Annotated in this window: 57 protein-coding genes and 3 pseudogenes (1 of these 60 only partly in view); 17 read left to right on the plus strand and 43 right to left on the minus strand. The window is 48.0% G+C overall.

Features of this window, described 5'->3' with window-relative positions; all coding sequences use genetic code 11:
- Nucleotides 1-446: 446 nt before the first annotated feature.
- The 4 genes and pseudogenes from PRUB_RS18430 to PRUB_RS18445 form a co-directional block, all read left to right on the plus strand.
- Nucleotides 447-923 (plus strand): RNA recognition motif domain-containing protein, encoded by a 477-nt coding sequence (locus PRUB_RS18430; protein WP_010387454.1) that lies wholly within the window; start codon nucleotides 447-449, stop codon nucleotides 921-923.
- 134 nt (nucleotides 924-1057) lie between these two features.
- Nucleotides 1058-1171 (plus strand): annotated as a pseudogene (locus PRUB_RS18435) (RNA-binding protein); the annotation flags it as partial.
- Between the two features lie 116 nt (nucleotides 1172-1287).
- Complete coding sequence (locus PRUB_RS18440) at nucleotides 1288-1419, plus strand: ELAV/HuD family splicing factor (protein ID WP_010387452.1); 132 nt, start codon at nucleotides 1288-1290, stop codon at nucleotides 1417-1419.
- Nucleotides 1420-1553: 134 nt separating this feature from the next.
- Nucleotides 1554-1667: pseudogene (locus tag PRUB_RS18445) on the plus strand (RNA-binding protein); the annotation flags it as partial.
- A gap of 1411 nt (nucleotides 1668-3078) precedes the next feature.
- Here PRUB_RS18445 and murI read toward each other — a convergent pair.
- The gene (gene murI, locus PRUB_RS18450) at nucleotides 3079-3879 is read right to left on the minus strand and encodes a glutamate racemase (RefSeq protein ID WP_010387101.1); all 801 of its coding nucleotides are present in this window, start codon (nucleotides 3877-3879) and stop codon (nucleotides 3079-3081) included.
- 97 nt (nucleotides 3880-3976) lie between these two features.
- Nucleotides 3977-5089: a DUF5610 domain-containing protein gene (locus PRUB_RS18455; protein WP_010387102.1), complete on the minus strand. Its 1113-nt coding sequence runs from the start codon at nucleotides 5087-5089 to the stop codon at nucleotides 3977-3979.
- Between the two features lie 159 nt (nucleotides 5090-5248).
- Between PRUB_RS18455 and trmA the strand changes: the two genes are divergently transcribed.
- Nucleotides 5249-6346 carry a tRNA (uridine(54)-C5)-methyltransferase TrmA gene (gene trmA / locus PRUB_RS18460; RefSeq protein ID WP_010387103.1) on the plus strand — a complete coding sequence of 366 codons (1098 nt, stop codon included), beginning with the start codon at nucleotides 5249-5251 and terminating at the stop codon, nucleotides 6344-6346.
- A 59-nt stretch (nucleotides 6347-6405) separates the two neighbouring features.
- Here trmA and PRUB_RS18465 read toward each other — a convergent pair whose 3' ends face one another.
- The 4 genes from PRUB_RS18465 to ccoG all read right to left on the minus strand — a co-directional run bounded on the left by PRUB_RS18465 (nucleotide 6406) and on the right by ccoG (nucleotide 10215).
- The gene (locus tag PRUB_RS18465; protein ID WP_010387104.1) at nucleotides 6406-7041 is read right to left on the minus strand and encodes a thiol:disulfide interchange protein DsbA/DsbL; all 636 of its coding nucleotides are present in this window, start codon (nucleotides 7039-7041) and stop codon (nucleotides 6406-6408) included.
- A gap of 12 nt (nucleotides 7042-7053) precedes the next feature.
- Entirely contained in the window at nucleotides 7054-7677 is a 624-nt protein-coding gene (locus PRUB_RS18470) for a thiol:disulfide interchange protein DsbA/DsbL (protein ID WP_010387105.1), read from the minus strand.
- A gap of 19 nt (nucleotides 7678-7696) precedes the next feature.
- Nucleotides 7697-8671 (minus strand): serine/threonine protein kinase, encoded by a 975-nt coding sequence (locus tag PRUB_RS18475; RefSeq protein ID WP_010387107.1) that lies wholly within the window; start codon nucleotides 8669-8671, stop codon nucleotides 7697-7699.
- A gap of 116 nt (nucleotides 8672-8787) precedes the next feature.
- Complete coding sequence (ccoG, locus tag PRUB_RS18480; RefSeq protein ID WP_010387108.1) at nucleotides 8788-10215, minus strand: cytochrome c oxidase accessory protein CcoG; 1428 nt, start codon at nucleotides 10213-10215, stop codon at nucleotides 8788-8790.
- A gap of 233 nt (nucleotides 10216-10448) precedes the next feature.
- Between ccoG and PRUB_RS18485 the strand changes: the two genes are divergently transcribed.
- Both PRUB_RS18485 and PRUB_RS18490 read left to right on the plus strand, forming a co-directional pair.
- Nucleotides 10449-10805 carry a hypothetical protein gene (locus PRUB_RS18485; protein ID WP_010387109.1) on the plus strand — a complete coding sequence of 119 codons (357 nt, stop codon included), beginning with the start codon at nucleotides 10449-10451 and terminating at the stop codon, nucleotides 10803-10805.
- A complete protein-coding gene (locus PRUB_RS18490) occupies nucleotides 10805-11008 on the plus strand; it encodes a hypothetical protein (RefSeq protein ID WP_010387110.1) in 204 nt (67 codons plus the stop codon). Before PRUB_RS18485 ends, PRUB_RS18490 begins: the two co-directional genes overlap by 1 nt.
- Nucleotides 11009-11013: 5 nt before the next feature.
- On the opposite strand, the gene PRUB_RS18495 is transcribed toward PRUB_RS18490, so the two are convergent.
- The 13 genes from PRUB_RS18495 to gspC form a co-directional block, all read right to left on the minus strand.
- Nucleotides 11014-11589, minus strand: coding sequence for a UPF0149 family protein (locus PRUB_RS18495; protein WP_010387111.1), 576 nt, complete (start codon nucleotides 11587-11589; stop codon nucleotides 11014-11016).
- 3 nt (nucleotides 11590-11592) lie between these two features.
- Nucleotides 11593-12351 (minus strand): type II secretion system protein N, encoded by a 759-nt coding sequence (locus PRUB_RS18500; RefSeq protein ID WP_010387112.1) that lies wholly within the window; start codon nucleotides 12349-12351, stop codon nucleotides 11593-11595.
- A 2-nt stretch (nucleotides 12352-12353) separates the two neighbouring features.
- Nucleotides 12354-12830: a type II secretion system protein GspM gene (gene gspM / locus PRUB_RS18505; RefSeq protein WP_010387113.1), complete on the minus strand. Its 477-nt coding sequence runs from the start codon at nucleotides 12828-12830 to the stop codon at nucleotides 12354-12356.
- A complete protein-coding gene (gspL, locus tag PRUB_RS18510; protein ID WP_010387115.1) occupies nucleotides 12827-14035 on the minus strand; it encodes a type II secretion system protein GspL in 1209 nt (402 codons plus the stop codon). The genes gspM and gspL overlap by 4 nt, the downstream gene beginning before the upstream one ends.
- Nucleotides 14035-15033: a type II secretion system minor pseudopilin GspK gene (gspK, locus tag PRUB_RS18515; RefSeq protein ID WP_040645809.1), complete on the minus strand. Its 999-nt coding sequence runs from the start codon at nucleotides 15031-15033 to the stop codon at nucleotides 14035-14037. The genes gspL and gspK overlap by 1 nt, the downstream gene beginning before the upstream one ends.
- Nucleotides 15014-15733: a type II secretion system minor pseudopilin GspJ gene (gspJ, locus tag PRUB_RS18520; RefSeq protein WP_010387117.1), complete on the minus strand. Its 720-nt coding sequence runs from the start codon at nucleotides 15731-15733 to the stop codon at nucleotides 15014-15016. Before gspJ ends, gspK begins: the two co-directional genes overlap by 20 nt.
- Nucleotides 15733-16128, minus strand: a complete 396-nt coding sequence (gene gspI / locus PRUB_RS18525) for a type II secretion system minor pseudopilin GspI (protein WP_010387118.1) — start codon at nucleotides 16126-16128, stop codon at nucleotides 15733-15735. Before gspI ends, gspJ begins: the two co-directional genes overlap by 1 nt.
- Entirely contained in the window at nucleotides 16125-16748 is a 624-nt protein-coding gene (locus tag PRUB_RS18530; RefSeq protein WP_010387119.1) for a prepilin-type N-terminal cleavage/methylation domain-containing protein, read from the minus strand. Before PRUB_RS18530 ends, gspI begins: the two co-directional genes overlap by 4 nt.
- Nucleotides 16749-16753: 5 nt before the next feature.
- A complete protein-coding gene (gene gspG / locus PRUB_RS18535) occupies nucleotides 16754-17179 on the minus strand; it encodes a type II secretion system major pseudopilin GspG (RefSeq protein ID WP_010387120.1) in 426 nt (141 codons plus the stop codon).
- 72 nt (nucleotides 17180-17251) lie between these two features.
- Complete coding sequence (gspF, locus tag PRUB_RS18540) at nucleotides 17252-18478, minus strand: type II secretion system inner membrane protein GspF (protein WP_010387122.1); 1227 nt, start codon at nucleotides 18476-18478, stop codon at nucleotides 17252-17254.
- A complete protein-coding gene (gene gspE, locus PRUB_RS18545) occupies nucleotides 18478-19965 on the minus strand; it encodes a type II secretion system ATPase GspE (protein ID WP_010387124.1) in 1488 nt (495 codons plus the stop codon). Before gspE ends, gspF begins: the two co-directional genes overlap by 1 nt.
- 58 nt (nucleotides 19966-20023) lie before the next feature.
- Nucleotides 20024-22084, minus strand: coding sequence for a type II secretion system secretin GspD (gspD, locus tag PRUB_RS18550; protein WP_010387125.1), 2061 nt, complete (start codon nucleotides 22082-22084; stop codon nucleotides 20024-20026).
- 28 nt (nucleotides 22085-22112) lie between these two features.
- Entirely contained in the window at nucleotides 22113-23003 is an 891-nt protein-coding gene (gene gspC, locus PRUB_RS18555; protein WP_010387126.1) for a type II secretion system protein GspC, read from the minus strand.
- 241 nt (nucleotides 23004-23244) lie between these two features.
- Here gspC and hslR point away from each other — a divergent pair, with 241 nt between their 5' ends.
- From hslR to PRUB_RS18570, 3 genes are all read left to right on the plus strand, one after another.
- Nucleotides 23245-23655, plus strand: a complete 411-nt coding sequence (gene hslR / locus PRUB_RS18560) for a ribosome-associated heat shock protein Hsp15 (RefSeq protein ID WP_010387128.1) — start codon at nucleotides 23245-23247, stop codon at nucleotides 23653-23655.
- An 11-nt stretch (nucleotides 23656-23666) separates the two neighbouring features.
- The gene (gene hslO / locus PRUB_RS18565) at nucleotides 23667-24512 is read left to right on the plus strand and encodes an Hsp33 family molecular chaperone HslO (RefSeq protein ID WP_010387130.1); all 846 of its coding nucleotides are present in this window, start codon (nucleotides 23667-23669) and stop codon (nucleotides 24510-24512) included.
- Nucleotides 24513-24771: 259 nt separating this feature from the next.
- Nucleotides 24772-26310: a phosphoenolpyruvate carboxykinase gene (locus PRUB_RS18570; protein ID WP_010387132.1), complete on the plus strand. Its 1539-nt coding sequence runs from the start codon at nucleotides 24772-24774 to the stop codon at nucleotides 26308-26310.
- Nucleotides 26311-26635: 325 nt separating this feature from the next.
- On the opposite strand, the gene PRUB_RS18575 is transcribed toward PRUB_RS18570, so the two are convergent.
- Genes PRUB_RS18575 through ompR form a run of 3 tightly spaced genes read right to left on the minus strand, consistent with a single transcriptional unit; the run spans nucleotide 26636 to nucleotide 29402 of the window.
- Nucleotides 26636-27280 (minus strand): hypothetical protein, encoded by a 645-nt coding sequence (locus tag PRUB_RS18575; protein ID WP_021032964.1) that lies wholly within the window; start codon nucleotides 27278-27280, stop codon nucleotides 26636-26638.
- A 52-nt stretch (nucleotides 27281-27332) separates the two neighbouring features.
- Nucleotides 27333-28682 (minus strand): two-component system sensor histidine kinase EnvZ, encoded by a 1350-nt coding sequence (envZ, locus tag PRUB_RS18580; protein WP_010387137.1) that lies wholly within the window; start codon nucleotides 28680-28682, stop codon nucleotides 27333-27335.
- Entirely contained in the window at nucleotides 28683-29402 is a 720-nt protein-coding gene (gene ompR, locus PRUB_RS18585; RefSeq protein ID WP_010387140.1) for an osmolarity response regulator transcription factor OmpR, read from the minus strand. It abuts the gene before it with no gap.
- Nucleotides 29403-29623: 221 nt separating this feature from the next.
- Between ompR and greB the strand changes: the two genes are divergently transcribed.
- Nucleotides 29624-30097 carry a transcription elongation factor GreB gene (gene greB, locus PRUB_RS18590; protein WP_010387141.1) on the plus strand — a complete coding sequence of 158 codons (474 nt, stop codon included), beginning with the start codon at nucleotides 29624-29626 and terminating at the stop codon, nucleotides 30095-30097.
- Between the two features lie 85 nt (nucleotides 30098-30182).
- Nucleotides 30183-32519 (plus strand): Tex family protein, encoded by a 2337-nt coding sequence (locus PRUB_RS18595; protein WP_010387142.1) that lies wholly within the window; start codon nucleotides 30183-30185, stop codon nucleotides 32517-32519.
- Nucleotides 32520-32610: 91 nt separating this feature from the next.
- Here PRUB_RS18595 and PRUB_RS18600 read toward each other — a convergent pair whose 3' ends face one another.
- The 3 genes from PRUB_RS18600 to bioH form a co-directional block, all read right to left on the minus strand.
- Nucleotides 32611-33516, minus strand: coding sequence for a putative metalloprotease CJM1_0395 family protein (locus PRUB_RS18600; protein ID WP_040645814.1), 906 nt, complete (start codon nucleotides 33514-33516; stop codon nucleotides 32611-32613).
- Nucleotides 33516-33824, minus strand: a complete 309-nt coding sequence (locus PRUB_RS18605; protein WP_010387144.1) for a hypothetical protein — start codon at nucleotides 33822-33824, stop codon at nucleotides 33516-33518. The genes PRUB_RS18600 and PRUB_RS18605 overlap by 1 nt, the downstream gene beginning before the upstream one ends.
- Nucleotides 33825-33927: 103 nt before the next feature.
- Nucleotides 33928-34665, minus strand: coding sequence for a pimeloyl-ACP methyl ester esterase BioH (gene bioH, locus PRUB_RS18610; protein ID WP_010387145.1), 738 nt, complete (start codon nucleotides 34663-34665; stop codon nucleotides 33928-33930).
- Between the two features lie 57 nt (nucleotides 34666-34722).
- Between bioH and PRUB_RS18615 the strand changes: the two genes are divergently transcribed.
- Nucleotides 34723-35397, plus strand: coding sequence for a ComF family protein (locus PRUB_RS18615; protein WP_010387146.1), 675 nt, complete (start codon nucleotides 34723-34725; stop codon nucleotides 35395-35397).
- Here PRUB_RS18615 and PRUB_RS18620 read toward each other — a convergent pair.
- Nucleotides 35394-37925 carry a M14 metallopeptidase family protein gene (locus PRUB_RS18620; protein ID WP_010387147.1) on the minus strand — a complete coding sequence of 844 codons (2532 nt, stop codon included), beginning with the start codon at nucleotides 37923-37925 and terminating at the stop codon, nucleotides 35394-35396. The genes PRUB_RS18615 and PRUB_RS18620 overlap by 4 nt on opposite strands.
- A gap of 155 nt (nucleotides 37926-38080) precedes the next feature.
- Between PRUB_RS18620 and nfuA the strand changes: the two genes are divergently transcribed.
- Nucleotides 38081-38656 carry a Fe-S biogenesis protein NfuA gene (nfuA, locus tag PRUB_RS18625; RefSeq protein WP_010387149.1) on the plus strand — a complete coding sequence of 192 codons (576 nt, stop codon included), beginning with the start codon at nucleotides 38081-38083 and terminating at the stop codon, nucleotides 38654-38656.
- Nucleotides 38657-38662: 6 nt separating this feature from the next.
- Nucleotides 38663-38941, plus strand: coding sequence for a hypothetical protein (locus tag PRUB_RS18630; RefSeq protein ID WP_010387151.1), 279 nt, complete (start codon nucleotides 38663-38665; stop codon nucleotides 38939-38941).
- Between the two features lie 208 nt (nucleotides 38942-39149).
- Here PRUB_RS18630 and PRUB_RS18635 read toward each other — a convergent pair whose 3' ends face one another.
- The gene (locus tag PRUB_RS18635; protein ID WP_040645828.1) at nucleotides 39150-40418 is read right to left on the minus strand and encodes an MATE family efflux transporter; all 1269 of its coding nucleotides are present in this window, start codon (nucleotides 40416-40418) and stop codon (nucleotides 39150-39152) included.
- Between the two features lie 39 nt (nucleotides 40419-40457).
- Between PRUB_RS18635 and PRUB_RS18640 the strand changes: the two genes are divergently transcribed.
- Nucleotides 40458-41495 (plus strand): polysaccharide deacetylase family protein, encoded by a 1038-nt coding sequence (locus PRUB_RS18640; protein WP_010387153.1) that lies wholly within the window; start codon nucleotides 40458-40460, stop codon nucleotides 41493-41495.
- Here PRUB_RS18640 and PRUB_RS18645 read toward each other — a convergent pair.
- From PRUB_RS18645 to PRUB_RS18705, 13 genes are all read right to left on the minus strand, one after another.
- The gene (locus tag PRUB_RS18645; protein ID WP_010387155.1) at nucleotides 41482-42513 is read right to left on the minus strand and encodes a protein-glutamate methylesterase/protein-glutamine glutaminase; all 1032 of its coding nucleotides are present in this window, start codon (nucleotides 42511-42513) and stop codon (nucleotides 41482-41484) included. The two genes, PRUB_RS18640 and PRUB_RS18645, sit on opposite strands and share 14 nt — an antisense overlap.
- Nucleotides 42514-42522: 9 nt before the next feature.
- Nucleotides 42523-43137, minus strand: coding sequence for a chemoreceptor glutamine deamidase CheD (gene cheD / locus PRUB_RS18650; RefSeq protein ID WP_010387157.1), 615 nt, complete (start codon nucleotides 43135-43137; stop codon nucleotides 42523-42525).
- On the minus strand, nucleotides 43134-43955 hold the full coding sequence (locus PRUB_RS18655) for a CheR family methyltransferase (RefSeq protein WP_010387158.1): 822 nt from the start codon (nucleotides 43953-43955) through the stop codon (nucleotides 43134-43136). The genes cheD and PRUB_RS18655 overlap by 4 nt, the downstream gene beginning before the upstream one ends.
- 162 nt (nucleotides 43956-44117) lie before the next feature.
- A complete protein-coding gene (locus PRUB_RS18660) occupies nucleotides 44118-46805 on the minus strand; it encodes a methyl-accepting chemotaxis protein (protein WP_010387160.1) in 2688 nt (895 codons plus the stop codon).
- 1 nt (nucleotide 46806) lies between these two features.
- Nucleotides 46807-47322 (minus strand): chemotaxis protein CheW, encoded by a 516-nt coding sequence (locus PRUB_RS18665; protein WP_010387162.1) that lies wholly within the window; start codon nucleotides 47320-47322, stop codon nucleotides 46807-46809.
- Nucleotides 47319-49430, minus strand: a complete 2112-nt coding sequence (locus PRUB_RS18670) for a chemotaxis protein CheA (RefSeq protein ID WP_010387163.1) — start codon at nucleotides 49428-49430, stop codon at nucleotides 47319-47321. The genes PRUB_RS18665 and PRUB_RS18670 overlap by 4 nt, the downstream gene beginning before the upstream one ends.
- An 18-nt stretch (nucleotides 49431-49448) precedes the next feature.
- A complete protein-coding gene (locus PRUB_RS18675; RefSeq protein WP_010387164.1) occupies nucleotides 49449-49811 on the minus strand; it encodes a response regulator in 363 nt (120 codons plus the stop codon).
- Nucleotides 49812-49820: 9 nt separating this feature from the next.
- Nucleotides 49821-50093 (minus strand): STAS domain-containing protein, encoded by a 273-nt coding sequence (locus PRUB_RS18680; RefSeq protein WP_010387165.1) that lies wholly within the window; start codon nucleotides 50091-50093, stop codon nucleotides 49821-49823.
- A gap of 125 nt (nucleotides 50094-50218) precedes the next feature.
- On the minus strand, nucleotides 50219-50821 hold the full coding sequence (locus PRUB_RS18685; protein WP_010387166.1) for an SCO family protein: 603 nt from the start codon (nucleotides 50819-50821) through the stop codon (nucleotides 50219-50221).
- Complete coding sequence (gene cyoE, locus PRUB_RS18690) at nucleotides 50818-51723, minus strand: heme o synthase (protein ID WP_010387167.1); 906 nt, start codon at nucleotides 51721-51723, stop codon at nucleotides 50818-50820. The genes PRUB_RS18685 and cyoE overlap by 4 nt, the downstream gene beginning before the upstream one ends.
- 3 nt (nucleotides 51724-51726) lie before the next feature.
- Nucleotides 51727-52719 carry a COX15/CtaA family protein gene (locus PRUB_RS18695; RefSeq protein WP_010387169.1) on the minus strand — a complete coding sequence of 331 codons (993 nt, stop codon included), beginning with the start codon at nucleotides 52717-52719 and terminating at the stop codon, nucleotides 51727-51729.
- Nucleotides 52716-53213, minus strand: a complete 498-nt coding sequence (locus tag PRUB_RS18700) for a hypothetical protein (RefSeq protein WP_010387170.1) — start codon at nucleotides 53211-53213, stop codon at nucleotides 52716-52718. The genes PRUB_RS18695 and PRUB_RS18700 overlap by 4 nt, the downstream gene beginning before the upstream one ends.
- The gene (locus PRUB_RS18705; RefSeq protein ID WP_010387172.1) at nucleotides 53206-53871 is read right to left on the minus strand and encodes an SURF1 family protein; all 666 of its coding nucleotides are present in this window, start codon (nucleotides 53869-53871) and stop codon (nucleotides 53206-53208) included. The genes PRUB_RS18700 and PRUB_RS18705 overlap by 8 nt, the downstream gene beginning before the upstream one ends.
- 71 nt (nucleotides 53872-53942) lie before the next feature.
- On the opposite strand from PRUB_RS18705, the gene PRUB_RS18710 reads away from it, so the two are divergent.
- On the plus strand, nucleotides 53943-54155 hold the full coding sequence (locus PRUB_RS18710; RefSeq protein WP_040645835.1) for a DUF2909 domain-containing protein: 213 nt from the start codon (nucleotides 53943-53945) through the stop codon (nucleotides 54153-54155).
- On the opposite strand, the gene PRUB_RS18715 is transcribed toward PRUB_RS18710, so the two are convergent.
- The 3 genes and pseudogenes from PRUB_RS18715 to ctaD form a co-directional block, all read right to left on the minus strand.
- The gene (locus tag PRUB_RS18715; RefSeq protein WP_010387174.1) at nucleotides 54150-55013 is read right to left on the minus strand and encodes a cytochrome c oxidase subunit 3; all 864 of its coding nucleotides are present in this window, start codon (nucleotides 55011-55013) and stop codon (nucleotides 54150-54152) included. The genes PRUB_RS18710 and PRUB_RS18715 overlap by 6 nt on opposite strands.
- A 133-nt stretch (nucleotides 55014-55146) precedes the next feature.
- Nucleotides 55147-55656 (minus strand): annotated as a pseudogene (locus tag PRUB_RS18720) (cytochrome c oxidase assembly protein); the annotation flags it as partial.
- Nucleotides 55653-56976: the 3' portion of a cytochrome c oxidase subunit I gene (gene ctaD / locus PRUB_RS18725; RefSeq protein ID WP_010387176.1), read on the minus strand. It continues 269 nt past the right edge of the window; only the last 1324 of its 1593 coding nucleotides appear in the window; its start codon lies off the right edge, out of view — the gene reads right to left on this strand; its stop codon occupies nucleotides 55653-55655. The gene ctaD and the pseudogene PRUB_RS18720, both read right to left, overlap by 4 nt.

The raw sequence follows: 56976 nt of genomic DNA on the forward strand, positions 1-56976 counted from the left end.
TTAGAACTCAATCTGTACGAGTGCCCACACAGATGATTGCTTCATATTTTTAAAGAACAAATAACTAACCTCAGTTAGTTACCGCAGCCTAGCTGCGAAGTGGAGCGCCATATTAACCGCTTCACTTTTAAAGTCAACTAGAAAATTTAATTTTTCTTAATTAAGCTTTCCGTTTGGCTTTCCCCTCACTTAGCTCGTTGCTTTTCAGCGTTGTGCTCCGTGTCGGTGGATGCGCATTATAGGGAAATCGAAAACCATTGCAACCCCTTTTTTGATCTTTTTGATCATTTATCTTTAAACCCTCAATACTGGCAGTAATTACGTAGATAAGATGCAATCTTTTCAACAAGTTCTATATTTAATTATTGCGATATTTGATTAAGTCGTTAATATAGCAACCTTTCTTGTTAAATTAATGTGTATTCAACGTTTTTTGGTAGATCCTTATGAATATTCTCGATCGTAAGACACTATTTACTGTACTTCTCCTGGCAATACTGAGCTACGCGCTCGGTCATTTTGTACTGCTAAATAGTCAAGTAGATCCCGCCCTATTATTGGCGCTAGGCATCATAATTGGAGGTATTGCTTCAGCATTTGCTTCCTCAACAGGAAATACTGGTAGTAGTAGCATCAGTGGTTCGGTAGAAACAACCACACTCTATGTCGGTAATTTACCCTACAGAGCAAATGAACAAGTTGTCCGCGAATTGTTCGAAGAAAAGGGACAGGTTTTTTCGGTTCGTTTGCTTAAAGATAAGAACACGGGTAAACGCCGAGGGTTTGGTTTTGTAGAAATGCCGCAGCCTGATGCTTTAAAAGCCATCAACGAACTCAATGAATCTGAGTTTCAGCAACGTACGTTAAAAGTCAGAGAAGCGAAACAAAAACAAGAGTCACTGACCACTAACGATCAAGACTGATCTCATTCATTTTATAACAGCTCGTTGTACACACTAACAGGGGTGGTACCAATCAGGTTACCACCCCTTTTTTATTTCTACACGTTATCTTCGCACTTGCATAAAGCAATATCGAAATGCACCCACTATGCCTCGATGCTTTAAAAGCCATCAACGAACTCAATGGATCTGAGCTTCAGCAACGTACGTTAAAAGTCAGAGAAGCGAAACAAAAACAAGAGTCACTGACCACTAACGATCAAGACTGATCTCATTCATTTTATAACAGCTCGTTGTACACACTAACAGGGGTGGTACCAATCAGGTTACCACCCCTTTTTTATTTCTACACGTTATCTTCGCACTTGCATAAAGCAATATCGAAATGCACCCACTATGCCTCGATGCTTTAAAAGCCATCAACGAACTCAATGGATCTGAGCTTCAGCAACGTACGTTAAAAGTCAGAGAAGCGAAACAAAAACAAGAGTCACTGACCACTAACGATCAAGACTGATCTCATTCATTTTATAACAGCTCGTTGTACACACTAACAGGGGTGCTACCAATCAGGTTACCACCCCTTTTTTATTTCTACACGTTATCTTCGCACTTGCATAAAGCAATATTGAAATGCCCCCACTATGCCCCGATGCTTTAAAAGCCATCAACGAACTCAATGGATCTGAGTTTCAGCAACGTACGTTAAAAGTCAGAGAAGCGAAACAAAAACAAGAGTCACTGACCACTAACGATCAAGACTGATCTCATTCATTTTATAACAGCTCGTTGTACACACTAACAGGGGTGGTGCCAATCAGGTTACCACCCCTTTTTTATTTCTACACGTTATCTTCGCACTTGCATAAAGCAATATCGAAAAATGGATCTGAGTTTCAGCAACGTACGTTAAAAGTCAGAGAAGCGAAACAAAAACAAGAGTCACTGACCACTAACGATCAAGACTGATCTCATTCATTTTATAACAGCTCGTTGTACACACTAACAGGGGTGGTGCCAATCAGGTTACCACCCCTTTTTTATTTCTACACGTTATCTTCGCACTTGCATAAAGCAATATCGAAAAATGGATCTGAGTTTCAGCAACGTACGTTAAAAGTCAGAGAAGCGAAACAAAAACAAGAGTCACTGACCACTAACGATCAAGACTGATCTCATTCATTTTATAACAGCTCGTTGTACACACTAACAGGGGTGGTGCCAATCAGGTTACCACCCCTTTTTTATTTCTACACGTTATCTTCGCACTTGCATAAAGCAATATCGAAAAATGGATCTGAGTTTCAGCAACGTACGTTAAAAGTCAGAGAAGCGAAACAAAAACAAGAGTCACTGACCACTAACGATCAAGACTGATCTCATTCATTTTATAACAGCTCGTTGTACACACTAACAGGGGTGGTGCCAATCAGGTTACCACCCCTTTTTTATTTCTACACGTTATCTTCGCACTTGCATAAAGCAATATCGAAAAATGGATCTGAGTTTCAGCAACGTACGTTAAAAGTCAGAGAAGCGAAACAAAAACAAGAGTCACTGACCACTAACGATCAAGACTGATCTCATTCATTTTATAACAGCTCGTTGTACACACTAACAGGGGTGGTGCCAATCAGGTTACCACCCCTTTTTTATTTCTACACGTTATCTTCGCACTTGCATAAAGCAATATCGAAAAATGGATCTGAGTTTCAGCAACGTACGTTAAAAGTCAGAGAAGCGAAACAAAAACAAGAGTCACTGACCACTAACGATCAAGACTGATCTCATTCATTTTATAACAGCTCGTTGTACACACTAACAGGGGTGGTGCCAATCAGGTTACCACCCCTTTTTTATTTCTACACGTTATCTTCGCACTTGCATAAAGCAATATCGAAAAATGGATCTGAGTTTCAGCAACGTACGTTAAAAGTCAGAGAAGCGAAACAAAAACAAGAGTCACTGACCACTAACGATCAAGACTGATCTCATTCATTTTATAACAGCTCGTTGTACACACTAACAGGGGTGGTGCCAATCAGGTTACCACCCCTTTTTTATTTCTACACGTTATCTTCGCACTTGCATAAAGCAATATCGAAAAATGGATCTGAGTTTCAGCAACGTACGTTAAAAGTCAGAGAAGCGAAACAAAAACAAGCGTCACTGATCACTAACGATCAAGGCTGATCAATCTGACGCCAGGTCTATCAATGTTATACGCCTGGGTTGCCGTCGCGTACCAATTCGTTACTCCTAACTCAACGCCATTGCACTGAACTGGCACCCCAGGCTCTTCAGCCATGCCCCCTTGCGCCAATAAAGACGTAACACGTCTGGCAATTGCAGCGCCTGAATCAATCAGGGTCACCGACTCAGAGATGGCCTCACTCAAAGGTTTCGCAATAATAGGAAAGTGCGTACACCCCAAGACTAAGTGATCCAACCCTGCGGCGAGTTCAAGTTGTTTGATCTCAGCGGCAAGCTGCTCACGGTCAATCTCACCGGACCAATAAAACTGTTCAGCCAGCTCAACCAATTTAGTCGACTGATACAAATCAACCTGGCATTCGTTCGCGAATTGCGTAATGAGCTGTTGGGTGTATGTATTTCCGGACGTTGCTGGCGTCGCCAGTAAGCCAATATGTCGACTACGACTGGCAATGGCTGCGGGCTTGATGGCAGGCACAACTCCAACAATCGGGATAGAGGTTAACTGACGCGTAGATTCCAATGCATAAGTTGAGGCGGTGTTGCATGCAATCACTATGATATCGACCGGATGCAAGTCACGATCGAGCCACTTGATCAGGGCGGCCAAACGCTGCTGAATAGTCTGCTGGGACTGTAAGCCATAAGGCAGCAGCACGTTGTCCATCACATAGCTATAATCGGCATGAGGCAGTACCGCACGAATGTGCTCAAGCACGCTGGTTCCACCGATACCAGAATCAAAAACGAGAATGTGTGGCACATGCGCTCCTTATTTACAGTTCGCGCGCAGTGTGCCACGGTCAGGGTTTAAAATAAATACTTGTGTCAGCTCAAACTGAATGGGTTCGGACGCGTTATTATACCTGCTGGTCTTGCTTCTCAGCTTGACGTGATTCCAGTGCGCTGAAGAAGCCTTCAGCATAATCCAGAAACTCATTCAGACGTGCCTGGCCTTCGTTGATCCACGCCATAATATCCGGTAACTGAGCTTCTATACCCAGTCCTTTCGCCTCATCATGGATCCCTTCCAAACGCTGATCCAATGGCTGTAATGCTTTTTCCAGATCTTTCATCGGATTACTTTGCTGATACTGAGCAATTGCTGCCGAGGTTTTAGTCTGGCGCAAGTCCATGGTGAAGTTGACGATTTGCTCACTGTTAATACCCAGCTCCTGCACTTTGGCAAAGGCATCGTCGTAATCACCGGCAAAAAAGGTGTCGCTGACATCACGGATATCTTTCATCATATCGTTGATGGCTGCCTGCTCATCTTCATTCAGATCGCCATTCACACTGATAGAAAAGTTAAGTTCACGACTGCTCTGCTCACCATAAGCAAATCCTTCACCGTCACCATTGCGTGCATAACTGGCAGCCTGAGATTGGCTCATCGCATCACTGAATGAAATCACCACCTCATCGCCTTCTGCTGTAGTAAAGGCGTATTCAGCCTGATTCGATAAGCTGGCAAACTGAGCGGCACTAACAGACACTTGCTGGGGCTTAGGATCAAACAACTCTTTTTCAAATTCGTCCAGGCCGTTAAAAATGCCTTCCCGGGACTTTTCTATCCCATCCTCAATTTCATCATTGAATAAACCGGTGCCTTTTAACTCTTCCGACGCTTCATCAATCCCCATCTGCACGCCCTTGCGTGCTTGATCAAGCATACTCTTGAGTGTGTCGTCATCTTCCCCTGCGGCTTTGGCTTTTTTCACTGCCCCCTGTACAAACCCCAGCACATTTTTGACAATTTCCTCAAAATCAAACAGCGGCTTGTCTTTTTCTTCTTTTTTCTCAATGCCCAGCGCCTGCGCCAGTTTATCATCGAGCATTTTTGCCGCTGCCTGAGATTTGTTTCCGTGGTAACTATCCGTATTAATTGACATATTAGGGATAAGCGATTTAGCTTTACCCGCGTTATGCTGCATCGCCGGATTCAACAGCTGATTCAACTGTCCGATTTTCATGTCTGCTCTCCGCTTTACTTGATAGTTGGTTATCGGCCAAAACGCCATAAGCTTAAGTCTATTGTACAATAAAAGAGCAAAAAGTTTTGCTCTGTGCTGGACAAATCGAAAGTGCATCCTAAAATAGCGCCTCTTTGCATTAACTATGGTGGTTTTAATATGGCGGTGATCACGATTGACACTTCGACCTACGAGCAACAGTTGAAAGAAAAACAACAGCGGATCAGTGCGCAATTTGCCCGCTTCGATGCGCCACAACTGGAAGTGTACGACTCCCCCAAAAGCCACTATCGTCAGCGTTGTGAATTCAGAGTCTGGCATGATGGTGACGATCTGTTCCACATCATGTTCGATCAGCAAACCAAAGAGAAGATCCGGGTCGATCAGTTTGATCCAGGTGCGCCTCTGGTCAATGAAATGATGCAGGTGATGATGGATAAACTGCGTCACAACGAGATCCTGCGCCGTAAACTGTTCCAAATTGACTATCTCACTACACTCAGTGGAGAAGTACTGATCAGCCTGCTTTACCACAAAGCACTGGATGATGCCTGGCAAGAAGCGATGCAAACGCTACGTCACGAGCTACAGCAGAGTTATAAAGTTGACTTTATCGGCCGAGCCAGAAAACAAAAAGTGGTATTTGGTGATGACTTTGTGACTGAGCGGCTGACGGTTAATGACAAGCAGTACACCTATCAGCAAGTCGAAAACAGCTTTACTCAACCCAATGCTGCAGTGAACGAGAAGATGCTGGCATGGGCACAAGACCTGTGCGCACCACTGCAAAACGACTTACTTGAACTGTATTGTGGCAATGGCAACTTTTCCATCGCCCTGGCGGGTCAATTTAATCGGGTATTAGCCACAGAAATTTCTAAATCTTCTGTACACTCAGCGCAGTACAATATCGCAGCCAATAAGGTAGATAACCTTGATATCATTCGTATGTCGAGTGAAGAATTTACGGCAGCGATGAAGGGCGAAAAACAGTTCTCACGCCTCAAAGGAATAGATCTGCACAGTTACAACTGCCAGACCATTCTGGTAGACCCGCCACGCGCAGGCATGGATGAATTAACCTGTAAACTGGTCAGCCAATACGACAACATCATTTATATTTCCTGCAACCCGGATACGCTGGAACGTGATTTGGAATTGCTATGTGAAACGCATCAGGTGTCGCGTATCGCTATCTTCGATCAGTTCCCTTACACCCACCATGTTGAATCGGGTGTCTTTCTGACCAGAAAGTAAATGCGCATGTGAGACACAAAAAAACCCGCGTATACCGCGGGTTTTTTCATTCTGGCAAATTAAGATTTTTTCGCCAGATAATTAATCAGTGCAGCAATGTCATCCGGTGACGTCACTCCCGACTCCCGCGACAAGATCAGCTTGTATTTACCATTGACGATAAACGTCGGTACACCACTCAATGCACCTTTGTCCTGCATTTGCTCTTGCGCACGTTTCATTTTCTTCGCTTTTGTGCGAACTGAGAAACTCTTATACAGTTTATCAAATTTCTCTGCAGACACGCCCTGTGCAACAAACAGATCTTTGATGTCTGCCACTTCGTTGAACTTACCGCGCTTACCATGCAAGTGCGCAAACATGGCCGATACAATCTTATCTTTTTGTGGCAACACTGATGCTGTCGCCAATGCCGTACTCATCATTTGCTGAATTTCAGGGTCCCTGACGCCAACAAAGTCGACGTGGCTCTTTTTGAACTTCACATCCTGATCCAGTTTTGGCTTAAACTCACCGATCAATGATTCAAAGTTATTACAGGCCGGGCAATAAAAAGAGAAGTACTCTGTCACTTCAGGTTTCTTTGTACCGCGTTCTGCAACCACTTCATAATGCTTGCCTTCCTGGAAGTTGGCAGCATTGGCCATTAAAGGCAGGAACAGCGCCAGTGCAGCGGCGCAAATAGATTTAAACATAGTCTGCTTCCCTTATTTTTCTAATAGGTGTTTAACCAGAGCATCAAGCTCAGCTTGGCTGCTCAGTTCTCTCAGGTTAATCTTATATTTGTCGTTCACAACAAAAGTTGGGACGCCCGTTAAGGCACCCGCTTTACTAAATGCATCTTGCTTCTCAACCATCGCTTTCTCAGCACTGATCACTGGCATGCTTGCCATAGCAGCATCGAACTGCTCAGCACTGATGCCATTCGCTTCCAGTAACTTTTTGACATCTTTTAAGTCTTTTAGTTGCACTTGCTGCACATGTATGGTGTTGAAGATCTGGTCGCTCACCTGCTGTGCTTTACCATGGTGTTTTGCAATGATGTAGGCATAACTCAGGTTGCTCTGTACTTCTGGTGCCAGGCCACCCAGGAAATTAACGTGGCTTTTTTCAAACACAGCACCTTGTGGCAGGCTTTTCTCCAGCGCTTTGGCAACCGGTTCGAACTGGAAGCAATGCGGGCAATAAAAAGAAAAGAACTCGGTGACTTTGGCCGATTCACTTTTTGTTGTCGTTAGCGTCTGATAGTGCTTACCATCCGTGAAGTCGGCTGCCATTGCCAACACTGGCATACACAACGCAATTAGCGCAACCTTGATCGATTTTAACATTACTATTCTCTCTAAATTTTTATGGATAAAGACTGATCGCCGCTTCATCCAGAGCGGCAAGTTGTTCTTTTAATGCCAGGATCTGCTGTTCCCAGTATTTGTCTGTTGCAAACCACGAAAAGTTCCGGGGAAATGCCGGATCATGCCAACGCTTAGCAAGCCATCCCATGTAATGCACCATACGCATGGCCCTCAGCGGCTCAATTAAGGCAAGCTCGCGCGCATCGAACGATGCAAACTCTTCATAGCCAGATAACAGGGTATCAAGTTGCATCACCTGATTCTGCCTGTCGCCACTTAACATCATCCAGAGATCCTGAACCGCGGGTCCCTGACGACAATCATCAAGGTCCACTATCATTAACTGTTCCTGAGACCATAGAATATTGCCAGCATGGCAATCACCATGCAAACGGATCGGCTGGATTGATGTGAATTTTTCTTCTGCTTTGTTAATGACCTGATCAAGCACCGTTGTAAATGCAAGCCGTAATGTATCAGGCAAACACTCAGAAGCCAAAATATCAACACGCGGCTGATGCAGATAGCTGGTCACATCAATCGCCGGTCGGTGCGCAAAGTCATCCTGCTTCGCAACGCTATGCAAGCGCCCAATATAGCGCCCAAGCATTTCCAGATGGTCCAGGTTGTCCACCTCGAATTGGCGACCTCCTACACTTGGAAACAGACAGAATCGATAGCCCTGATGCTCAAACAAGCTGCCCCCGTCAACACGCAGAGGGGCTACAACTGGTACTTCAGCTTGCTGCAGGGCCAGCGTGAAGTCGTGTTCTTCCTGAATTTGCTCGGACTGCCAGCGTTCAGGGCGATAAAACTTCGCCACATAGCGACGGTTATCGTCAGCACGAAACTGATAAACCCGATTCTCATAACTATTGAGCGGCAACAACCCCGATTCAGGATAAACCCCGACGCTTTCAATGGCATCCAGGATCAGATCGGGCGTTAAATTTTGAAAGCTGAAATCTGTCATAGTGTTTACCTTTCACTGCCCTGTTCCAAAGTCTGGCCCAGGACAAAGTAACAAAAAAGCGGGCTACCCCGCTTTTGTGATGTCTATCTGAGTTACCCCATTGTACCCTATCTCGGCTAACGACCTTTAAAAAAGTTTGTCGGCTGTGCGATAGACTCCGAGGGCGCATCTTTAACTGTGATGACGAACTCGAACTCGGTAACCGGTAACGTCAGATCGTAAGGGTCAATGACGACCGACAGCGGCTGATCCACCGTCGAGCCTGCCGCAATGTGGATCTCCTGTTTGCCCAGAATAGTGAAATCAGACAAACCACGAATACTGATAAGGAACGTTTGAGGCACTTGTGCTTTGTTGATCATCTTCAGTGTATATGTATTTTCAACCAGCCCTTCCACATTCACCCGATACAGCTGGTTTCTGTCTCTGATAATATCCAGGTCAAGTGTTTTGCGCATCGCAACATTGGCAACCAAAGCACCACTTAAGACAATCAGGATCAGCAGGTAGCCGATCAACTTGCCCCGCACGGCTTTGGTTTTTTCACTGCTGCTTTCGAGGTTGCGTTCCGTTGTGTAGGAGATCAGTCCCTTCGGATAGTTCATTTTATCCATTACACCATCACACGCATCGATACAGGCACCACAATTGATACACTCGTATTGCAGCCCATTACGGATGTCGATACCGGTCGGACAAACCTGCACACACAATTTACAGTCGATACAATCACCCAGATCCAGCGCTTTTGGGTCCTCCTTACGGCCACGAGGTCCGCGATTTTCGCCACGCGCGGTGTCATAGCTTACAGTGAAAGTGTCTTTATCGAACATCGCAGACTGAAAACGTGAATAAGGACAAATATGCAGACACATGATCTCGCGCATCCAGCCGGCATTACCATAGGTACACAAAGTAAAGATCACCACACTTAACGCCGCATACCCCGAAGCTGAAAACATCAGCAGGTCGGGTAGTAATTCTCGGATAGGCGTAAAATAGCCGACAAACGAAATGGCGGTATACAGAGAAAACAGCACCCAACTGAGGTGTTTGGCTGATTTACGCCAGAACTTATCAAAGTCCATGGGTCGCTGATCAAGCTTCTTACGCTGATTGGCAGTACCTTCCAGCTTTTCTTCAAACCAGATAAAAATGAACGTCCAGACCGTCTGAGGACACGTATACCCGCACCACACCCGACCATAGAAAGTCGTTACCAAAAACAAGGCAAAGGCCGCAATCATCAAAATAAAGGCCAGAATGGTGAGGTCCTGAGGCCACAGTGTCAGACCAAAAATATTAAATTTTTGCTCAAAGATATCGAACAGTACCGCTTGTTCACCATTGAAATTAATCCAGGGCAACAGCATGAACGCCAGCATGCCGATAAAGCCTATTTGCTTTCTGAGTTTCTGGTGCAATCCAGTGACGGCCCTGACATAAATGCGATTACGAGGGTTAAACCTGTCTGGTTGTAAATCGTCGGGTTTGTGGATTTTGACGTCGACGGGAATATTTTTGACCTTAATTTGCTTGTCCATCACAGCTCCTTACGCGCCTGGGACAGGTACTTGCTACAGTGACCTCTATTTTATATATGTAGTATATCAATCTGGATCAGATCTCGCTCATTTTAAAGGGAAAACCCGACATAAAACAGCATCGCGTTCATTTCGGGTAATAAAAAATTCTGAGCGCTAAACTTGCTTTTAATTCCGTCATTTTATTACACTGGCGACATCTTTTTGCTGTTTAGATCAAAGTTGTTGCAGTTATGAAAAAGTACTTAATTTTAGTCGTGGCAATACTGGCTCTGTTTACCATTGACCACCCAAGTATCAAAGAGCCACGTGAGCAGATCATCCAATACGGCGTTGATCTGCTTGGTGACACAAGTAAAGCCCAATATAGCCTGGCAGCCAAGCTCGCACGCCAGCAAATCAAAAAAGAGCTAACCTTAACCGAGTCAGAGCACGACTATATTATGTCTGCCCTGTCGACTAATGAAAAAATGAAAGTGTTTCACCTCAAGTTTTGTGAAGGCAATGAGCTGAATATGTACTTTTATGGCCCTAAGCTACTGGATGTGTGTGAAATCGCGGCCGGCTCTTTGCGTGAGGCGGGGCTGTAATGGACTTTTCTCAACTGAACAAAGCCAGCGCAAAATCTTTCAATGAACAAAAAGCGCTGCTGAAGAAACTGAGCAAAGGCCAAACGGTGCTGTGTCAGCACTGTGCGCAGCCAATCCAACTCGACCTGACCGCTGCAAAGGGAGCCAAAGGGAGTGCACATTGCGCGAAAGGCTGCACTCACATTGAACTGGATTTAATGTAACTGAATTACTCGTTGTACAGGCCGCTCGCCAGAGCGACCTGCTCAATCAAGGCTGCATAGCCTTGCGCAAAGTCATTGGCTAAGCTCAATTGCTGGGCACAAAAGGCCGACATCTCTTGCCCCGACTGTTGACAAAACTGTGCTACTTGCTGTTCTTGCAGGCTGAAAAATGCCAGTTGTTCCGTCGCCATTTGCAGCGCCTCAACCAACTCTTGTGGCACCTCAGAAGCGGATACTAAGCGCTCATAGTAGGGTTGGCTGGCCTGTAAAAAGCCCAGGCTCCACTGTTGCTTTTCCGACCAGGAGGACTGCACCTGTGCAGGCAGAGCAAATTGATTAGAGAAAACCTGCTCGCTGATATGATGATGCAGTGCTAAAAAAGCAAACACAGTGTGCTCTTCCAGCGCCTCATCGTTCAGGCTCAGCTCGCTTAGCCATTGCTCAGGCTCTATCCCGTCCGGGCTACAAATCAACCCAAACAAATAGCCTTCAACAGCGCGCAGGCTCAATGCACCTGGACGCTGCTCAAGATAGTTAGTCAGCGCAGTCTGATGCTGCGCGTCGTAGTTAAACGTCATCATGATTTATAAGTTCACCGGGTAACGCCCTTCGCTATCAGGACGACCTAAGAATTTAACGGCATCATGAACTTCTTTTGGTAAAGAGGCTTCAGGTTTGATATTGCCTGCAACCCGGAACTGCATATTGGCAGCCAGCGTTGCGTCAGCACGCAGCCCTAAACGGTTCTCCGGATCCACTGTGACGGCAATATCGCCAGATTTACAGCTCAGTACACCACTCATATCACCGATACTGAACCAGCCACTGAGCCCTTTGATATCAATATTGGGACTGCTGATCTCACCGGTGAGGGCATCACAGTATGGCTGGCCAGTATGGTATTCATCAATACTCAGGATCACGCGACCCTTGGCATCCACTGGCAGCGGCAGGGTAACCTGCTGCATCGCCTGCTCGACGCTAAAACGCAATGTGGCATCATCCAGCTGCGCAGCCTGATCCAGTAAAGACACAGAGAAATTACTACTGCCAGAAATTTCATCCAATGCTCTGGGTGAGCCAAAACGTACTTTACCTTGTAACTGACCCGCTAACAGTCCCCAGCCATTTAGCTGCCAGGTGACATCATTCAGTTGCACATTTTCGTAACGGACCTCACTGATCCGCCCTTCCCACACCGAGCCCGATACGGCTCCAATGGCCAACGCACGAGGTAAAGAGCCCTGCGAGAGCTGCAAAACAATACTGGCTGGCATGCTAATGGCAGCAAAAACACCAAAGGCCAGCAAAAAAACCAGCACTAAACTGATGATCTTCTTCATACTTAATTCTCTAATACCAGGCGGCTAACTCGAACATACCCGGGCGCATCTTCCTTCCCCAGATCCAGGTTAGCCACTTTAACACCATGCTGATTGGTCAGCTCGTCCAGCCAGGCAATCAACTGGTTAAATTCCACATTGTCGATATTGACGCGCAGCGCATTATCATTGGGCTGCATTTTACTAATGACAATTTTATATTTGCCACGCGTACGGTTCACCAATTGAGTCAGGTTTACATTGGCTGCAGAAGCGCGGCCAGCGCCCTGGCTCTTCAGTTGGGTTACACTTTTACCGACCCAGGAAACCAGCGCCTGTTGTTTATCGACTTCTTTTTCTGCTTTTTCTACCGCAGTATTGAGTGGACGGATGATCCCCATCACCAGCACAAACACACAAAACACAACCCCGCCAAGGATCAGCAGCTTTTGCTCCTGCTCTTTAAGAGATTGCCAATAATTGATCACTTGCTGTTTCATGCTGCACCTCGAATGCGGATCTCACCGATCACGTAGTCGCCATCATTATTAAGTGCACCTTGCTGCACAGTCATGCCGCGCTGCTCCAGAATGCTTTTTACCTGTCCAAAGACCTGGAAGCCGTTGGCTTTTGCCCGGATCCGCAGTTCATTACGACGTTGGTCATAACGCAGTGTTTCGGGTTCAAAGTCCTTCACTTCATCGAATACAGTCACAAAGTGATTGGTCAACTCAAGGAAGCCACCTTGCTGTTCGCCTGATAAACTGTTCAGCTCATTCTGGATCTGTTTTTTCAGCAAGTGCGGACGCACCACTTTGTTCGGAAAAGCTTGTTTGTAACTGGCAACAGCCTGCGCACTCAGCTCGTCCGCCTGATTCTGTAACAAGATCAGCTGCGTTGACTTTATTCCGATAAAGCAAACCAAGGCAACTGATGCCGCAATTAAGCCAGCTTGCCAATCACGCCACCACTGAGGCTGCTTTTTCTTGGCGGCAAATTTACCCTGACGTAAGTTGAAGCTTTGCTGCTCTAGTTGTTTGGCAAACAACGCCAACGGTAGGTCATACTCGCTTTCCATCGCATCGAGTGTTTTGTTCGACGCCAGTGCCTCACCCGGGCTGAAGTGTTGAATACGCTCCTCGGGCAGCAATCCCAAGAAACCAGCCAGCCAGTCAGATTCAACACCACTGACCTGCCACTCTGCTGAGCGGAACAACCACTGCGTGCCCAACTCTATAGCACTGATAGTATTTTCTGGCGGCGCAGGCAATAATAATGCATCTGGTAGCAAGCGTTGAACACTGATATCAAAATCATCAAATAACGCCATCCAGGCTGCTAACCAGGCTTTATCACACAAGGCCACATCTATGGTGTGCTGTTCGTCACGCTGACCCGCTTTACCTACTGCGATAAAGGCCGAATCAATATCGCAGGCAATTTGCTCTTCCAGCATGAAAGGCAGGGCCTGCTCTAGTTTGCGATTCCACTTGGCTGGTAAATCAATCGTTTTTAACTGCACGCTAGAGGCTGGCAGCAACACGACAACCGAGCGGCTTTGTGCTTTTTCACTAAGCTCACCGAGCAGCCCGGCATGCTCCAGCTCACCGCTGGCAATGATCTGCGCGTCTTGCGCCGACCAGACTAACCAGTGAACCGGCTCTTGTTGTGAGTGACCCACACGGATCATCAATTTTTCTGACACTAAACGCCTCCAAATTTACGCGCTAGGATGCTCGCCCGACCACCTTTTATTTCGATTATTGAGGTCAGGCGAAACAAACGCTCATCGAACTGAGCCTTTGCTCGTAACTTAAAATAATTGCTTGAAATAGTAAAAATTTTATCGTTTTTTTGTTTGTCAGAAGCACCCTGATTTGCCGCTTCCGAATAAAATTCTTGTATTGAGTCAAAGCCTTTTTCAGGACGGGCCGAAATAATCGCCTCTGCCCCAGACTCGCTCAGCCCCTCCATTAACGCGCTCAGCAACAATGCTTGCTCAGGCTGAATGGTATTAACATTAATCGCCAACTCAGTGTTACCCGGAATAACGCACACATAGGGCAGTAATTTTTCCATCACCAGGGGGTTAAACCCTTTGATGACCCTCAGCTCACTGACCGAAGCAAACAAGTTATTTGCTGTCAGATAAGGGGTTCTGAGTGACATATATTCATCTTCTTCAGCGCCCGAGCGAAACGTAATACTGTCATCATCCAGCCAGTCATACACGCTGTCTGCCATGGCCTCTTCGCTTTCTTCACTGGGCAGATCTTCGATATTCTTTAACAGCTCAAGCAGCGCTTTGTGCGCCGGGTTTGTGTCATTCCGGTTGCCGCTGTTTTGCGGTTTATTGCGCAACGCATTGAGGTTTAAACAGGCCTGCAAATCCGTGATCTCACCGCTCAGAGTGCCATGATCAACCGGATAAGGTACCTCTGATAATGCCCAGGGTTGTCCCAGGTGGACTTTATCTGGCTCATCTTTACGACTATCGAGCAGGACTTTTTTAACCAGCTCCTCTGCTCCATAGCTATACCACTTGGCTTGCTGATGAGTTTGCAGGTTGGTGGCTTTTTGCACCTGCACCATCAAACTCATGGTCATTTCTGTTGCGATAGTCGCAGCCAGAGCCACAATAAACAAAACAATGACTAACGCTGCACCACGTTGAGATTTCACGCTAGCCCCTCCTTTGTCCATTATTGTCATTCTGACCGTTATTGTCGTTATTATTGTTGCTATTGCCGTTGCGATTATCATCATCGCTGCTGGCTTGCTTCACTTTGCCATCACCTGGCGTCAAAAAGATACGCCGGATTGGCTCTGCCTCTTGTTGTTGTATCGTGACAGCAACCGCCAAAGGCAGTGCTTTAATGTCCCAGCTATGCTGCCATTTCTGCTTATCGTCCAGAAACTCAAATTTTAGCTCTTCAACGTTTTCCAGGATCACCTGACTGCGAGGTTCAGTGCCATCGAGCTGATCAACATAAATTCGGTAAATGCGTTCCAGGTTGTCGTCTACTACCCGATAACCCACGGCCTGTAATTCAGAACGAGGCAGTAGACTGATTGGGTTGGTCCAGCCATCACGTACAAAAGCAATACCATCATACTGACTGCTCAGGTTATAGCGACCATGAATGATATACGTTGGGCTAAAATCCCCCGCCTCATTACGTACTTCCCGTTTGGTCATCTGGTTGAAGTCCTGATCCATCAAACGAAACATGGTCTGCAGTGACTCCAGCTCTGCCACGGTTTCTTCAGATGCTTCTTTAGCTCTGAGTGTGGTATCCAGGATCTGATGGGTGGCAGTGACTACCATGGCCAAAATAGCTAAGGCCAGTAACACTTCAATCAGAGTAAAGCCGCCCTGTCGGGAGGAGATATGCGCGCGCATTATCGCTTCCCTTTTTTATAAATGAAGGTGGTCAGGTCATACACTGAGTGTTCACGTTTATCATCAGAAAACACTTCTATCGTGACCTTTACAAAAGTGGGATCGGCCGTTGCGAGGGTAGACTGTGACCAATACCAGGTTACTCCGCCCATTTCCTCATCGCCTTTCAGGCCATTGCGTACCGCACCTTCTTTGGCGCCAGCGCGCATCATAACTAAGCGGTTTTCAGCCACCCAGGAGGCATAGGCTTGCTGCTCCAGAGTACTAATGTGGTTGATATGCTCACCCGTTGCCTGCATCGCAGCAATACCTGCAACGGCACAGATGCTGAGTGCTACCATCACCTCAAGGAGTGTAAAGCCAGCTTGTTTTGTCCTTGCTACCAGGCCATTCATGAGTCTTCCGGCTCCTTGCGTAAATTCACCGGCGCCATAAACTCGCCTTCAACAAAATACACGGGCTCACTGTCTTCCTCGAGCTCAAGGCTAAGCTGAAACGCACTGACCTCTCCCGACGACAATAATAAGACCTGAGGAATTTTCAGTTTTTTCAGTTCCAGCAGGCTCTCTTCATCGCCGCTACTCATCAACTCGCGCCAATTGGCCTGTTCAAGCATATTGTCCTGTGCCCAGGCTAAATCTTCCGTCGTGAGTACAATTTTATACTCATCTGAATACTCTACTGCCTGATAGAGTTCTTCAGCCTCAAAAGTCGTCCACTTTTCACCGTCAAAGACCAGAAATTCAAGCTTTTTCTTATCCAGGTGAAAGCCCAGCTCAATTTGATTGAGAATGGCAAACTCTGAGGCCATGTTGATCACACTATGCAGTCGGAGCGCTTCACGCTCCAATTCTTCTTCCATATCGTCAGACAGCGTATAAGTGACCAGATTGACTGAAAAGCCAATGATCACCAGCACCATCAGGATTTCGATAAGGCTGAACCCGGCCTGACGACCAGATTTAGGCAGGTGTGCCTGACGCGCACCTGATTGAAGGTTTACTGCTGTGTGCATAAGAATTAACGGTCTTCTTCGTTGTCCCAGTTACCCAGGTCATCTTCTGTGCCTACTTCGCCGTCAGGCCCCATAGAAAAGACGTCGATTTTACCCATTTCACCCGGACTAACCAGCTGATACGGATTACCCCAAGGATCTTCAGGTAGCTTTGAAATGAAGCCGCCGTCCGGGAAACGCTTTGGCACCGGATCGATGGTGGTTTGTGTCACCAGGGCTTCCAGGCCTTGCTCTGTGGTTGGATACTTTTTATTTTTAAGCTTGTACATTTTCATTGCGTCTTCAATCTGACGAATGTCCAGCATCGCTTTTTCTTTTGCTGCTTCTTCTTGTTGACCCATGATGTTGGGTGCCACGATAGACATGATCATCCCGATGATGACCAGAACCACCATTACTTCTAATAATGAAAAGCCGGATTGTTTTTTCACGTTGATTACCTCAATGCTGTTAGCGTGTGGTGCCAGACCGACACGCTGATGTTATATATGCAATTAATTTGACTACAGACCAATTGCTTTGTTCATCGCCATGATTGGCTGTAGGATCGCCATTACGATAAACAGCACGATCACGGCCATGCTTGCAATCATGGCGGGTTCGAGCAGTTTTAACGAAACGCTGACCATACTTTCGAATTCCCTGTCCTGGTTGTTAGCAGCACGCTCTAGCATTTGCTCCAGTTCCCCGGACTTTTCACCACTTGCAATCATATGAAGCATCATGGGCGGAAATAACTTTGTTTGTGCCAGTGCAGCTCGCAGGCTTGCACCCTCACTCACATGGGTTGCCGCTTCGGTCACGGCCGCTTTTATCTTCTCGTTTTCCAGTACCTGGCCAGAGATTTTCATCCCTTCCAGCAAAGGTACAGAACTGGAAGACAAAATACTCAGAGTACGGGCAAAGCGCGCGGTATTAATGCCACGACTGATTTTACCAATGCCCGGTAGCTGTAACAGCTTGGCATCGTACCAAAAACGGACCTTGGGTCGTTTAAGCGCTTGTTTGATTAAAAAGACGCTGCCGAAAATGGCGATAAGAGACACCATCCAGTAGGCCTGCACAAAATTACTGGCTGCCATAACCCATTCTGTTGTCCACGGCAGGACCTGCTTAGATTTCTCAAAGGTTTTTAGGATTTTTGGTACCACAGTACCCAGCAGAACCGACACGATAGCAATTGCAAATATCACCAGAATGGTAGGATAAACCATCGCTTGCGTGATCTGACTACGCATATGTTGACGCTGTTCGGTGTAATCCGCCAGGCGATTTAATACTTGATCCAAATGGCCCGACTTTTCACCAGCTGCCACCATCGCCCGATACAAGTTATCGAACACATGCGGGAACTCTGACATACCATCTGCCAGCGTGTAACCTTCCACCACTTTAGAACGAACTGCCATCAGCATGCGTTTGAGACGTGGCTTTTCACACTGCTCTGCCACTGCCATTACAGCGGCTTCGACTGGCAAAGAAGATTGGATTAACGTCGCTAGCTGGCGGGTGATCAGGGCAATATCAGAAACCGAAGGTTTATAACCACGTGACAAACTAAAGCCACCTGAACTGGCGGACTTCTCTTTTTCCGCAGCCGGCGCCACCTCAAGTGGCATCATGGCTTTTTCACGCAACATCTGGCGAACCTGTTTGGCAGTATCTGCCTCCAGTATGCCTTTTTTCTCTTTTCCTTTGCCGTCTAAAGCACGATACTCAAACGCAGCCATTAGCCTTCCTCACGGGTGACCCGCATCACCTCTTCCAGCGTCGTCTGACCTTTCAGCACCCGGGCACAGCCGTCCTGACGAATGCTCGGACTGAACGTCCGTATGTACTTCTCAACCGACTGTTCACCTTTACCGTTGTGGATCAATTCACGAATGTGCTCGTCCACTATCAGTAATTCATGAATACCGGTTCGGCCCTTATAACCGTTGAAGTTACACTCTTCACAGCCAACAGCACGATATATGGTTGTTTGCGCACCTTTCTCGACCCCCAGTAGCTCGCACTCGCGATCATCCGCCAGGTGGGCTTCTTTACAGTTAGGGCATAAAGTTCGTACCAGTCGTTGAGACAAGACACCCAACAAAGATGAAGAGAGCAGGAAGGGTTCAACGCCCATATCTTCCATCCGGGTGATCGCACCCGACGCGGTATTGGTGTGCAGAGTTGACATCACCAAGTGACCTGTAAGTGACGCCTGAACACCTATCTGGGCAGTTTCCAAATCCCGGATCTCACCAACCATCACCACATCCGGATCCTGACGCAGTATCGCGCGCAGACCACGAGCAAAGGTCATATCCACTTTGGGGTTCACCTGAGTCTGACCAATCCCGGGGATCTCATATTCAATAGGATCTTCTACAGTCAGTATATTGCGATCTCTGGAGTTAATCTGCGTCATGCCGGCATACAAGGTGGTACTCTTACCAGAACCTGTCGGCCCGGTAACCAGAATGATACCGTGTGGCTTGGCAATGATCTCAGCAAATAGCTCTCGGTTACGCTCCGTCATCCCCAAATCTTCCAGATTCAGACGCGCATTGTTCTTGTCTAACAGACGCAATACAACACGCTCACCAAAACTGGATGGCATGGTGGAAACCCGCACATCAACAGCACGACCAGCAATACGTAAACTGATCCGGCCATCCTGTGGAACACGCTTTTCAGCGATATCGAGTTTAGCCATAACCTTGATCCGGGATACCAGCAGTGAAGAGAGCTTACGATTAGGTTTAAGCACCTCTTTCAACACGCCATCCACCCGGAACCGGATCACTAACTCTTGCTCAAAGGTCTCGATATGAATATCCGAGGCCCCTTCTTTGATTGCTTCGCTCAGCATGGCGTTGATCAGTTTGATGATCGGCGCATCGTCATCGGCAGCAAGCAAGTCTTCGGTTTGCGGCATTTCTTCGGCGAGCGAGAAGAGGTCAACTTCGTTGCCTATGTCTTCCATCATCTGCTGTGTTTCAGAGCTGTCTCGCTGATACGATGCTTCCAGTAGCAACTCAAACTTGTCGTCATCCAGCTGCTCAAGGGTAAACCCAGCCTGAGCAATACGACGTACTTCAAGCAATGCATCCAGCGAGGGCTGACCTTTGTAGTAAACTTTCAGTCCTTCCGGTTGCTGACTTAACAGCAAGCTCTGGCGCCTGGCATAGGCAAAGGGCAGGCGCACATGCGACCCGGCCTCTGTATCCATTGAATCATCCAGCGGCAACGCTGTTTCATCATGACCGTCAATGAGTTCCTGTATTGCCTCAGTCATTGTTCTTCTCGTTTTGCTCGTTCAGAAACTCTTCATACGTGGGTGGCAATACCATGGCATCATCCCACTGTGGCAGGATAGGTGCGTCTTGCAGCGGCATCAGGTCAATACCATCTTCACGCTGCTTAGTCTGCTCACCGCGGATAAACTTATATTTAGCATGGCTCAGCTCGTTCATGCTGCGGCTGTCACGAACAATCGTCGGACGAATAAATACCAACAGGTTACGCTTACGCTTAGTCGTGTTCGTTGACTTGAACAAGTGCCCTAAGAATGGGATATCACCCAACAGAGGTACTTTAGAGACACTTTCCTGAACATCTTCGTCAATCAGACCACCCAGGATAACCATGCCGCCATCATCCGCGATGACGGTTGTGTTGATAGCACGTTTATTCACTGAGATATCAACCGCGGTTGCACCGCTGACGCTGGAAACTTCCTGCTCAATGGTTAGCTGTACTGCGGTGCCATCATTAATTTGTGGCGTGACTTTCAATTTAACACCCACTTCCTGACGGTCAACGGTCTGGAACGGGTTAGAGTTGTTTTCACTGGCCGTTGAGCCTGTGATGATAGGCACTTCCTGACCGACAATCATAGACGCTTCTTCGTTGTCCATGGTCGTGATTGATGGTGTAGCCAGAATATTTGAGTTGGTATCGGTTGATACGGCCTGGATGATCGCACCCCAGTCGTTTTTCACCACACCCATTGCCAGACCATTGATGCCGCCCAGCAAAGAGCCCAGAGCACCTAAATCACCTTCAACGGTTTCGTTGTATTCGGTTATCTTAGTCGGATCTTCTGTACCTGCCTGAGTACGAACAACCGTCTTATCACGCGCCTGTTCAGCCGCCACAGCCAATGAGCCAACCGGTACTGTTGTGCCGTTATTGAACTGCAACATGCCACCTTTTTCGGTGATCCATTGCAGACCAAAGTTGATACCATCACCTTCTTGTACTTCTACAACAATGGCTTCAACCAGTACCTGAGCACGGCGGACGTCAAGTTTTTCAATAACGCTGGCCAGCGATCGCATAGTGTCCGGTTGTGCGGTGATAACCAATGAGTTTGAATCTTCGTGCGCCTCAATGCTGGTTTCGTTCTTGTTACTGCGGGTACGGGTCTTACTTCCCCCCTGCGCTTCTTCTTGCAGGGTTTTACTCACCCCTTGCAGTACTTTAACCAGCTCCTCAGCTTTTGCGTAATCAAGATAGAATACCTGCGTATTACCCTGGTTTTGCAATTCTTCATCCAGGCGTTTAATCAATTCTATGGCTCGGGTACGCGCTTGCACTTCACCACTGACTACAACACTATTGGTTCGGTTGTCAGAGACTATTTTTGGGATCAAAAACTGTGGAACCTGATTTTTACCGCCATCTTTATAAATTTTTTCAACCACTTGAACAACATCGTCGGCCGTGGCATGTTGCAGGCGTACAATGTCAACGCGCTGATCACCTGCCTGATCTACTGATTTGATGATGCTCACTAGGCGATTCACCGACGCAGCATGGCCTGTCAGCATCATCACGTTGGCGGAGTTAAAGTTAGTCACGTGACCGCCGTCTTTTTGATCACTGAACTGACGGATCAATGGGCCCAGTTCCTGTACGCTAACGTTTTTAACTTCCACAACCCGGGTGATCATCACGTCTCCGCTGTCCATATCACCGTCGCCGACCAGAGGTACATTGGCTTTTTTACCATCCGAGCTACGTACGACTTTCAGTACCCCAGTTTCCATTTCAACGACCGCATAGCCGTAGACTTCCAGTACGTTAAGGAAAAACTGATAGTAAAGCGCCTCATCCATCAGCTCATAGCTGCGAACATTAATGTTGCCCCGTACATTTGGGTCAATAATGATGGTTTTGTTGAGATTCTTACTGATGATATTAATGAACTCGTTAATATCAGTGCCTTTAAAGTTGGCCGCATACTCAACCGCAGAAACAGACAAGGACAATCCAGCCGCAAATAACAGAGCTGCATACTTAGCTAACCCTTTTTTGATTTTTGTGAGGTGTAGCTTTCTACCCATGATTTTTATAACTCCAAAATTATTGTCTTTACAGGCTAAATTGCACATCGACAGTCTGGCCGTCACGTTCAATCGTGATATTGGCGTCAGTGCTATTTCTCAGCTCATTCATTGCTGACATAGCCTGTTTCATATCCGTGAGTTGGAAGCCATTAATAGCAATGGCGAGATCGTTATTTTTAAGCCCCATTTTCTTAAACAGTTCGGGGTCTTTGCCTGGACGCAAGCGATAACCAACCAGTTGGCCATTGCGTCGTTCAGGCGAAATACGAATGTAGTCAAACAGTTTACCCGGCTCAGCCAGCAATTCGTCACGACGTTGCTTGAGCTCCTCACGGGTTTGATTACTGACTCTATTTGGTTTTGCGGTGGTCCGACGAGGCTGTACAGGTGTCGCAACCTGACGGCTGAACTCGATGCCATCAAGCATCAAAGTTTCAAACCGACCACTCACATCCAGGATCACCCTGTCTGGCAGAACCTGAGCTAGTTTGGCACGGGTACCCTTAACGGCATCCTGGACTACGTAAGTTTCCTGGCGCCCCTGAGATTCAATAATCGCCAGCCCGGCAGCATCATTCTGGCTGACTGCAACAATACCAGTCAGGCGCACATTTAGCTGCGTTTCGGGTGCATCAGAAATCACCGGCTTAGGCGCTTCAACCACAGGCTTTTCATTGGCTTTGCCAAATACGTTGTGGCCAAGAATAGAACGACTGCTGACCGCTGCCGAATTCTGTGCATAAACTTGAGATTGGGTAGGTAAAGGCTGGGTCTGCGGTACTGGCCAAAGCAACCAAAATAACTTAGCAAAAAGAAATGCGATATACACAACAGCCAAATACACCACCAGGCGGCTAAGTTTCGCGTGGGGTAAGTTATGTAGTAATTTTTGCAACTGTTGTAGCTGTAATTCCATATGTCATATTCTTATTCTGTTGAGCGCCTCAGTGTACCGCCTCGAATTCGATTCAACAAGCACGCGTATATGAAACTTTAAAGTAAATAGGTACAACTTAGAATACCTAACTGAACACAGCATTAACAGTGTCTGTGGCTGAGATGTAACCACATCAGAGCGTGTTCAGATGCTTTTTTTGCCTCATCAAATGTGTTAAATTTCACCGATTAAATTAGCTTTGGGCATTAGTTAACGAATTGTGACAAAAGTCAATCAAGAAAACAACCTAAGCGAAGTGAAAGTACGCCTGGACAAGTGGCTCTGGGCGGCACGCTTTTATAAAACCCGTACCATCGCCCGCGAGATGATCCAAGGTGGCAAGGTACACTACAATGGCCAACGCTGTAAACCCAGCCGAATGGTTGAGGTTGGCGCGGTCATCAAACTGGCACAAGGTTTTGATGAGAAAGAAGTCACCGTGCTGCAAGTTATGGAAAAGCGCCAAAGCGCCCCCATTGCCCAGACCCTCTATGAAGAGTCAGCAGCCAGCCTTGAAAAACGGGCACAAAATGCCATTGCGCGCAAAAACAACAGCTTTTTTGCACCGCGCCCTGAGCATAAACCAGATAAAAAGCAGCGTCGCGAACTGCTCAAACTGAAATCTAGCTAGGATCCGAATTGATGCAACAAGATTTACTTCATCGATATATTTTCGATCAACTCGATGTACGTGGCGAACTCGTACAAATTGAACAAACCTTTAATGACATTATCAGTGGTCATGACTACCCAAAGGAAGTGCAAACCTTATTGGGTGAGCTATTGCTTGCATCCAGCCTGTTGACTGCCACTTTAAAGTTTGAAGGCGACATCACTGTACAATTACAAGGTGATGGCCCGGTTAAGTACGCAGCCATCAACGGCGATCACAAGCAAAATATGCGCGGTATCGCCCGCCTGCAAGGTGAGATAGCAGGTGGCAGTATTCAGGACCTGATGGGTAAAGGCTATATGGTGATCACCATCACCCCAAATAAGGGTGAGCGTTACCAAGGGGTTGTGCCACTGAATGGGGAGACCTTAGCGGCTTGTCTGGAAGACTATTTTATCCAGTCAGAACAACTCAAAACCCGCTTGTGGTTTACCACCGATGTGACCGGTGAACGTGCCAAAGCAGCCGGATTGTTCTTGCAGGTACTGCCAGTCGACAAAACCAAGTCGGAAGAGGATTTTGCGCATTTAGAAGCACTGAGCAACACCATTAAAGATGAGGAGCTGCTCACACTGGACGCACAAACGGTCCTGACACGCTTATATCACGAAGATAACCCACAGTTGTTCAAACCCCAGGAAATTAACTTTGTCTGCGGTTGCAGCCGTGACAAAACCATAAGTGCACTGGCCAACATCGGCCAGGAGGCGCTGTTAGAGGATATCCAGAAGCAAGGTGAGATCAATATCAGCTGTCATTACTGCTTAAAAAATTACCGATTTAAAGAACAAGATATCAAGGCAATTTTTAATTAGCCGGGGTATTTTTATCATATTGGAGACAAGCCGCCATTTTGGCGGCTTTTTTGTCGCTAAAAATTGATACCGGTGTCATTTTAAGGTCACATTTCATGACACCGGTATCATTGAAATTATTCGATTTTTTTGACAAATTTATGGCGTTTTACCCGGTTCCAGGGCTCGAATATCTGAATTTCATCTGTTACTATAATTTCAGCTTTTGGTGAAACTTCTCCAGAGCTATCCCGTTCAATTCTCACATTTAGGTATAAACATGACTTCAAGCGCTACTCGTTTTGTCGACTTAACTGCAGCTGAACTTGTCGAACACGCCATCCGCCGTGGTGAAGGGACTTTGGCCGCAAATGGAGCTTTTGTAGCAAAAACTGGCCGCCGCACAGGGCGTTCACCTAACGATCGTTTTATCGTTAAAGAGCCAAGCACAGAAAGCGACATCCAATGGGGTAACGTTAATCGCCCATTCGATGCGGACAAATTCAACGCGCTGTGGGCCCGTGTAGAAGCACACGTGAACAGCAACGACCACTTCGTCTCTCACCTTGAAGTGGGTTCAGATCCTGAGCACTATTTACCCGTTGTTGTAACAACAGAAACAGCTTGGCACCACATTTTTGCCAAAAACATGTTTATCGAGCCTGAAAAATACAATGCAGCTGATTTACCCCAATGGCAGGTAATGAATGTACCATCTTTCGTTTGCGACCCAGAGCGCGATGGCACTAACAGTGACGGTACAGTGATTATCAACTTTGCAGAGCGCAAAGTGCTTATCGCAGGTATGCATTACGCCGGTGAAATGAAAAAGTCTATGTTCTCAGTACAAAACTTCCTGTTACCAGCGAAGGGCGTACTGCCAATGCACTGTAGTGCGAACGTAGGCCAAGCAGGCGACACCACCTTATTCTTCGGTTTGTCTGGCACAGGTAAAACCACCTTGTCGGCAGATCCTAAGCGCTTCCTGATTGGTGATGATGAGCACGGCTGGGCACCTGGCAGTGTTTTCAACATCGAAGGCGGTTGTTATGCAAAATGTATCGACCTGTCTCAGAAGAATGAACCTGTCATCTGGAATGCTATTAAATTCGGTACCATCCTTGAAAACGTGGTACTAGACGAAGATCGTGTTCCTGATTTCAATGATACCAGCCTGACACAAAATACGCGCGCAGCTTACCCGCTTGAGCACGTTGAAAAGCGTAAAGTAGAGAACCGTGCTGGCGAACCTCGCGCAGTGGTTTTCCTGACTTGTGATGTCAGTGGTGTACTACCGCCTGTGTCTATTCTGTCAGAAGAAGCCGCGGCTTATCACTTCCTGAGCGGTTACACTGCAAAGGTAGGTTCTACAGAAATTGGGTCAACGTCAGACATCGAGTCAACTTTCTCGACTTGTTTCGGCGCACCTTTCTTCCCGCGTCCGGCAGGCGTCTACGCAGAACTTCTTATGAAGCGTGTACGTGAGTTCAACTCAAAAGTTTACCTGGTTAACACTGGCTGGACTGGCGGTCCTTACGGTATTGGTAAACGTTTCGATATCCCGACCACACGTGCTGTGATTGACGCAATCGTTAACGACACACTGGAAGGCGTAGAGACACAACACATTGACGCACTAAACCTGGACGTACCGGTTGCTGTACCAGGCGTAGACAGCAAGTTGCTTAACCCAATCAACACTTGGGAAGACAAAGCAAAATATGCTGAGTATGCGTCTAAGCTGGCTGCAGACTTCGAAGCGAACTTCGCAAAATACGATGTCTCTGAAGCCATCAAATCAGCAGGTCCTCGCGGCTAAGCTAATTTAGATTCAGATTCCTTTATCAAAAGCGCCCCTCGTTGGGCGTTTTTTTATGCCTGATAGTCCCGTATTCTCTGGCGCGCTGCCACTTAAAGTAATACCAATTTGCTTAATTACTTGTGCTATTCTGAGACGAGAAAATGGGGTCGATAACACCGCTCACACATCCTGCTATCGCTGAGACTTCTACGCCCCTATAGGCGAGGCAAAAATTTGCGAACTTATACCTTAGATAAAGGTTATAAATGAGAAACTTTTAACACCGTTAGCGTCATACTTGCGCCTTCAAATAGAACTGTTACTAAGTAAAATTGATATAAAGTTATCGGGAGTGCGTTATCTGCTTCCAGGCTGTTGAAAGCAACTGACCCAGTGTGACCGGGATCACCGTGAGTAACGCCACTCCCTGATCGAAATTGGGATTCAGCGCGCAGTAATGAGCAATTTCGGGTTTATCACTGGCTTTAAACTGAGCCACTTCCAGCGCCGAATAACGCGTTTTTCGCCCCACCACTTTAAGACACGGCAAACCATTCACCTCAGATACTAATCCAGTCGGGTTTAACGCTACATAAAGCTGAGATTCCACAGCAGAGCCTGTTGCCGTTGGATATACAGTAGCAATATTCTTCGCCATCGCCCGGAACATGGCCGGGCTGAGCATAGTGTCGGCGTATAACAAAGTACGCCAGGGCCGGCGCAGATAAGCCTTGGTCACTTCTAGAATAGAAAATGAAAAGGTATTATTCTTACCCCGGAACTGCGGTAAAAAACCAGCCGACGCCCCAATGACACTAAATGCCTTGTGGCTGTCGTCAAAGGTTAGCAAACAGTAGCCAGTCAGCTCTGCTGAATCAGAGTAATAAAGTCTTAGCCGGCGATGCGTAGGCCCACTTTGCTCAAAATAGTAAGCAAAATATGCTTCAGGGTCGATCCCCTCAAAGCACAAGCCAATAATAGACAACAACTGAGCTCTTTCTGCTGTGCTCAGGCAACCTGACTGATACGATAAATCTCGCTTATTCACTGGGTTTTGGCGATTCAGATGACGCTGTCAGGGGGGCAAACTTTTTCGCAACTGGCAGCATCACCTCCGCGCTCAGGCCTCCCTCCTTGCGGTTACGTAAACGTACTTTACCGCCATGGGTAGAAACGATGCGTTTGATGATCGCCAGGCCCAGCCCACTGCCTTCACTGCCTCGCGCCAAATCGCCCTGTTTAAAAGGTTCAAATAGCGTTTCCAGCTCCTCTTCAGGGATCCCAGGCCCTCTGTCTTTAACCTTAATAAACACCGCCTTGTGGCGAGCACTAAACTCCGTCACAACCTCAATCCGGTCGTCTGAATAACGGATAGCATTCTCTATCATGTTGGTCACTACCCGTTTTAATGCCACATGGTTCATCATCACCGCGGGAACATTTGCCGCTGTAGCCAACACAATTTCGCGCTGATGCTGTTGTTCAGCATGCACCACTTCCTCGACGACAGCATTGACATCATCCAGCACCATTTCTCCACTATTATGGTGTCTGAGGTACTCAATAAACTGATCGATAATGGCGTTCATATCTTCTATATCATCGATAATCCCGTCTTTCAGGTAGGCTTCTTCGTCCGACATCATTTCTGTTGCCAGCCGGATCCGGGTCAAGGGTGTTCTTAAATCGTGAGATACCCCAGCCATCAAGAGACGCCGATCGTTCTCCAGCTCAGCGATCCCTTTGGACATTTTATTAAAAGCTCTGGTGACTTCGATGACCTCCGTAGAGCCATGTTCAACCAGGCGAGTAGAAAAGTCTCCCACCCCTACCCGGCTGGCTGCAATCTGCAAAGCCTTGAGCGGCCGGTTCAGGTGTCTGGCAAACAGCCAACCGCCCAGTACACTTAAAAAGCCGATACTGGAGAGATAAAACACCAGAAACTCCATTTTAGTCTCAGAGAACCCGGTGAGTGGTACCCGAACCCAATAACCCGGAGCCTGGGGCGCTTCTACCCAGTAAACCACAGGATCGCCCTGACTGATCCGTACCCGTGCGGAGCCATTGAGCTGCTCAGACATACTACGCGACAACAAAGTGTACTCTTTTGCCTCTCCAAGCCCATTGCGATAGGCCTCACGCTGGCTCATCACTTCAATACCCGTGATCTCGAAAAACTTTTTCGACAGAGCTGAGTCAATCTCAACTCCTTCTTCCCAGTCAATAAAAACGGTTTTAACCTGCTTGGCCAGCATCAGGTTGACCTGCTCAAAAGTAGGCTTGAACACGTACAGCGTGACAGTGATGTAGGAGACTATCTGGTTGATCAACAGCAGCGCACCGACAAAAAACACCGTTTGTCCAAATGCGCTGCGTGGCAGGATACTCATTTACTTTTCGCCGTCTGGCACAAAAACATAACCCAGCCCCCAAACGGTCTGGATATAGCGGGGATTAGAGGCATCCTCTTCTATCATTCTGCGTAACCGTGAGACCTGCACATCAATGCTGCGCTCCAGTGCACTGTAATCTCTGCCACGGGCCAGATTCATGAGTTTGTCACGGCTCAATGGCTCTCTGGGATGACTCACCAACGCCTTCAATACCGCAAATTCACCGCTGGTCAGCGCAATGGTTTGGTCATCTTTTTGCATTTCCCGGGTTGCCAGGTTGAGCTTAAAGGCACCAAACTCGACTTCATTTTCTTCCACTGCCGGGGCCCCAGGGACTTCTTTTGCGCGACGGCGCAGCACCGCTTTGATCCGGGCAAGCAATTCACGCGGGTTGAAGGGCTTAGGCAAATAGTCATCCGCCCCCAGCTCTAACCCAATAATGCGATCCACTTCATCCCCTTTCGCCGTTAACATAACAATGGGGATTTCGTTTTCTTTTTGTCTGAGGCGACGGCAGATAGACAAACCATCTTCACCAGGTAACATCAGATCCAATACCATCAGATGAAAGTTTTCACGCTCCAGCAACCTGTCCATTTGCTCAGAATTAGCAGCACTGCGAACGATAAACCCCTGCTCAACCAGATATCGTTCCAGCAGGCTGCGCAAACGCATATCATCGTCAACGACTAACACTTTGGTGGTTTCATTCCCCATTGGCATTCTTCTTATTTTTTCTTTAGTTGACCCTAAATATAATTGAAATTAATACGCTTAGACACCATTAACAGTGAATAAGATTGTTACCGAACGTTACAAGTGTCAGCCTGATATGGCTCTGCTTTACCAGGCTCCAGTTGAACCAGCTAAGATTGGTATCGACCCGGATCCGAATTACACTAGACACATGTAGTTGTTCTGCCAAAGTAAGCAACAAAATGAAAACCAACCTAATTACACCTGAAGGCTATCGCAAGCTGCAACAGGAGCACGATCATCTGTGGTTTGAGAAACGCCCGGAAGTGACCAAAATCGTTAACTGGGCAGCAAGTTTGGGCGATCGCTCAGAAAACGCCGACTATACTTTTAACAAGCGCCTGTTACGACAAATAGACCGTCGAGTACGCTACCTGCGTAAACGCTTGCCCGATTTAAAAATTGTTGAGTATTCTCCACAACAGCAGGGCAAAGTCTATTTTGGTGCCTGGGTCGAAATAGAAAACGATGACGGCGAAGTAAAGCGCTTCCGCATCGTCGGGCCTGATGAAATCTATGAGCGGAATGATTATATCTCCATCGATTCTCCCATGGCGCGCGCGTTACTCGGGAAAGCCGTCGACGAAGAATACAGTGTAAAAACCCCGCAAGGTGAAATGCTTTGGTATGTCAATAAGATCGACTACACGGCCTGAACACTTCCGTTTCAGATATGATATGATGACCGCAAACGCAGGCCGAGAAAGAGGCCTAGCCAATTGAACTATATAAGGATTTTGCATGAGCAATATCTCAGCCCGTTTAGCTGCTGAGCTAAACGCATCACAACAGCAAGTGGATGCTGCCACCGCACTACTGGATGAAGGTGCGACTGTTCCATTTATTGCCCGTTACCGTAAAGAAGTTACAGGCGGTCTGGACGACACTCAGCTACGATTGCTCGAACAGCGCCTCGGTTATCTGCGGGAACTAGAGGAACGCCGGGCTTTTATCATCAAAACCATTGATGAGCAGGGCAAGCTCACTGACCAATTAGCCTCAGAGCTAAACCAGGTGCAGAGTAAAACCGAACTGGAAGATTTATACCTTCCCTACAAACCCAAACGTCGTACCAAAGGCCAGATAGCCATAGAAGCCGGGCTTGAGCCGCTGGCCGACCTGCTGTTCAGCGATCCGGATCAGACACCAGAACAAGCTGCCGAAACCTATATCAATGCCGATCAGGGCATTGCAGATAGCAAAGCCGCACTGGATGGCGCCAAGTTTATTCTGATGGAGCGCTTTGCCGAGGATGCCAAACTCCTCAGTAAATTCAGAAATCAGCTGAAACAGCATGGTTATCTACAAAGCCGTGTTGTGCCTGGGCAGGAAGATGCAGGTAGTAAGTACCGCGATTATTTTGAGCACGATGAAAAACTCGCCAGCGTCCCTTCTCACCGCGCCCTGGCAATGCTCAGAGCCCGAAATGAAGGTATTTTGCAGCTGTCTATCAACCCAGAGCCACAAGCGGAAGACCCGCAACAGTACTGTGCACAAATGATAGCAGACCACTATGGTCTGGAAGTCTCGGGCCGTGCTGCCAGCGGCTGGCTGATGACAGTGGTACAATGGGCGTGGAAAATCAAACTCGCCACCCACCTTGAGAACGAAATGTTGGGCGCCACCCGAGAGTTTGCCGAGCAAGGCGCGATAGATGTCTTTGCCAAAAACCTCAAAGATCTGCTGATGGCTGCCCCGGCAGGCCCACGTGTGACCATGGGGATCGACCCAGGATTGAGAACTGGCTGTAAGGTCGCCATTGTCGACAAGACAGGAAAGTTACTGGCAACCACCACCATTTACCCCCATGCACCGCAAAATCACTGGGATAAGTCACTGCGCACACTGGAACAGCAATGCCGTCAGCACAAGGTTGAACTGATTGCGATCGGTAATGGTACGGCGTCTCGCGAAACCGATAAACTGGCAGCTGAATTGCTAAAAGCAGCCGGTGAGCTAAAACTAACCAAAGTGATGGTCAGTGAAGCCGGTGCCTCGGTCTACTCTGCTTCTGAGTTTGCCGCCAATGAGTTCCCGGATCTCGACGTATCTTTGCGTGGTGCCGTCTCCATTGCCCGCCGACTGCAAGATCCACTGGCTGAGCTGGTTAAAATAGAACCGAAATCCATTGGTGTAGGCCAATATCAGCACGATGTGTCACAAAGCCAGCTGGGTCAGACACTGACGACCGTGGTGGAAGACTGCGTAAACTCAGTGGGTGTCGATGTTAATACCGCGTCTGTGCCTTTATTGACACGCGTATCTGGCCTAAATAAAACTCTGGCCACCAACATCGTTAAGTTCCGTGATAGCAATGGCTCATTCAGCAGCCGCAAACAGCTAAAACAAGTTGAGCGCCTGGGCCCTAAAGCCTTTGAACAGGCTGCTGGATTTTTGCGTATTGCTAATGGTGACGATCCACTGGATGCCTCAGCGGTTCACCCGGAAGCTTACCCGGTTGTGAAAAAGATCTGTGGCAGCAAGGCACTTGATGTCACCGCATTGATCGGCAACAGCGATGTGCTGAGTAAACTGGATCCAGCCGAGTATGTCGACGATAAGTTTGGCGTACCGACCATCACAGATATTTTGGGTGAGCTGGACAAACCGGGCCGTGACCCGCGTCCCGAGTTTAAAACAGCCCAATTTAAAGCGGGCGTCGAGACCATTGCTGACCTAAAAGTCGGCATGACCCTTGAGGGTGTCGTCTCAAACGTTGCGAACTTCGGTGCCTTTGTCGATGTTGGCGTACATCAGGATGGCCTGGTGCATATTTCTGCACTCACGGACAAGTTCATTTCCGATCCACGTGAAGTGGTTAAGGCTGGTGACATTGTTAAAGTGAAAGTCATCGAAGTGGACGTTGCCCGTAAACGGATCAGTTTTACCATGCGACTGAACGATGAGATCCCAGCAAGTACCGGGCAGAAGCAGAGTAAGCCCACTACGCAAAAACCTGGCGGCAAGTCTCAGCGACCCGCACAGCGTAAAGAACCTCGCCGTGATAATCGACGTGACAACAGCAACGCTGCTATGGGCAATGCCTTTGCAGAGGCCTTTGCAAAGCTGAAAAAGTAACATCTGATACCACAACGACAGAGGCCCGCAATTGCGGGCCTCTGTCGTTTAATACCAATTTGCTTAATTAAGTGATCTATTTTGAGGCGAGTTAGATCACCACAGATAACTGCGACGCCCCTTTGGGCCTGGCAACGTCTCCATAAAACCCTTCAATTCTCAGTGCCCGTGAAGCAATTTCCGGATCCCGTTCGATAGGCAATGCCACAGCAAATGGGTCCACTTCTTCTTCTAACCGGGCAGACTCAGGTTGTTGCTCGCTGAGCTCATCTTCATTAAGACGACGGGTTTGGTAACCAACAACACGATTACTGCTGTCCTCCTCATCCTCATCGCCACTAATGGATTGCTTGGCAAGATCCGCCTGAGCCTGAGCTATTTTGGCTGTCGCATCTGCTGCGATGGCTCTGTCAGCGCCCGACGGCTCTGCCGGTGCCAACGCCGCAGCACGCACTGTTTGCATTTTATCAATGGTTTCGCGTGGATCCCCAGTGGGTGCCACGTCTATCATCACCTGACCACCAACCGCATAATTATTGCCGTCCGGACCACGCTGATATTCATAAGTTGGTGATCCTGCGTACTGCCCCCCCACTCTGGCGTGCGCTTCTTCATGAAGACGTACTTCACGATCTCTGTCTTTCAGTTCCTGAATCTGTGCCTGCTCAGCTTCCAGCTCAGCCTGTTCGCGGTCACTCAGTTCTTGCGAGTCTTGTTGATCCTGTTGTTCCCCCTGACTGCTTTGTCCGCCTTCCTCACGCTCCTCAATGGTTTTGCCATCTTTAAGCTGACCAGTGCTGTCATATAAGCCAGAGTCGTCCGCAGACAAAGGTTTTTGCTTGTCACCATCTGAGAGGGGTTTGTTTTCAGTAAACGCAGGGGAGACCGGCGCAGGTTTTGGAATAACCTCGCGGAGCTGATTGTCACGTTGCGCCGTCTCAGTATAGACGTTCGCCGTGTTTAAGTTCATCGCCGGGGGTGGCGTTACTATGTTCATTACGCTTTAATGTCAATTAAGGTACCCAGGACTTCGTCAGCTGTGCGGATCGTCTGTGCATTTGCTTTAGCATTAAATTCTGCCACTTTGAGGTCTACCACCGCCTCGTCCAACCTTGGTGGTTGACCCACAGGTGCAGTCACGCCTTCATTGCTGGATGCGCCCTGAAGTTGTCGTTGCTGTGCGACCTGTTGCTCGCTTTGCTGGTCCAGTGTCGCCTTATTGATGTCGGCTGCTGCCTGCTCGGCACTTTGGCGGGCAAGCTCAAACCCCTGAACACCTGCATTTAGGATGTCACTGACTGCCATATATCGACCCACAGTTAGAAAATCTCACCCTAATTATTGCTCAATTTATAAACGAAATAAAGTCTGGGCGGCAAAAAATTGCCGCTTTTTTCATTGTGGGAAACTAAAGAATTGATTTTAAATGAGTAACAAACTCATCTTTATGCGAGATAAATGGGGCATGCGATGCTTTGGGTAAAACAAACGCCTTGAAATGTGGGTTGAGCGCACTCATGCGTTCAATCACATCACCGGGGACAAGCGCATCGAGTCGGCCAAAGAGACCAAACACTGGCTGCGTAAGCTCACGAAAATAAGCTCGGTAGTCACACCGGTTTAACGCATCAAGGCCCAAACTTAATGCCTCTGGATGTGGCTCAGGCAGTTGCGCCAATAACTGGCGTAATTGTTTAATATCATCACGGGCATGCTCACTGCCCATCGCCTGAATGGCTAAAAAGCGTTCTATGGTTTTAGCGCTGTCGTCGGCCAGCGCCTGCTTAAACCCCGCCAGCACTTTAGGCTTGATCCCCGGCCAGTCTGGCTGCTCCACAAAGCATGGATTGGAAGCGACCATTACCACTTTAGCTACCTTAGCGGGGTATCGATGTGCCAGATTAAGCGCCACCAGTCCGCCCAGTGACCAGCCAATCAACACCGAACCATCGGCAAGCTCTGTCGCAATCTCATCTGCAATGTCGTCAAGAGATTTGCAGTGTTCAGGAAATTCAGCTCCGCCAAACCCCGCTAAATTTATCGCCCGCACGGGTAAAGGCTGTACTTGCTGAAGCTGCTCAATGCTCAGTTGCCATACCTGTTTATTCATACCCCAACCGTGCAATAGGACAATCTCGCTTTGCATTCACTCACTTCCTCAACCAAACTTGTGGCTATGATAGCGATTCAAGGATGGAAAGCAATGTCATTAGCCCGCGCACTAACACACACGCTGTTTCCCTGCTACTGCCCCTGTTGCCATAGCCCGGTTGACACTCAAGGAATATGTGGCCCCTGCCTGAGTGCACTGCCACTGTTTGCCCCTGACCAGGGTAACCTGCTATTGCGTGCGGATATTCAGGCACAGTTTAATTTACCCTGCTGCGATGGTCTGATTGCGTGTGGTTGGTATAGAGGCATGCTGAAACGCTGGTTATGCGAACTCAAGCTAGGTCAACGAAGTCATGCAGCTTGCTTGTTGCGTCAGGTCATTGCCCATCAGTGGCAGTGCTACTGTGCCGAACAAATCATCGATGTGGATGCGGCTATTCTCATTCCGTTACCCAGACACAGATTGATCACTCGGGGTTTTAATCAGGTAATGCAAACCTGGGGCCGCGTACTCGAAGCTCAACTCCCAATCCTACCCGTCTTATCAAAACGTATGACACCCACACAGCAGTCGCTAAATCGCCGTGCACGATTGAAAAATCAAGCACAGGCTTTCAGATTAGAGGGTGATTTAACAGGTCGCCAGATACTGCTGGTTGATGATGTGATCACCACCGGCGCGACCATTAATGCTGCTGCCCAGCTCTGTCGGCGTGCTGGCGCCGCTCAGATCTGGGCTTGTGCAACCTGCCTCACACCGTATTAATGGATCGCCTGCGAGAAAAACAGCGCATTATTAAACAGTCGACTGCTGCCATACCAGAAACCGCGAAATACTGGATTATCCGTCATCGCGACAGCCACGCCCTGGCCATAGGTATCAGCCATCAATGCCGCCGACTGCGCGATCTGCGCTACATTTCGTTCATCAGCATAGCCTGCCAGTAAAGGCTGTTGCTGATACACGGCCACATCCAAAAACGGTTTTTCACTGGCCTGAAGCACCCAGGCACTGTTTTTAAAAACAGGTAAACTACTGTTCTCAAAACCAAATGCCAGTGGATGAGAGAGATCCAGCTGGGTGCCAAAAATAGCCCCCGCGATCCGTTGCTGTGCAGCCAGTTGCTCTTTATCTTTAAAACGCATCCCCTGAGTATCAAAAGACGCTCGTAAATCTTTGTTGCTGATGATCTCAGCATTCAGCAACTGGTGCTCAATCAACCATTGTGCGCCGCGCTTATGACCCCAGATAACCCCACCTTTATGGACCCAACTGATAATCGCAGCCTGCGCTTTTTTGCTCATTGCTGAATAACGGCCATCTGCCAGCACTATATGGCTGTAACGACTTAGGTCTGCGCGTCCAAGACGGTCTATTTCTATCACGCTGGGTGCAATTCCGACATGCCTGTCAAGGTGATACCAGAGCTCACCGACTTCGTACTGACTGGTGCCCTGCCCACCAATCAGCAAGACTTCGGGTTTATGCAGTGGCATCATCCGCCGCGAGCCTAAATCAATGCCCTGTGGCGTCAGGCCTGAGCGAATCGCCATAACCTCAATACCAAGCGCACTGGCATGCTCTGACAGGATACGTCGCCAGTTTTCCTGGTTTTGCAGCCCCGCCGGGATCACCACAGTGCCGGCATCAAACTGCTGTTCGCTCTGGATCAGCTTAGCGGTAAAGGGCTGCAGTGCGACTCGCGCCTGCAGGCCCTCTGTCAGCAGCAGGTTGAGTAACTTAGGTGCCAGATAATGCTGCCAGGAGAAAGCATAGGCATACGCCTCAGTCAGGGGTGCCTCTGCGACGATAGCATTGTTTTGTGCCTTTGATTCAGTGACCTTCAATCCCCAGCTGCTGGTTACTCTGGCAAAATCCAGATCATAGGCATACGGTAGCGTCCACCCTGAAACATCATAAAAGGTATTGTCTTTAAACTGGGTTTGTTCACTGAACATGGCCTTGACCAAACGGACTTGCGGCTGTGCCAGAGGAATATACAGATCGCCGGCCTTAAATTGCTGATCGTTAATTTTCAACGCCTTTTCCAGCTGCTGCACTTGCACCTGGTGGTGGCTGAGCAGCTCAGTAAACTGGCTGAATCGATACGGGTCCTGACCTGCCGATACCACATACCCCAGAAAATCTTGCTGCTTAGCTTCTTTTTGCGCGCTTTGATAAAAGTGCTGCTGATAATCGAGTAAAGCCTGACGGTGCGCGGCTGTGCCCCGTAACGTTGAGAGTGAAGTAATGAGCTGATTTTTGATGGTTTGTGGAAAGCTCAACACACCATTAATGGTTTCTTGCACATGGCCACGGCTGCTTGCCTGCTCAAACAATATCCCCACCGCGCCATTAATGTCCGGATAGGTTGAGCCTTTGCCATAATAAAAATCGTCAAAACTCTCCTGAGTAAAATATAGTTGACCCGCCTGGTCCAGCGCATCGGCATGAAACTGGCCAATGGCCGCCGTTAAACTCTGGTTGCGCTCAGGCGTCAAAGGATGCGTGCGTGAGGGGATCCCTGGCTGGAAAAAGTAACTTGAATTAGGACCCATCTCGTGAAAATCGGCCAGCACATTGGGTTTCCAGTCATGAAATGCCGCAATTCGGGCGCGCGATTCTGGGTGCTGCAACAACAGCCAGTCCCGGTTTAAATCAAACCAGTAGTGATTGGTTCTGCCAGAAGGCCATCTCTCTACATGTTCCCGGTGTTGAGGATCGCTTGATAACACCTGACCCCGGTGGCTGTTTGCCCAGTTAGCAAAGCGCGCCAGCCCGTCTGGGTTCAAAGACGGATCAAGCAGGATCACGGTATCGCGCAACAAAGCTTCGATCTTTTCGCCCTGTGCAGCAGCCAGATAATAAGCCACCAGCATGGCAGTATTACTCCCGGACGGTTCATTACCATGTACGCTGTAACCCAGCCAGGCAACCGCTGGCGCCTCTGTGCGTTGCTTAGGTTGCGCAAGTGCAGCGATATGCGCGCGCTTCGCAGCTTCGATGTTTTTCAGTCGCGCAGCCTCAGTGATCGTCAGCAGGATGAGCGGCCTGCGTTCATGGCTGTAACCAATGGTGGTTATTTCAACCCTGGGACTCGCTTGTGCCAGTGTATGTAAGTACTGCACCAGTTGCTCTGGACGGACATGCCACTCACCCACGTCATAGCCGAGCACCTCATGCGGTTTTGGAATAGCTGGATCAAACTGGATTGTATCATCAAAATAAAAATTCAATGGCTTGGCACTTAGCTGCAAGCTCAACAAACACAGCATAACTAACAGGCGATACATAAAGTCTCCATTTATTCCGGCAATTTTTGACCAGCCAGTACGCTATCAATGCGACTTAAGTTGCTGCAAATTTTTACGCCCAACACTAGCTACAACAAGATGAGGGGAGTATCATAGGGATTAACCGAGTAATTTAGTCAAGTATAGCGTAGATTATGATCACAATTTCAGAGACAGCTCAGTCACATTTTGCCAAGCTATTAGCCGATCAAGCCGATGGCACTAACATTCGTGTATTCGTCGTCAACCCAGGTACTGCTCAAGCTGAGTGCGGTGTATCTTACTGCCCTGCCGATGCGGTGGAAGACAGCGATATTCGCCTCCCATTTAATGGCTTTGATGCCGTCGTCGACGCCGAAAGTGCCCCTTTCCTGGAAGAGGCTGAAATTGACTTTGTCACCGACAAAATGGGAAGCCAACTGACCCTAAAAGCGCCAAATGCGAAAGCCAAAAAGCTCAGCTCGAATGCCTCTTTGGAAGAGCAAGTTGAGCACATGTTGGTGACTGAAGTGAATCCTCAACTGGCCAACCATGGTGGTCAGGTCAGCCTGGTAGAAATCACGGCTGAGGGCGTTGCAGTATTACAATTCGGTGGTGGCTGTAACGGCTGCTCTATGATTGATGTCACTTTGAAAGAGGGTATCGAGAAAGAAATGATCGCAAAGTTCGATGCAATCACCGGTGTACGTGATATTACTGAACACTCTCGAGGCGATCACTCATACTATTAATTGCGTATGCGCCGTATTATCTATCGCTTAGGGTCTCACCCTAAGCGAAGCTTGCGATTTTTTCTCTGCGGACTGGCCCTGTTTGCACTCAGTGTGGTGCTCATTGCACTGGGCTATGTCTATCAAGCCTGGCTTCAGCTGCCCGGCCTGATCATTCTTGCTATTGCACTAGGTGTGGCAGGGTATGGCTACCTGGGGATTTTCGCTAATCGTTTTTCTCAGGTGCTGTCAGCACGTGACTCAGCCAAAGCGACGGCCAAAAAAGCCTTTGAGGATTTAAAATAGGCCATACACGGCTCGCACGTCGGTGACAATATCCCATGTTATACCAATTTGCTTAATTAAGTGTTCTACTTTGAGGCGAGAAAATAGGGTCGGTAACTAGGCAAAAATTTTGCTATTTAGTTGTTCTAAATGAGAAATTTTTAACGCCGTTAGCGTCCTATTTGCTCCTTCAAATAGAACAGGTATTAAGTGAAATTGGTATTATTGCTTATTCAAGCAGCTGTTGTCTGACACTCAGCTGTCGATACTTAATGACCAGCGTCAGCCCTCTTAACCCCATAAAGCAACTCATGGCAAACCATAACCCATGATTCCCCCACTGCTGCGCCAGCCAAAAAGGCACAAAGAACCCTAACAGGGCAGACAACAACATGCTGTTGCGCATCTCCCTGGCCCGAGTCAGGCCAACGAATACCCCATCAAACAAAAAGCAGCTTGTTGCAATCACAGGCAGGACCACTAGCCAGGGTAAATACACCAGTGCAGTGTCTATCACAGCCGGAATGTCGGTTAGCAGCCCTATGACTGCCGGGCCAAATAAAGCAAATACCCCACTATAGATAAGCGCAAAACACCCTGCCCAAAAACAACTTATCTGCACCCACCGCCTGAGCATCATTACATCGCGCGCGCCTTTGGCCTGCCCAACTTTTGCTTCCACCGCATAGGCAATGCCGTCCATTGCAAAACTCACCAGCATCAGGAAGTTCAATAGCACCGCATTGGCTGCCAAAATGTCCTCTCCCAGCCTCGCACCATAGAACGTCATAAAGCTAAAACACAGCTGCAGCATAAGTGAGCGAATAAAGATATCGCGATTCAGGTGCAATAACCGCTGTATTTCTTCTTTGTGGGGTACTTTAAGCTGCCACTGCCAACCTGCGCGATTCAGCACCCCACGCAGCAGATAGCAAGACAACAGCAGTGCTGAATAATCGGCGATCACCGATGCCCAGGCCGCGCCTGCAACCGCGAAGTCCAGCACCACCACAAACAAGACATCAAGCACTATGTTGACACAGTTAGTAAACAGCACGACATAAAAAGGCCCACGTCCGTATTGCATCCCCAACATAAACCCGAGCATCACCAGGTTCAGCATAGCCGCCGGTGCACTGTAGATACGAATAGAAAAATACACACTCGCCTGTTCAAATACCTCAGGCGTTGCCCCGGACAGCACTGCGATCAGCTCTAATAACCAGGGCGTAAACACTATCAGTAACAGAGCAAACAACACCGCAAAAGTCATGCTGGCCGACAGCGATTGTAACGCCCTAACACTGTCTTGCTGGCCATTTGCCTGGGCGATTTCACCGGTGGTGCTCATGCGCAGGAAACTGGCAAGCCAGAACAACAAGGCTATGCTCCCTGACCCCAGCGCTATCCCGGCAAGATAATAAGCTTCGCTCAGGTGACCAATGACCGCAGTATCAACTAATCCTAACAGGGGCACCGAGATATTTGATAAAATCATCGGAGCAGCAATAGCAAGCAATTGAATATGGTGAGAAGTATGCGCGCGATTAAGTGGTTTCATGTTTTAGTTCTTATACTCGTTTTGTTCAACACCCGGGCAGGTCTGGCCGCGGTCATTCTACAGTATCATCATGTCAGTGAAAAACTGCCGGCCGTGACCAGTGTCAGCGAAGCCACCTTTCTTGCGCATCTGAACTTCCTGAAAACAGAACAATTCACAGTCATTGCATTAGATAAGCTCATTGAGCAACTGCAAGCAGGTAAAACTCTGCCACCAAAAACCGTGGCAATCACCTTTGACGACGGCTACCTGAATAACATGGAAGCCGCAGCGCCATTACTTGAGCAGTTTGATTATCCTTACACTATTTTTGTAAACCCTAAGCTCATTGATGAGAAGAAAGGGTACGTGATGAGCTGGGAGCAACTTCGCCAGCTGGCAAAACGCGGCGCAATCATTGCGAATCACAGTGCCCAGCACGACTATTTACATCACAAGCAAGCCGGAGAAACGCAGGCTCAGTGGCGCAGTCGGATCCGTCAGGACTTAGTTTGGTCACAAGCTCGTATCAAAGCTGAGACAGGCCATGACTTTCCGTATATCGCTTATCCCTACGGCGAATTTGATCGTCCGCTACAGGAGTTAGTCGCCGAGCTGGGCTTAGTGGGTATTGGCCAGCATTCCGGTGCCGTAGGGCCCGATTCAGACTTCACGCGCCTGCCACGCTTTCCCGCGTCCGGCATCTATGCCAACCTGAAAACGTTAAAAACCAAACTTCACTCATTGCCCTTTTCACTGACGCAAGTCAAATATCAGGACTCGGTCACGGATGACCCGACCCCATCGATCACTCTGACCTTCAAAGAAATGGATTTTTATCAGAATCAATTTGCCTGCTTTATATCTGGCATAGGCAGAGCAGAGCTTACCTGGGAGGGGGAGAAAACCGTGACAATTACAACACCTAATGGCCTACCTACAGGACGATCTCGATACAACTGCACTGCACCATCAAAACAATTCAGTGGTCAATTTTACTGGTACTCTCAGCCCTGGGTGATTACGCGCGCTTAACCGCATTTAGCAACTCCATCGTTACTTTAGACAGAGGCACAACCCTCTCGGCCGCTGCCATTTCAACAGCGGCCCGGGGCATACCCCACACGACTGAAGTGGCTTCATCCTGAGCCAGTGTTTTTGCGCCAGCTTCTCTGAGGCGCAACAAGGCTGCTGCCCCATCACTGCCCATGCCTGTCAGTAGCCCGGCGCTGATCTGTTTAGCCCAGGGCAGTAATGAATCAAACAACACATCGACCGAGGGACGATGTCGATTAACTTTCTCGCTCTGACTCAGGTGACATTGCAGTCGCCCGCCTTTTTGCACCACTTTAAGGTGCATGTCTCCAGGTGCGATAAACACATGTCCTGGCACAAGCAAATCTCCCTCTTCTGCTTCTTTGACATGCACATCACAACAACGGTCCATTCGCAGTGCAAATGAAGTACTAAATACAGGTGGAATATGCTGTGCAATCACCACTGGTGGGCAATGTTTAGGCAAACGAACCAGTACCTCGCGCAGCGCTTCTGTGCCGCCGGTAGAGGCGCCCAAAGCCAGCACCGCGCTGTTTTTAAACTGGATATTCTGTGAAACTGGAGCCTGTTTTTCGCCTTTGTCGGCGCGAAAAGCGTAAAGATTGGCCTGACGGGCGATACGGATTTTCTGATGCAGGGTCTCAGCATAGGCATTTAGTTTAGCTGCCACATTGGTGGTTGGCTTGGCAATGAAGTCTATTGCCCCCAGCTCTAGCGCTTCTAACGTTGCGGGAGAGCCTTGTTGCGTTAGGGTAGATAGCATGACCACAGACATAGGGCGCAGACGCATCAGGTTTTTTAGAAAGCTCAGCCCATTCATTTTTGGCATCTCAATGTCCAGCGTCAACACATCTGGATTGAGCTTTTTAATCATCTCACGTGCTTCGTAGGGGTCCTCTGCCGCTCCCACGACCCGAATATCGGGCGCCAACTCCAGCACCTCAGTCAGAATCGCTCTGAGTGAAGGGGAGTCATCAACTATCAATACCTTAATCATGCAAACTCTCTAGAACAGCTCAATGTCTGTTTGTTTACCTTGCTCTTCAATATCATGAAGGTACTTAACCTCACGTTTTTCAATGGTGTTGTTGTGCATCTGACGCAACTTCTTCACCTGAGCTTTACCCGTTTGTGGATGAAACACCACCTTACGCGGCCAGGGTCCACCGACATCGTGGGATACCAGGGTAAGCTGCTCTTCCTCAACATACGCTTCGGCAAATCGAATATTACCAACACCGATGTCGGTCATCGAACTGATGATTTTCCCTCCGCCAAACAGCTTTATCTTCAAATGCTCTCGCCGGGCGCCATTTTTAATCACTTCATTGATCAGATATTCCATTGCCCAGTTGCCATACCGACAATTCAGGTCATCGGCATGAATCGCTGAAGCGCCCTTCACGCCAGGCAGCATAAAGTGATTCATCCCTCCTACACCTTGTTGCTCATCATAAATACAGGCCGCAATGCAGGAGCCCAGCACAGTAGAGATTAGCTCGTCACTTTTTGACACATAAAACTCTCCTGGGAGCACTTTTGCGACCACCGCGCCACGACCTGAGTCCCAAAACCGCTTTACGTGCTCAAAGCCATGCAGTACGGGCTGAAACTGATTCATATCTGCGCTACCTTTTGGTACATAGTTTTCCCCAGGTTTTTAAAGCCCAAGTGCTCTTTCCCCATTGTCTCCGAATGACCAATAAACAGATAACCTTGCTCTGCCAATAGCTGATGATAATTATCAAACAATCTATCTTTGGTTTCTTTATCAAAATAAATCAGTACATTACGACAAAAAATAACATCAAAAGGACCTTTCATAGGCCAAGGTTCAAGCAAGTTAAGGCGTTTAAAAAACACCCTGGATCGCAATACATCTTTTGCTTTGTACTGGGTGCCATCCGAACTACACATAAACCACTTTTTCAGGTGCTCACTGTCGAGGCCTGTGACCGATGCACTGTTATAAACCCCTTCCTGGCCTTTATGCAGTACATTTGAATCCAAATCAGTTGCCAATACTTTAACGTCCCAGTCCCCAGGAAACGCATTCGCGATGGTCATCGCAATACTGTAGGCCTCCTCGCCAGTGGAGCAGCCAGCAGACCAAATCCGTACGCGTTTATCTGTTTTATGTTTGATCTTAAGCTCTGGGATCACTTGTTGGTGTAAAAAGTCAAAATGATGTGCTTCGCGAAAAAATGACGTGAGATTAGTCGTAATCGCATTAATAAAATGGCTAAACTCGGGATTTGGCTCTTCGCTTAATAGTGCCAGGTATTCAGCAAAAGATGCGAGACCGTTAGCCCTGACTCTGCGGGCAAGCCGTGAGTAAACCATATCGCGTTTATGGGGTCCGAGCACAATGCCACAGGTCTCATAAACACGCTGAGAGATACTGCTGAAATCCTCATCCGTCATCAAAAACTCTTTCATATCCCTCCTCACCTATGCGCAGCGACCCCCGACTACGTGTTACCCGCGCCGTCACTTGCATTCATTATGTGGTAATCCCGGTGAGTCAGGTGTGTCACTATGGCAAAGCTGACACCAAATACGATGTACAGCTCAGCCAAAGGTGCAAACAAACCAGAACTGTTAAAACTCTTCCCATTCCTCAGAGTCATCCGCAAAGCGATTGGCCGCTGTTTCCAGGGGCTGTCGCGTACTGCGATTTTCCGGCGCCGATAAACCAATCGCGGACGTACGCGCCTGACCATTCGGCGCAGCCGGTTTTTCTGCAATCGCCTCTCGACTGACTGGCGCCTCTCCGACCTTAAAGAAATTCAGCATATTGCGCATATCGTTGGCCTGCTCGGCCATGGACTCACCTGCTGCGGATGCTTGCTCTACCAACGCTGCATTTTGCTGCGTCATTTCATCCATCTGCGTGACAGCTTTATTCACCTGCTCAATCCCAGAACTTTGCTCTACCGATGCATCCGCAATATCCGAGATCATATTGGTGACACGCCGCACTGCCGCCACGATTTCTTTAAGCGTTTCACCAGACTCATTCACTAGTAAAGTACCATCCTCAACTTTACTTACACTGTCACGGATCAAATCTTTGATTTCTTTTGCCGCACCGGCCGAACGTTGTGCCAGATTACGTACTTCGCCCGCAACTACGGCAAAACCACGCCCCTGCTCCCCTGCACGCGCAGCTTCTACCGCCGCGTTCAATGCCAACAAATTGGTTTGAAAAGCAATTTCGTCAATCACGCTAATGATATCCGCTATCTTTTTACTGGCATCGTTGATAGCTGACATGCTTTCTACCGCCCGATTTACCACTTCCCCGCCTCGGGTTGCTTTCTCGCTGGTATCTTCAGCCAGTTCATTGGCAACCTTAGCATTGTCTGCATTCTGTCGCACTGTGCTGGTCATTTGCTCCATACTCGAAGCCGTTTCTTCCAATGAGGATGCCTGCTCTTCCGTACGCTGACTCAGATCGGCATTGCCCTGCGAAATTTCCTCAGCACCACTGGCAACCAAAGACGCTGAAGTACTGATCCGCTCTAACACATTAGTCAGTTTATCTGCGGTGCTATTCGCATCCTGTTTTAGCTTGTCAAACGCGCCTTGATAGTCAGCCTCAATGCGTTGTGTCAGATCTCCCCGGGCAAGTGCATCAAGCATATTCCCGGTATCGGCCACTGCGCTATCCACACTCTCCAGCAGGCCATTTAACCCCTGAGTCAGACGCAAGTAAAAGCCCTGCTTATCGCCTTCTTCCAGGCGCACAGACAAATTACCAGAGCGAGCAGACTCAACGACCGTATTCACTTCCTGCTCAATTGCAACCTCACCCGTTCTGTCTTCCCATTCAACCACAGTACCAGCTCGTTCACCCGTATCAGTCACAATTGGGTTAGCGACCAGACCAAAGGTGCGTCCACCCACTTTTATTTCGGTCTTGTAGGGTTGAGACAAGGTTTCCAGTAAGCGTCTTTGATGGGCCGGGTTGCGATGGAATACATCTATGTTCTGACCAATTAACTGACTGCTGTCGAAGTTAGGTAAATCCTTACGAATATCTGACTCAGCGTTTCTCATCATCTCGAGTACCGCCTGATTCATATACACAATGGTGTTGTCTGAGTCCGCAATCATTGTATTGGTTTGCACGTTATCCAGAGCGCGACGTACACGGAGGTTTTCACCCGCAGCCTGTTTCGTTTGTTGCTCAGCAGCCAAACGCTCTGTTTTGTCCTCCCACTCAACGACAGTGCCAATCCGGTTCCCGGTCTGATCAAACACAGGTGTTGCGATCAGGCCAAAATTAAAACCAGCTACCACAATATCCGTGTTATACACATTCGACAGGGTGTTCAGCAAACCCCTCTGATGTTGAGGGTTTTCGTGGAATACATCAATATTGGTACCAATCAGAGTATCAACATCAAAGTTCGGCAGTGCGGTGCGCAGCTGTGCCTGATTACGCCTGAGCATAGCCGATACAGACTCATTCACATACACAATGTTCAGGTTTTCATCTGCCAACATGACATTCGCCTGACACACATCCAGCGCGCGAGAAATTCGTGCATTTTTCTCTGCCAAGTTTCTGTGCTTTTCTTCTGCGGCAAGCCACTCTGTTTGATCTTTCCATTCCACCAAGGTGGCGATGCGATGCCCGTCATCAAATACCGGCGTCGCTATCAAATCAAAAGTCAGCCCAGCAACTGTGATTCTGGTTTGATATGTTTCGCGCAAATTGGCCAGAATATTACGCTGATGGCTTGGGTTTTTGTGAAAGGAATCAATGTTTGTGCCTATCAAGCCTGCAACACTAAAGCCTGGCAAATCAAGCTGTAATTGCTGCTCATTGGCCCTCAACATTGATTTAACCGAGTCGTTCAGATACACAATATTCAGGTCGGTATCTGCCACCATGATATTTGCCTGACAGCCTTTTAAAGCCAGCATCAGACTTTGCGTCAGGTCCGATTGTTCATCCTCATCATGCGCGGCTTTTAGCGCTTGAAATAGTTCAGGAAAATCCGTCAGGTCCAGGCCTTGTAATTGTTCCTGATCTGCCACAGTCACATGTGGCAACACACGATATACACAACCCAGTTGGGCACTCACTGCTGACAGGGCCATTTTGAGGTAACCCAGCGCGACAACCACCCCGAATAAAGGCAGCGCCACAGCCATCAGCTGCATGTGTTCGGAGCCCGATGCTCCAAGCTGAATGCCCAGTACGATGCTGATAACCAGTATCACACCCGCAATTATGATTTTATTGTTTAAACTACTTTGGATACTCTGACTACTCATCTCAGCCCCCGTTGCTCTTAGCACAACTCTTGTCGTGTAAATCGAGCACCTTCTTCAAATTTAATAACACCACCATTTTTTCCCCAACATTAACCAGCCCATGAACAAACTGGGCATTGTCAGAGTCCTGAAAGTCAGGGACATCTTTCGCCTTTTCCTCAGAAATGCTGTACACATCGGACACCGCATCCACAACAATGCCCATCAACTTGGTTTGCTCTTTCAGTGTCACTGATACCACTATCACCACAGTGAGTGGACCATAGCCGATGTGAGTAATACCAAATCGCTGTCTCAGGTCGATGATTGGTACAATCGTGCCGCGCAGGTTCATCGCCCCTTTCACAAATGGTGGGGAGTTAGGGATCACCGTTACGGGCTCCCAGCCCCGAATTTCCTGGACTGCCAAAATATCAATCCCATACTCTTCTTCATCCATCATAAAAGTCAGAAACTGTTTTTCGTCCGTCTCGGTATCCAGTACCAGCTGCTGATTTAAGTTCATATGCTCTGTCATGCGGGGATACCCTCATCCGCTTTTAGGTCCACGAGCAACTCAGAGGACCCCGGCCGCCTCAAGCCGCTCAGTTTTATTAATCCGCTGATGTCGATGATCAAAGACACCGTCCCATCGCCTAAAATCGTGGCGCCTGATATACCATCAACACGTTGATAATTAGCTTCCAAACTTTTGATCACCACCTGCTGTTGTGCCAGCAGATCATCGACCAAAATGCCGACTTTGTAATTGTCGTTTTCAACCACCACCAGCAAGGTCTTGTCCAATTCTTCTCGTGCGCCCTTATGATTAAAAATGTCATACAATCGCAGGATCGGAATATACTCATCACGCAAACGCAGAACCTGCAACCCTTTACCCACATTGCTGACTTTAGCAATGTCAATTTGCAACGATTCAACAATAGAGATCAGTGGAATGATATATGTGTGATCAGCAACCTGAACCAGTTGACCATCCAGAATCGCCAGCGTCAGTGGCAAGCGAATCGTAAAAGTAGACCCCACTCCCGCTTCCGAACTGACCTCTACAGAACCATTCAGTGCCTGAATATTTTTACGTACGACATCCATCCCAACACCGCGGCCAGATATTTCACTGACATTGTCAGCGGTTGAAAATCCCGGCATAAAGATCAGTTCATTAATCTCATCCACGGTGAGCTCATCCTGCTCCTGAATAAGCCCATTCTGAATGGCTTTGTTGCGAATTTTCTCGGTATCCAGCCCTTTTCCGTCATCCATAATCTCGATGACGATATTCCCCCCCTGGTGAAACGCATTTAGTGTCACAGTACCAACGGGGTCCTTACCCTGAGCAATACGCTCCTCGGGTGTCTCCAAGCCATGGTCCAGGGAGTTGCGCACTAAGTGCACCATAGGATCAGACAACTTTTCCATGACGGTTTTATCAAGCTCGGTTTGCTCCCCAATCAGCTTGAGCTCAACTTGTTTATTGAGTTTTTGAGAGATATCCCGTACCAGCCTGGGAAATCGGCTAAAAACAAAACTGATGGGCAGCATGCGGATACGCATCACGTTTTCCTGCAAATCACGCGTATTATGTGCCAGCTGGGCCAAACCTTCCTGGAGTGCGGCAATGCTAGACTCCGTAATTTCCTGCTCGCCAATCTGACTCAACATAGCCTGGGTAATCACCAGCTCACCTACCATGTTTATCAGCGAATCAACTTTGTCTATGCCAACCCGGATGGAGGTTGTGCTGGGATCTGTATTTTTACGCACATCTTTGGCGGGCCCAGCCTCTTTCTTATTCTCCTGAACCGTTTTGGCAGGCGCAGGGGTCTGTACCGGTAATTCATCTTCCGCCGGAACACTCTGCTGCGCATCAGATGCATCAACTTGATCAACTGGCTCCTCAAACAGGCCACCACATTGCACTATGGTGATTTCCGCGTCATCTTCAACCCACTCGAATATCTCTCTGATCGCGCTTTCACCGCGCGTTGTGGTCAGGAAAAACCGCCAATAGAGATAGCAATCTTCGGCATTGAGCTGCTTTAATTTAGGTACTTCATCGTGCAATGCCTGCGTTTCCAGCTCCCCGAGCTCAGACAACTCCGCAATCATATATAACGGTTCATTACCGGTTTTGAATAAATAGGGCAGTGGCTTGAAATCGATCTGAAAAGTGATGGGGAGGTCGACTTGCTCTTCAGGCTCGCTGACCGCCTGTTCCGGTGCATCGGTATTGTTTTCACCATTTAAAATCGCTTCGAAGCGTTGTTTTAATTCATTGGCTTCTTGTCGCTCTGGTTCTTCTTGGGCTTGCAATGCCGTTAGCATAGCGCGTAAGCAATCGACTGCCTTGAGTAATAAATTGACGTGCTCAGCAACGAGTTGTCGCTGCCCATTGCGGATCTGGTCGAGCAGGGTTTCCAAGACATGAGTAAAATCAGAAACCGCCGTAAAACCAAAAGTACCGCTGCCTCCTTTAATCGAATGTGCAGCCCGGAAAATAGTATTAATGGTTTCCTGATCTTCTTTGCCTGGCTCGAGGTTAAGCAGCTCAGATTCCATCGCATCGAGCCCTTCAAAGCTTTCTTCAAAAAAAACATCGAAAAACTGACTTAAATCGATACTCATGGCAGCACCTCGTGGGGATTAACGGATGACTTTTTTCAGCACAGCCAGTAATTGTTCAGGGTTAAATGGTTTAACAATCCAGCCCGTTGCACCTGCGGCTTTACCTTCACTTTTCTTGTCCAGACCAGACTCTGTTGTGAGCATCAAAAGCGGTGTAAATTTATAGTCAGGTAAACTTCTCAGCTCTCGAATCAAGGTAATGCCGTCCATAACTGGCATATTCACGTCCGAGATCACGGCATCAAACCCTTGTTGCTTAGCCAGATTGAGTGCTTCACTGCCATCCTTTGCCTCTACAACATCAAACCCCGCTTTTTTTAGTGTAAAGCCAACCATTTGACGCATCGAAGCAGAATCATCCACAGCTAAAATCTTTTTCATAATGACCTCTTAATTCGTACTACTGATAGATAAAAGTTCGGTTAACCCTAATTTTTCAACAGATGAAGACAATGCAGCACTTTCACCTACCCAGGAAATATGTTGCCCAATATCCAATAAATATTTTTGCAACGCGCACAACAGTTGGATCGATGCGGTATCCGCACGCTGGATTTCACTGATGTCTAGTGAAATAGCATGGCCAGCATCAAGTTCGAGCAGCAACTGTTGATGTAATTCTTCAACCTGGTTAATGACCAGCTCCGAGGGAAGTTTAATCATGTGCCTTGCACATTCCTTGCAAATCTTATTGATATGAATAGATTAGACCGTGACCGTGAAATTGCCATATTTATCACGGAAAAGAAATAATTAATTATTAAATTCAGTGACTTTACACCCATCACCTACTGTCCAGGCACAATAATTTTAAAATCGTTAATTAGCTGAGCCTCATTAATAACAGGCACTTCACCGGCCTTAAATTCCGGTTTAAATATGGCTTCCAGTTGTGCCTGCGGATTCACCAATGCAATCGAAGCACTATGATCAACATAGTACTCTGGTTGATCGCTATTGTTGATAGCATAAATCAAGCCGATATCGCGCACAAAAGGAAACAGTACGTTGTGAGGCGCAGACGCTGCGACAAAATCCGGGTTAAAGTAATCAATATATTGCTTTCGCTTTGCTTGCGTGTCCCGCTGCGGGTCTACTGCTACAAACCACACGTTAACAGCCTGGTGGGACTCCAACTGCGCGGCAATATTAGTGAGTTTTGCCAAGGTCATTGGACATATGTCGGGACAATGAGTGTACCCCAAAAACAATAAGCTCCATTGCCCTTTTAACTGCTCAGCCGTAATTTGCGCCCCATTTTGATCTTCCAAAGCAAAAGGCTTGAGCGTACGAGGTTGCTCATAATGAACAGCGAACTCCGACACTTGGGGAGCAGGCTGACACCCACTCAGTAGCACGAACATTAAAAAAAGAGGAAAAATGAGTTTCATACCAATGCTCTGTCAACAAATAGAGAGACAAAGAGTAACAGCAAATACCAGATAGAAAAACGAAAAACCCCCATCGCTTGTTGCACTGTATGACTTATATACAATCGTACAATCAGGTAAATAAACAGCCCATTAAGAATACTTGCGACAATCAGATACGCATACCCGACCATGCCTATCAAATAGGGCAGTACGCATGTGACTGCCAATAGCAAGGTATACACGACCATACACAATTTAGTGAACTGGATCCCATGTGTGACTGGCAACATGGGGATCCCAGCTCTGGCATAATCCGCTTCACGGGCGATGGCCAATGCCCAAAAATGCGGCGGCGTCCAGGCAAAAATAATCATAACAAGCAGCCAGGGCTCCGCTGCCAAAGCGCCCGTTTCACTGACCCACCCTAGCAGAGGAGGTAAAGCGCCTGCCAACCCGCCAATAACAATATTTTGCGGTGTCATGTGCTTAAGGAACATAGTGTAAACAACGGCATAGCCAAGCAAAGCGAGTAGCGTCAAAACCGTACACAACCAATTACTGAATAGCAACAGACCAAGGGTTCCGGCGACAGCCAGGCTAACTGCAAAAATGAGTGCTTTTGACACAGAGAGCTGCTGCATGGCCAGGGGACGATGGCGTGTCCGCGCCATTTTTCGATCTCGGTTACGGTCAACAACATGATTAATTGCCGCGGCCGAGGCAGAGATTAACCCAATGGACAATAAGCTCATCAATTGATGACCAAGACTTCGCCCTACATCCGGGGCGAGTGCAACACCAACCCAGGCAGTCAGTACCAACATCATGACCACCTTAGCTTTGGTGATCGCCAAATAAGGCTTAAAGCCTGCGTAAAAATCAGGGATTGCAGATCCGAGTTGTTGCACACTAATGGCCATAACTTACCCCCTAGATTGATAAAACAGCAAGTAACACACCCGCACCATGCTCAGCAACAGCAGCGCTGCCATAACATTGTGAAACAGCGTCAGCAATAATGGGAACTGCCAATGTACTATGGCTCCGCCTAACAGCACCTGACAAAGCACCAGAATTGCCGGAAGCAAAATGACGGGTCGTACACGCGTGTCAGGAATTCGCACATACAAACGCCAACACAGTGCCAATATGGCGATGAGTGTCACCATAGCCCAAATTCGATGGACCAGATGAATAGACAAGCGGGTTTCAAACGGTAAAACACCAAATTCATAGCTGGCAGAAGAATGCGGTAACTGAAATAAACTGCTCAGTGAAAACAACTCTCCATTCTCACACAATGGCAATCCACGACAGTGTGGTGCAGCATAATTCGCGGCAAGCCACCCCCCTAATGCAATTTGCAATACCAACACTGTGAGTACTGCCAGTGTCATCACTTTCAACCCGGTGACATGAGGAATGACGACGGTCGCTGACTGACTGGCCCTGAGCCAAAGCAAAGTTAATAAACTCAGTATGGTGAACCCGCCTAACAGATGGCCCATCACTATCAGGGGCTGTAAATTCATCGTCACGGTCCACATGCCCAGTAGTGCCTGAAACACAATTAATACAACCAGTAATGTCGACAGGCCTCTGACACTTGCGCCGTAGTTGGGCTGACGCAGCGCCACAAAGAAAATTGCTGCAACAACCAAACCTAAGCTCCCAGCAAAATACCTGTGGATCATCTCGATCCAGGCTTTCTCTTGGTGTACCTCGCTGCCGGGAAATTGCTGCTGTGCTGACACCAATTCATGCGCTTCGTTCGGCACCGTCAAAAATCCATAGCACCCTGGCCAATCCGGGCATCCCAAACCTGCATTGCTTAGCCTCGTATAAGCACCTAAGGACACAACCAGCGCTGCTAGCAGTGCCGACATGAGCACCAATTTTTTAAAACTTTGTGTCATGACTTACCTCCTGAACTACTTCGCTCATAAGACAGCAGCTTTTTCAAATCCTTCAACAACCCTTTGAGCAATACCCTATTTGCGGTTTGATCTTGCTGTGGTAAATACTCAAGCACCACCAACCCACGTTTATCGACCAAATAGAATGCCCCCGGTGATAAAGACGGTACTTCGGGTAACACGCTGGCTTTGTCACTGTGCCCTTGACCCAACAAGAGCAAGCCGACTTGCTGACGGTGTTTACCCAATGCCACGGTAAGCTGCTCCATTAAGGCCTGCTGGCCCAGACATAGCTGAGTGCAATCGTCAGGCTGACTTAAAGCAATGAACCATGACTTGTGCGCTTGATCAGGCACATTCAGTACAACCTCCTGCGTTAAAAAGCTCCCGTTGTTAGTCGTACTGTCTGGTTGCCACCCAGACCAAAGGACACCCCACGCGACAATCAGAGGTAAAATACAACACGCTAAAAACAATCCAGGCACCTTATTCATCACTTTTCCTTTTGTAAGCTAAGTAGGGGACGACCATTGCTGCCACAGCTAACAAAAGCCATTGCAACGCATAAGCCCGGTGCTTATCCGGCCCCATCACAACAGCTTCATAGTGGGGCTGAATATCGTTTATGATTGGGTCTGACGCATAAGCTAAGGACAGGGCAATTGGACGTTGTGTTTGTGCCACGAAAAAGGCGTGGTCAAGATATTGGATCAGCTCAGGTTGCGCCGTGTTCAAGTCTGGTTGAGTAGCTAACGTGAAGCCAGCCCATTTGCCTATTTTAAATTCCACATTCACGGTTTGTAACGAGCTGGGGAGCGTTACCTGAGGTAACACAGCCCGGCTGTGTGTCGCGGGAATAAAGCCAAGGTTCACAACCAGCCATTCTTCGCTATAGACAGGGCGAAACAAGGTTATCACATCATAGCCAGGCGCCCCGTTGACAACCTGATTGTCGAGCAACCAATGGCGTGACTCATCAAAATGACCATGCAGCCGAAACTGCAGCCCTTCTAGCGCTTGTTGATTTTGCAGATCGGTGACCGCGTTAAAATCGGCTATGACCTGACCGCTTTGTCGCTTTTCGAGCAGGTATGCCTTTTGGGCAGCTCTTTGCCATTGCCAAACAGAGAGGGCCAGGCATGTAGATACCACAAGGCACACTGCCAAAATTGTGCAATATGCGCTAACCTTTGATCTACTTATACTTATCTGCGTCATATGCCATGCTACTCAAATTCATTATTATTGTTTTGCTTTTCAGCATCATCTACAACTTGTTTCGAGCTTTGTTCATTATGCTCAAAGGCACTCACTCTGGTGAATCAATGTCCCGGCTACTGGGTAAAAGAGTATTTTTTTCAGCAAGTGTGTTATTGCTTATTCTCATTGCAAAAGGGTTGGGCTGGCTTCACTTCAATCCAGCCCCGGGCTTATAACACATAAACAAATACAAACAGGCACAACCAAACCACATCGACAAAATGCCAATACCAGGCACCAGCCTGAAACGCAAAGTGGTTATGTTCACTGAAATGGCCTTTCATCACCCGTAACCAAACGATCGCCAAGATAATCGCGCCGAGTGTCACATGCATACCGTGAAAACCAGTGAGCATAAAGAATGTATTGCCGTAGATACCTGACTCCAGAGTCAGCCCTAAGTCCTGATAGGCATAAACATACTCTTCTACCTGCAAGACCAAAAATGCAAAACCCAGTAGAATAGTTAATCCTAGGAACACCTTTACTTTGTTTCTCTGCCCTTGCTCCATCGCCGCATGCGCAAAATGAAGTGTCACGGAAGAAATCAATAAAATAACGGTGTTTATCAAAGGGAGACCCTGCCAACCCATGGCTTGTGTTGTGTCTCCCCCCGGGGTGTTAAGTAATGGCCAAACGGCTTCAAAGCTCGGCCACAATAACTCATGTGTCATGGCATTATTGCTAGCCCCACCCAGCCAGGGAACCGCAAACACGCGGGCGTACAGCAAGGCCCCAAAAAACGCGGCGAAAAACATCACTTCCGAGAAAATAAACCAAGCCATCCCCTGTCGAAATGAACGATCCATTTGCGCAGAATAGAGCCCTCCCTGAGACTCCCGGATAACATGTCGAAACCACCCGGCCAACATAAACAGCAGTAGACCGATCCCGGCATACAAAATGAATTGACCACCGGGACTCTTCATCACCGTTAATCCACCTCCGACGGCTACACCAAACAAAGCAACAGCCCCCACAATGGGCCATGGACTTTGCTCTGGTACATAGTATTTTTCATAACCACTAGCCATGACTTAATCCTCGTATTTGTTGAAACACCGCGGCTTGTATACTGTGAACATAATCGTCCCCGACTGTGCCACGCCTGAGCTCACCGAATAACGCTGTTTCTGGGTGCAATAGCGGACTTTTAACCGTCGCGGTTCTGTCCGTGATGTCATATAAGGTATAGGCAAGAGTCAGTTCGGCGATGTCAGTTGGCAGCTCTGTATCCACATAAAAGCGCAGCGTAAACGACATTTTCTGACGCGCCTGCATACTTTGCTGGTCAAAGCAAAAACATGCGAGCTTGTGTAGGTATTTAGCCGCCATGCCAGGTGAAACAGACGGAATTGCCTGCATAACCCGAGCATCTCCACTCAGGTTCTCGGCCGTAAAGTTCACTTCGGTTAATGTACCGGGCGTCACTGTTACCTGATATGTCGCAGCTTTTACTTTGAACGGCGCCTGCCCTTGCGTATGGGTTGTGAAACTCACATCGACCTGCCTTGCCAAGTCTTGCTCTTCGCTGGCCTCAGCGGCGGTCAACTCTACTTTGCCATTTAAGCCTGTTATGTCACAGAACACGTCGTACAGCGGGACCAGAGCAAATGCAAATGCAAACATACCCAGAACCAATAACACGAGTTTTCTCAGTAACGCGGTATGCATCATTTCACCTCAGGTGGCGTGCTGAAAGTATGGTAAGGTGCTGGCGAAGCAACATCCCACTCCAACCCTTCTGCACCATCCCATACTTTGGCAGGCGCACGCTGACCGCCTGCGATACACTTAAATACCACAGCCACAAATAGCAACTGCGATAAGCCAAATGCAAAACCACCAATGCTGATCAAGGCATTGAAATCAGCAAACTGAAGCGCATAATCCGGGATCCGTCGCGGCATGCCCGCAAGCCCCACAAAATGCATTGGGAAAAACAGGATATTCACACTCACCAGAGACAGCCAAAAATGCCACTTCGCCAATGTCTCGCTATACATATAACCAGTCCACTTAGGTAACCAGTAGTAAGCGGCCGCCATGATTGAGAAGACCGCCCCCGTAACCAATACATAGTGAAAATGTGCGACCACAAAATAAGTGTCGTGATACTGGAAATCGGCAGGGGTAATGGCCAGCATCAACCCGGAAAAACCACCGAGTGTAAACAACACAATAAACGCGATAGCAAATAGCATAGGGACTTCAAAACTGATGGAGCCACGCCACATTGTGGCCACCCAGTTGAACACCTTCACACCCGTAGGCACAGAGATCAACATGGTCGCATACATAAAGAACAGCTCACCAGCCAACGGCATACCGGTGGTAAACATATGGTGTGCCCACACAATAAAAGATAATAGTGCGATGGAGGAGGTTGCATATACCATAGAAGCATATCCAAACAGCTTCTTTCTGGAGAAGGTAGGCACTATGGTAGAGATCACGCCAAACGCTGGCAAAATCATAATGTATACTTCCGGGTGACCAAAGAACCAGAAAATATGCTGGAACATCACAGGGTCACCTCCACCTGCTGCATCGAAGAAACTCGTGCCGAAATACTTGTCTGTCAAAACCATAGTAACGGCGCCCGCTAATACGGGCATCACAGCAATTAATAAAAATGCCGTAATTAGCCAAGTCCACACAAACAATGGGAGCTTCATCCACGTCATACCAGGCGCACGCATGTTCACTATCGTCACGATCACATTGATAGCGCCCATAATGGAGCTAACCCCCATGATATGCACTGCGAAAACAAACAATGCTGTATTGTCGTTACTGTAAGTGGTGGAAAGCGGTGCATAGAAGGTCCAGCCAAACGCCGGGCCACCACCTTCCATAAATAATGAGGCAAGCAATATGAGAAAAGCGAACGGCAGAATCCAAAAACTCCAGTTGTTCATGCGCGGTAATGCCATATCCGGTGCGCCGATCATCATTGGAACCATCCAGTTTGCCAGGCCGGTAAAGGCAGGCATC

Source organism: Pseudoalteromonas rubra, from assembly GCF_000238295.3.
Taxonomy (GTDB): domain Bacteria; phylum Pseudomonadota; class Gammaproteobacteria; order Enterobacterales; family Alteromonadaceae; genus Pseudoalteromonas; species Pseudoalteromonas rubra.

What these genes read in the sequence shown, in the direction of transcription:
- gspI (WP_010387118.1), bottom strand. Translation starts at nt 16,128, where the DNA reads ATGAATGGCCTGGTAGCAAGGACAAAACAAGCTGGCTTTACACTCCTT.
- gspM (WP_010387113.1), bottom strand. Translation starts at nt 12,830, where the DNA reads ATGAAACAGCAAGTGATCAATTATTGGCAATCTCTTAAAGAGCAGGAG.
- PRUB_RS18630 (WP_010387151.1), top strand. Translation starts at nt 38,663, where the DNA reads ATGCGCCGTATTATCTATCGCTTAGGGTCTCACCCTAAGCGAAGCTTG.
- PRUB_RS18685 (WP_010387166.1), bottom strand. Translation starts at nt 50,821, where the DNA reads ATGAAACTCATTTTTCCTCTTTTTTTAATGTTCGTGCTACTGAGTGGG.
- cyoE (WP_010387167.1), bottom strand. Translation starts at nt 51,723, where the DNA reads ATGGCCATTAGTGTGCAACAACTCGGATCTGCAATCCCTGATTTTTAC.
- PRUB_RS18640 (WP_010387153.1), top strand. Translation starts at nt 40,458, where the DNA reads ATGCGCGCGATTAAGTGGTTTCATGTTTTAGTTCTTATACTCGTTTTG.
- PRUB_RS18485 (WP_010387109.1), top strand. Translation starts at nt 10,449, where the DNA reads ATGAAAAAGTACTTAATTTTAGTCGTGGCAATACTGGCTCTGTTTACC.
- gspJ (WP_010387117.1), bottom strand. Translation starts at nt 15,733, where the DNA reads ATGCGCGCGCATATCTCCTCCCGACAGGGCGGCTTTACTCTGATTGAA.
- trmA (WP_010387103.1), top strand. Translation starts at nt 5,249, where the DNA reads ATGGCGGTGATCACGATTGACACTTCGACCTACGAGCAACAGTTGAAA.
- greB (WP_010387141.1), top strand. Translation starts at nt 29,624, where the DNA reads ATGAAAACCAACCTAATTACACCTGAAGGCTATCGCAAGCTGCAACAG.
- ccoG (WP_010387108.1), bottom strand. Translation starts at nt 10,215, where the DNA reads ATGGACAAGCAAATTAAGGTCAAAAATATTCCCGTCGACGTCAAAATC.
- cheD (WP_010387157.1), bottom strand. Translation starts at nt 43,137, where the DNA reads ATGAATCAGTTTCAGCCCGTACTGCATGGCTTTGAGCACGTAAAGCGG.
- PRUB_RS18530 (WP_010387119.1), bottom strand. Translation starts at nt 16,748, where the DNA reads ATGCACACAGCAGTAAACCTTCAATCAGGTGCGCGTCAGGCACACCTG.
- PRUB_RS18605 (WP_010387144.1), bottom strand. Translation starts at nt 33,824, where the DNA reads ATGGCAGTCAGTGACATCCTAAATGCAGGTGTTCAGGGGTTTGAGCTT.
- PRUB_RS18665 (WP_010387162.1), bottom strand. Translation starts at nt 47,322, where the DNA reads ATGACAGAGCATATGAACTTAAATCAGCAGCTGGTACTGGATACCGAG.
- PRUB_RS18700 (WP_010387170.1), bottom strand. Translation starts at nt 53,213, where the DNA reads ATGAATAAGGTGCCTGGATTGTTTTTAGCGTGTTGTATTTTACCTCTG.
- gspF (WP_010387122.1), bottom strand. Translation starts at nt 18,478, where the DNA reads ATGGCTGCGTTTGAGTATCGTGCTTTAGACGGCAAAGGAAAAGAGAAA.
- ompR (WP_010387140.1), bottom strand. Translation starts at nt 29,402, where the DNA reads ATGGGGAATGAAACCACCAAAGTGTTAGTCGTTGACGATGATATGCGT.
- PRUB_RS18440 (WP_010387452.1), top strand. Translation starts at nt 1,288, where the DNA reads ATGCACCCACTATGCCTCGATGCTTTAAAAGCCATCAACGAACTCAAT.
- PRUB_RS18695 (WP_010387169.1), bottom strand. Translation starts at nt 52,719, where the DNA reads ATGACACAAAGTTTTAAAAAATTGGTGCTCATGTCGGCACTGCTAGCA.
- PRUB_RS18430 (WP_010387454.1), top strand. Translation starts at nt 447, where the DNA reads ATGAATATTCTCGATCGTAAGACACTATTTACTGTACTTCTCCTGGCA.
- PRUB_RS18710 (WP_040645835.1), top strand. Translation starts at nt 53,943, where the DNA reads ATGCTACTCAAATTCATTATTATTGTTTTGCTTTTCAGCATCATCTAC.
- PRUB_RS18595 (WP_010387142.1), top strand. Translation starts at nt 30,183, where the DNA reads ATGAGCAATATCTCAGCCCGTTTAGCTGCTGAGCTAAACGCATCACAA.
- gspE (WP_010387124.1), bottom strand. Translation starts at nt 19,965, where the DNA reads ATGGATACAGAGGCCGGGTCGCATGTGCGCCTGCCCTTTGCCTATGCC.
- nfuA (WP_010387149.1), top strand. Translation starts at nt 38,081, where the DNA reads ATGATCACAATTTCAGAGACAGCTCAGTCACATTTTGCCAAGCTATTA.
- PRUB_RS18475 (WP_010387107.1), bottom strand. Translation starts at nt 8,671, where the DNA reads ATGACAGATTTCAGCTTTCAAAATTTAACGCCCGATCTGATCCTGGAT.
- gspC (WP_010387126.1), bottom strand. Translation starts at nt 23,003, where the DNA reads ATGGAATTACAGCTACAACAGTTGCAAAAATTACTACATAACTTACCC.
- PRUB_RS18660 (WP_010387160.1), bottom strand. Translation starts at nt 46,805, where the DNA reads ATGAGTAGTCAGAGTATCCAAAGTAGTTTAAACAATAAAATCATAATT.
- PRUB_RS18470 (WP_010387105.1), bottom strand. Translation starts at nt 7,677, where the DNA reads ATGTTAAAATCGATCAAGGTTGCGCTAATTGCGTTGTGTATGCCAGTG.
- gspK (WP_040645809.1), bottom strand. Translation starts at nt 15,033, where the DNA reads ATGGACAAAGGAGGGGCTAGCGTGAAATCTCAACGTGGTGCAGCGTTA.
- PRUB_RS18620 (WP_010387147.1), bottom strand. Translation starts at nt 37,925, where the DNA reads ATGTATCGCCTGTTAGTTATGCTGTGTTTGTTGAGCTTGCAGCTAAGT.
- PRUB_RS18675 (WP_010387164.1), bottom strand. Translation starts at nt 49,811, where the DNA reads ATGAAAAAGATTTTAGCTGTGGATGATTCTGCTTCGATGCGTCAAATG.
- PRUB_RS18615 (WP_010387146.1), top strand. Translation starts at nt 34,723, where the DNA reads ATGTCATTAGCCCGCGCACTAACACACACGCTGTTTCCCTGCTACTGC.
- envZ (WP_010387137.1), bottom strand. Translation starts at nt 28,682, where the DNA reads ATGAGTATCCTGCCACGCAGCGCATTTGGACAAACGGTGTTTTTTGTC.
- bioH (WP_010387145.1), bottom strand. Translation starts at nt 34,665, where the DNA reads ATGCAAAGCGAGATTGTCCTATTGCACGGTTGGGGTATGAATAAACAG.
- PRUB_RS18500 (WP_010387112.1), bottom strand. Translation starts at nt 12,351, where the DNA reads ATGAAGAAGATCATCAGTTTAGTGCTGGTTTTTTTGCTGGCCTTTGGT.
- PRUB_RS18455 (WP_010387102.1), bottom strand. Translation starts at nt 5,089, where the DNA reads ATGAAAATCGGACAGTTGAATCAGCTGTTGAATCCGGCGATGCAGCAT.
- PRUB_RS18495 (WP_010387111.1), bottom strand. Translation starts at nt 11,589, where the DNA reads ATGATGACGTTTAACTACGACGCGCAGCATCAGACTGCGCTGACTAAC.
- PRUB_RS18465 (WP_010387104.1), bottom strand. Translation starts at nt 7,041, where the DNA reads ATGTTTAAATCTATTTGCGCCGCTGCACTGGCGCTGTTCCTGCCTTTA.
- PRUB_RS18670 (WP_010387163.1), bottom strand. Translation starts at nt 49,430, where the DNA reads ATGAGTATCGATTTAAGTCAGTTTTTCGATGTTTTTTTTGAAGAAAGC.
- hslO (WP_010387130.1), top strand. Translation starts at nt 23,667, where the DNA reads ATGCAACAAGATTTACTTCATCGATATATTTTCGATCAACTCGATGTA.
- PRUB_RS18490 (WP_010387110.1), top strand. Translation starts at nt 10,805, where the DNA reads ATGGACTTTTCTCAACTGAACAAAGCCAGCGCAAAATCTTTCAATGAA.
- PRUB_RS18655 (WP_010387158.1), bottom strand. Translation starts at nt 43,955, where the DNA reads ATGAAAGAGTTTTTGATGACGGATGAGGATTTCAGCAGTATCTCTCAG.
- PRUB_RS18645 (WP_010387155.1), bottom strand. Translation starts at nt 42,513, where the DNA reads ATGATTAAGGTATTGATAGTTGATGACTCCCCTTCACTCAGAGCGATT.
- PRUB_RS18635 (WP_040645828.1), bottom strand. Translation starts at nt 40,418, where the DNA reads ATGATTTTATCAAATATCTCGGTGCCCCTGTTAGGATTAGTTGATACT.
- PRUB_RS18570 (WP_010387132.1), top strand. Translation starts at nt 24,772, where the DNA reads ATGACTTCAAGCGCTACTCGTTTTGTCGACTTAACTGCAGCTGAACTT.
- PRUB_RS18680 (WP_010387165.1), bottom strand. Translation starts at nt 50,093, where the DNA reads ATGATTAAACTTCCCTCGGAGCTGGTCATTAACCAGGTTGAAGAATTA.
- gspD (WP_010387125.1), bottom strand. Translation starts at nt 22,084, where the DNA reads ATGGGTAGAAAGCTACACCTCACAAAAATCAAAAAAGGGTTAGCTAAG.
- PRUB_RS18600 (WP_040645814.1), bottom strand. Translation starts at nt 33,516, where the DNA reads ATGAACATAGTAACGCCACCCCCGGCGATGAACTTAAACACGGCGAAC.
- PRUB_RS18715 (WP_010387174.1), bottom strand. Translation starts at nt 55,013, where the DNA reads ATGGCTAGTGGTTATGAAAAATACTATGTACCAGAGCAAAGTCCATGG.